The sequence below is a fragment of the Paenibacillus sp. J31R109 genome (genome assembly GCF_059692055.1).
Genome location: NZ_JCAUAR010000002.1, coordinates 346,029 through 403,699, shown reverse-complemented (window position 1 = coordinate 403,699; position 57,671 = coordinate 346,029). Strand labels below are relative to the sequence as shown.

Annotated in this window: 43 protein-coding genes (1 of these 43 only partly in view); 36 read left to right on the top strand and 7 right to left on the bottom strand. The window is 44.1% G+C overall.

All coding sequences use genetic code 11. The features are described 5' to 3' along the window. The 13 genes from AC58QT_RS07420 to gyrA all read left to right on the top strand — a co-directional run. Positions 1-567, top strand: partial view of an N-acetylmuramoyl-L-alanine amidase family protein gene (locus tag AC58QT_RS07420; RefSeq protein ID WP_497408390.1) — the 3' end only. It extends 900 nt beyond the left edge of the window; only the last 567 of its 1,467 coding nucleotides appear in the window; the start codon falls outside the window, past its left edge; it ends in the stop codon at positions 565-567. A gap of 68 nt (positions 568-635) precedes the next feature. After that, positions 636-1,220, top strand: coding sequence for a GerMN domain-containing protein (locus AC58QT_RS07415; protein WP_497408389.1), 585 nt, complete (start codon positions 636-638; stop codon positions 1,218-1,220). Between the two features lie 29 nt (positions 1,221-1,249). Continuing rightward, the gene (locus tag AC58QT_RS07410; protein WP_497408388.1) at positions 1,250-3,970 is read left to right on the top strand and encodes an S-layer homology domain-containing protein; all 2,721 of its coding nucleotides are present in this window, start codon (positions 1,250-1,252) and stop codon (positions 3,968-3,970) included. A 195-nt stretch (positions 3,971-4,165) separates the two neighbouring features. Next, positions 4,166-4,837, top strand: a complete 672-nt coding sequence (gene nth / locus AC58QT_RS07405) for an endonuclease III (protein ID WP_497281992.1) — start codon at positions 4,166-4,168, stop codon at positions 4,835-4,837. 25 nt (positions 4,838-4,862) lie between these two features. Further along, positions 4,863-5,138 (top strand): hypothetical protein, encoded by a 276-nt coding sequence (locus tag AC58QT_RS07400; RefSeq protein ID WP_028554377.1) that lies wholly within the window; start codon positions 4,863-4,865, stop codon positions 5,136-5,138. 86 nt (positions 5,139-5,224) lie between these two features. Next, positions 5,225-8,929: a dynamin family protein gene (locus AC58QT_RS07395; RefSeq protein WP_497408387.1), complete on the top strand. Its 3,705-nt coding sequence runs from the start codon at positions 5,225-5,227 to the stop codon at positions 8,927-8,929. Positions 8,930-9,192: 263 nt separating this feature from the next. Further along, entirely contained in the window at positions 9,193-11,034 is a 1,842-nt protein-coding gene (locus AC58QT_RS07390; RefSeq protein ID WP_497408386.1) for an ABC transporter ATP-binding protein, read from the top strand. Then, a complete protein-coding gene (locus AC58QT_RS07385; protein WP_497408385.1) occupies positions 11,031-12,878 on the top strand; it encodes an ABC transporter ATP-binding protein in 1,848 nt (615 codons plus the stop codon). Before AC58QT_RS07390 ends, AC58QT_RS07385 begins: the two co-directional genes overlap by 4 nt. A gap of 532 nt (positions 12,879-13,410) precedes the next feature. Beyond that, on the top strand, positions 13,411-14,226 hold the full coding sequence (locus AC58QT_RS07380; RefSeq protein ID WP_497408384.1) for a GDSL-type esterase/lipase family protein: 816 nt from the start codon (positions 13,411-13,413) through the stop codon (positions 14,224-14,226). 13 nt (positions 14,227-14,239) lie between these two features. Beyond that, the gene (locus AC58QT_RS07375) at positions 14,240-15,199 is read left to right on the top strand and encodes an ABC transporter ATP-binding protein (protein WP_497408383.1); all 960 of its coding nucleotides are present in this window, start codon (positions 14,240-14,242) and stop codon (positions 15,197-15,199) included. Between the two features lie 15 nt (positions 15,200-15,214). Next, positions 15,215-16,207 carry a DUF2705 family protein gene (locus tag AC58QT_RS07370; RefSeq protein ID WP_497408382.1) on the top strand — a complete coding sequence of 331 codons (993 nt, stop codon included), beginning with the start codon at positions 15,215-15,217 and terminating at the stop codon, positions 16,205-16,207. A 27-nt stretch (positions 16,208-16,234) separates the two neighbouring features. After that, positions 16,235-18,208, top strand: coding sequence for a DNA topoisomerase IV subunit B (gene parE / locus AC58QT_RS07365; RefSeq protein WP_497408381.1), 1,974 nt, complete (start codon positions 16,235-16,237; stop codon positions 18,206-18,208). Positions 18,209-18,232: 24 nt separating this feature from the next. Continuing rightward, on the top strand, positions 18,233-20,674 hold the full coding sequence (gene gyrA, locus AC58QT_RS07360; protein ID WP_497408380.1) for a DNA gyrase subunit A: 2,442 nt from the start codon (positions 18,233-18,235) through the stop codon (positions 20,672-20,674). On the opposite strand, the gene AC58QT_RS07355 is transcribed toward gyrA, so the two are convergent. Then, complete coding sequence (locus AC58QT_RS07355; protein ID WP_310223664.1) at positions 20,665-20,832, bottom strand: hypothetical protein; 168 nt, start codon at positions 20,830-20,832, stop codon at positions 20,665-20,667. The two genes, gyrA and AC58QT_RS07355, sit on opposite strands and share 10 nt — an antisense overlap. A gap of 330 nt (positions 20,833-21,162) precedes the next feature. Between AC58QT_RS07355 and AC58QT_RS07350 the strand changes: the two genes are divergently transcribed. Further along, entirely contained in the window at positions 21,163-21,567 is a 405-nt protein-coding gene (locus AC58QT_RS07350; RefSeq protein WP_310225187.1) for a MarR family winged helix-turn-helix transcriptional regulator, read from the top strand. Between the two features lie 15 nt (positions 21,568-21,582). Here AC58QT_RS07350 and AC58QT_RS07345 read toward each other — a convergent pair whose 3' ends face one another. The 3 genes from AC58QT_RS07345 to AC58QT_RS07335 are packed head-to-tail and all read right to left on the bottom strand — an operon-like array spanning position 21,583 to position 24,338. Further along, positions 21,583-22,293 (bottom strand): RluA family pseudouridine synthase, encoded by a 711-nt coding sequence (locus tag AC58QT_RS07345; RefSeq protein WP_497408379.1) that lies wholly within the window; start codon positions 22,291-22,293, stop codon positions 21,583-21,585. Between the two features lie 3 nt (positions 22,294-22,296). Next, a complete protein-coding gene (locus tag AC58QT_RS07340; protein WP_310223668.1) occupies positions 22,297-23,163 on the bottom strand; it encodes a class I SAM-dependent methyltransferase in 867 nt (288 codons plus the stop codon). A 53-nt stretch (positions 23,164-23,216) separates the two neighbouring features. Then, positions 23,217-24,338: a peptidylprolyl isomerase gene (locus AC58QT_RS07335; RefSeq protein WP_497408378.1), complete on the bottom strand. Its 1,122-nt coding sequence runs from the start codon at positions 24,336-24,338 to the stop codon at positions 23,217-23,219. Between the two features lie 182 nt (positions 24,339-24,520). On the opposite strand from AC58QT_RS07335, the gene glgB reads away from it, so the two are divergent. From glgB to cls, 5 genes are all read left to right on the top strand, one after another. Further along, positions 24,521-26,527: a 1,4-alpha-glucan branching protein GlgB gene (glgB, locus tag AC58QT_RS07330; RefSeq protein WP_497408377.1), complete on the top strand. Its 2,007-nt coding sequence runs from the start codon at positions 24,521-24,523 to the stop codon at positions 26,525-26,527. Continuing rightward, complete coding sequence (locus AC58QT_RS07325) at positions 26,470-27,618, top strand: glucose-1-phosphate adenylyltransferase (protein WP_497408376.1); 1,149 nt, start codon at positions 26,470-26,472, stop codon at positions 27,616-27,618. The genes glgB and AC58QT_RS07325 overlap by 58 nt, the downstream gene beginning before the upstream one ends. A gap of 6 nt (positions 27,619-27,624) precedes the next feature. Next, on the top strand, positions 27,625-28,734 hold the full coding sequence (gene glgD / locus AC58QT_RS07320) for a glucose-1-phosphate adenylyltransferase subunit GlgD (RefSeq protein WP_497281967.1): 1,110 nt from the start codon (positions 27,625-27,627) through the stop codon (positions 28,732-28,734). Positions 28,735-28,779: 45 nt separating this feature from the next. Continuing rightward, positions 28,780-30,210, top strand: a complete 1,431-nt coding sequence (gene glgA, locus AC58QT_RS07315; protein WP_497408375.1) for a glycogen synthase GlgA — start codon at positions 28,780-28,782, stop codon at positions 30,208-30,210. A 108-nt stretch (positions 30,211-30,318) separates the two neighbouring features. Continuing rightward, entirely contained in the window at positions 30,319-31,782 is a 1,464-nt protein-coding gene (gene cls / locus AC58QT_RS07310; RefSeq protein ID WP_497408374.1) for a cardiolipin synthase, read from the top strand. A gap of 46 nt (positions 31,783-31,828) precedes the next feature. Here the strand turns inward: cls and AC58QT_RS07305 are convergent, their stop codons facing one another. Then, the gene (locus tag AC58QT_RS07305) at positions 31,829-32,254 is read right to left on the bottom strand and encodes a VOC family protein (protein WP_310223683.1); all 426 of its coding nucleotides are present in this window, start codon (positions 32,252-32,254) and stop codon (positions 31,829-31,831) included. 155 nt (positions 32,255-32,409) lie between these two features. Continuing rightward, on the bottom strand, positions 32,410-33,075 hold the full coding sequence (locus tag AC58QT_RS07300) for a protein kinase family protein (protein WP_497408373.1): 666 nt from the start codon (positions 33,073-33,075) through the stop codon (positions 32,410-32,412). 235 nt (positions 33,076-33,310) lie between these two features. Between AC58QT_RS07300 and AC58QT_RS07295 the strand changes: the two genes are divergently transcribed. The 17 genes from AC58QT_RS07295 (at position 33,311) to speD (ending at position 56,670) form a co-directional block, all read left to right on the top strand. After that, on the top strand, positions 33,311-34,285 hold the full coding sequence (locus tag AC58QT_RS07295; RefSeq protein ID WP_497408372.1) for an ABC transporter substrate-binding protein: 975 nt from the start codon (positions 33,311-33,313) through the stop codon (positions 34,283-34,285). 70 nt (positions 34,286-34,355) lie between these two features. After that, a complete protein-coding gene (locus AC58QT_RS07290; RefSeq protein WP_497408371.1) occupies positions 34,356-35,996 on the top strand; it encodes an AraC family transcriptional regulator in 1,641 nt (546 codons plus the stop codon). Between the two features lie 88 nt (positions 35,997-36,084). After that, the gene (locus AC58QT_RS07285; RefSeq protein ID WP_497408370.1) at positions 36,085-37,086 is read left to right on the top strand and encodes a sugar ABC transporter substrate-binding protein; all 1,002 of its coding nucleotides are present in this window, start codon (positions 36,085-36,087) and stop codon (positions 37,084-37,086) included. Beyond that, positions 37,067-38,506 carry a sensor histidine kinase gene (locus tag AC58QT_RS07280; RefSeq protein ID WP_497408369.1) on the top strand — a complete coding sequence of 480 codons (1,440 nt, stop codon included), beginning with the start codon at positions 37,067-37,069 and terminating at the stop codon, positions 38,504-38,506. The genes AC58QT_RS07285 and AC58QT_RS07280 overlap by 20 nt, the downstream gene beginning before the upstream one ends. Further along, positions 38,503-40,077 (top strand): response regulator, encoded by a 1,575-nt coding sequence (locus tag AC58QT_RS07275; RefSeq protein ID WP_497408368.1) that lies wholly within the window; start codon positions 38,503-38,505, stop codon positions 40,075-40,077. Before AC58QT_RS07280 ends, AC58QT_RS07275 begins: the two co-directional genes overlap by 4 nt. An 87-nt stretch (positions 40,078-40,164) precedes the next feature. Continuing rightward, a complete protein-coding gene (gene xylF, locus AC58QT_RS07270; protein WP_497408367.1) occupies positions 40,165-41,256 on the top strand; it encodes a D-xylose ABC transporter substrate-binding protein in 1,092 nt (363 codons plus the stop codon). Positions 41,257-41,368: 112 nt separating this feature from the next. After that, positions 41,369-42,469 (top strand): sugar ABC transporter substrate-binding protein, encoded by a 1,101-nt coding sequence (locus AC58QT_RS07265; protein WP_497408366.1) that lies wholly within the window; start codon positions 41,369-41,371, stop codon positions 42,467-42,469. A gap of 93 nt (positions 42,470-42,562) precedes the next feature. Then, positions 42,563-44,083, top strand: coding sequence for an ATP-binding cassette domain-containing protein (locus tag AC58QT_RS07260; protein WP_497408365.1), 1,521 nt, complete (start codon positions 42,563-42,565; stop codon positions 44,081-44,083). Positions 44,084-44,094: 11 nt separating this feature from the next. Continuing rightward, positions 44,095-45,270: a sugar ABC transporter permease gene (locus AC58QT_RS07255; protein ID WP_497408364.1), complete on the top strand. Its 1,176-nt coding sequence runs from the start codon at positions 44,095-44,097 to the stop codon at positions 45,268-45,270. Between the two features lie 31 nt (positions 45,271-45,301). After that, positions 45,302-45,934: a hypothetical protein gene (locus AC58QT_RS07250; RefSeq protein WP_497408363.1), complete on the top strand. Its 633-nt coding sequence runs from the start codon at positions 45,302-45,304 to the stop codon at positions 45,932-45,934. 165 nt (positions 45,935-46,099) lie between these two features. After that, positions 46,100-47,863 carry a sensor histidine kinase gene (locus AC58QT_RS07245; protein WP_497408362.1) on the top strand — a complete coding sequence of 588 codons (1,764 nt, stop codon included), beginning with the start codon at positions 46,100-46,102 and terminating at the stop codon, positions 47,861-47,863. After that, complete coding sequence (locus AC58QT_RS07240) at positions 47,853-49,481, top strand: response regulator (protein WP_497408361.1); 1,629 nt, start codon at positions 47,853-47,855, stop codon at positions 49,479-49,481. The genes AC58QT_RS07245 and AC58QT_RS07240 overlap by 11 nt, the downstream gene beginning before the upstream one ends. Before the next feature lie 164 nt (positions 49,482-49,645). Continuing rightward, positions 49,646-51,022 carry an ABC transporter substrate-binding protein gene (locus AC58QT_RS07235; protein ID WP_497408360.1) on the top strand — a complete coding sequence of 459 codons (1,377 nt, stop codon included), beginning with the start codon at positions 49,646-49,648 and terminating at the stop codon, positions 51,020-51,022. Continuing rightward, the gene (locus tag AC58QT_RS07230; RefSeq protein WP_497408359.1) at positions 51,019-51,921 is read left to right on the top strand and encodes a carbohydrate ABC transporter permease; all 903 of its coding nucleotides are present in this window, start codon (positions 51,019-51,021) and stop codon (positions 51,919-51,921) included. The genes AC58QT_RS07235 and AC58QT_RS07230 overlap by 4 nt, the downstream gene beginning before the upstream one ends. 12 nt (positions 51,922-51,933) lie before the next feature. Then, on the top strand, positions 51,934-52,821 hold the full coding sequence (locus AC58QT_RS07225; RefSeq protein ID WP_497408358.1) for a carbohydrate ABC transporter permease: 888 nt from the start codon (positions 51,934-51,936) through the stop codon (positions 52,819-52,821). Between the two features lie 11 nt (positions 52,822-52,832). Beyond that, positions 52,833-55,772: a polysaccharide lyase 8 family protein gene (locus tag AC58QT_RS07220; protein ID WP_497408357.1), complete on the top strand. Its 2,940-nt coding sequence runs from the start codon at positions 52,833-52,835 to the stop codon at positions 55,770-55,772. Positions 55,773-55,857: 85 nt separating this feature from the next. After that, a complete protein-coding gene (gene speD, locus AC58QT_RS07215) occupies positions 55,858-56,670 on the top strand; it encodes an adenosylmethionine decarboxylase (RefSeq protein WP_497408356.1) in 813 nt (270 codons plus the stop codon). 54 nt (positions 56,671-56,724) lie between these two features. Here speD and AC58QT_RS07210 read toward each other — a convergent pair whose 3' ends face one another. Then, positions 56,725-57,669 carry a serine hydrolase domain-containing protein gene (locus AC58QT_RS07210; RefSeq protein ID WP_497408355.1) on the bottom strand — a complete coding sequence of 315 codons (945 nt, stop codon included), beginning with the start codon at positions 57,667-57,669 and terminating at the stop codon, positions 56,725-56,727. Positions 57,670-57,671 lie beyond the last annotated feature (2 nt).

The window sequence follows — 57,671 nt, the reverse complement described above, 5'->3', positions numbered from 1 at the left end:
CCGAATCAGTGGAAGGCAACGATTGGTGAGAAGAAGCTAACTGTGATTATTGATGCTGGACATGGGGATAACGATCCAGGTGCGCTTTCCATTACAGGAAAGCATGAGAAGGATTTTACACTTGCAACAGCGAATAAAGTAAATGCACTGTTAGTAAAAGATAAGCGAATTAATGTTCTGATGACCCGTTCTGATGATACCTTTATTCCATTAGATGATCGTGTTTCTTTTGCCAACAATATTTCAGCGGACCTATTTTTATCGATTCATGGGAATAGCGCCAAAGCAACCGTGTCAGGAACCGAAACCTACTATAACAGGCCCGAAAGCTTAGATTTCGCCAATGTTATTCATAAGTATGCTGTTCCGGCTACTGGATTTGCAGATCGCAAAGTTCGCCAAGCAGATTTCCGTGTGATCACGAAAACCAACATGCCTGCAGTATTACTTGAAGTTGGTTACTTGTCCAATAAAAATGATGAATCCGCGATGTACAAAGAGGCATTCCAGGACAAATTAGCTGCTTCGCTGGTTGCTGCTATAAAGGAGTACTTGAACCTTAAGTAAGCAATAAGAATTCGAAGCGGCAAAAACTAGGCTAGCATGTCTAGGCATAAAGCTAAGGAGTGAATAAGATGAACAAAACAAGTCGCCTAGTTCAAGGAGCGCTCCTTGTAAGTGCCATCACGTTGTCTATCACGGCCTGTGGCCAGAAAACACAATTAACAGGAGCTGCTACGTCGGAACCGCAAGCTACGGCTACACCGATTGCAACTATTTCTACGCCAACAGCCACGCCTAAGCCGACACCTGCGCCTCTTAAGCAGTTGCAAGTTAAGGCTTATTACAGTGATCAAGATGAAATGAAGCTCGTTGAGAAAGTGGTAACAATCAGCGTGGAGAAGGATGCTGACACTTATGAGGCTGCATTGAAAGCACTTCAAAAGAATGATGATCCCAAAGCACCTTCATTATTTGACGATATGAAATTCACAAGTGTCAAGTTCGATAATGCCAAAGGTGAATTGAAGTTGGATATGGCATTCGGACCCAAGACGCAAATGGGTGCGCCTGGAGAAGAATTATTTGTCCAAGCATTAAAGAAAACAGTGTTCCAATTTCCTGAAGTGAAAACCTTGTATGTACTTAAAGACGGTAAGCAAGTAGATAGTCTAATGGGACATCTGGAGCTTCCTTACCCGATCAAACGACCTAACTAAATAGGAATTGTAGAGGAGTTACATCGAACATGAAAAATAAGAAATTGGCGAGTGCTATCGTAAGCTCCATGATCATCACAAGTCTAGCAGGTACGCCAGTCCTTGCAGCACCCGTGAATACAACAACATCAACAACATCGAACACGAATGTACGACTATCTTTTAATGATGTGAGCAGTGATTACTGGGGGATTCGTCACATTTCCAAGCTAGCTTCGGAAGGCGTTATCGAGGGAGTGGCAGAGGGTATTTACTCGCCTGAAACTTCGGTTTCACAACAGGATGTATTAATTATGGCTACACGTATGATGGGCTTACAGGCTGATGCAGACAATCTGGCGACGGATACGGTATTCCCTGATTACATGTTAGTTGATAAATATGCTCGTAACTACGTAGCGCTAGCCTTACAAAAAGGTTTGATTTCAACAGAGCAAGAAAAAGTAAGAACGCAAGGAACGAAGCCTGTCGGTAATTGGGGACAACAAAAAGCAACGAGAGAATGGGTGGCTGAAGTCGTCATTCGTGCTATTGGGAAAGCTTCCTTAGCAGAAAGCTTAGCTACGAAAGCAACTTCGTTTACAGATAACCAACTGATCAGCAACAGTGCGCTAGGATTCGTAAATGCAGCTGTGTCATTAAAAGTCGTAGATGGATTCGAAGATGGCTCATTCCAACCGAAAGGCGCGGTAACACGTGCTCAAATGGCAGCTTTCCTAAGTCGTTCACAAAAGAATTTGACGAACTTACCAGAACGCGCTAAAAAAGGATATATGACAAGCCTAACAAGCGGCAGTATTGGCCTAATGGATAAAGACGGAAACACGAGTACATACAAGATTTCACCTAATACCGTATTTTTCGGAAATAAAAATGATGTGGCTATTTCATCCAAAGAATTGCAAGAAACGTATGAAGTATCCATTGTTCAAGTGAACGGTACAGCTTATTATGTAGAAATCCTAAGTGATGAGCTGCATATGGACATCCACGAAGGGCAATTACTGAAGCTTAATCTGACAACGATGAAAGCGACGCTGGACGATTATGAAAGTTACGACTTAGCGTCCGATGTTGCCGTAACGGATATGAATGGTCGCGGACTTAGTTTAGGTGAAATTGTAGCCGGAAGCACGATTCAAATTCGTAAAAGTCAACTTGTGGACAGCGACAAATATACTTCTATTGTTGTCAAACAAATTCCAGTGAGTAAAACGGCGGTTGGTGATATCCAAACGTTGAATAAAGATGCGATGCAGCTTACGTTGATTGAGTCTGCCTCTGGAGAGACAGAGACCTACGGATTTTCGAGTAATTTGATTGCTACGCTGGCAGATAATACGCTCATCAATTTGGATGCCATCCATGTTGGAGACACAGTGGAATATATCGTCAAGAATAGTGAAATTGTGAAGCTTATCGTTAAAAAGCAAGCGGATGTTGGAACAAGTGTGGAAGGGACGTTCAAACAGTTTACCGACGACCAATCTACGATTTTGATTAATAAAACGTCTGGTAAAACAGTTGATGCCTATGAGTTAAGCAGTAACACGCGTGTTGTTATTAATGGCTTAGCTAATGCGAGTGTTTATGATTTGGCTGCTGGGGATCAATTGAAGTTAGATGTGTTGAATAATAAGGTTACAACGATTACAGTTATTAATCGGTCAATTGAGAATTTATATTTTGCGAAAATTATTGATTACAATGCCTCATCCAAAATTTTAACTGTCACGGATAATGCAGGAAAACCACATGCCTTTCTTTTGAATGATAGTGTTGCCATTTGGTACAACGGAACTAAACTTCCATTCACTAATTTTAATAGCCTTTTCTCAGCTGGCAAATATGTAGATCTTCTTGTTTCGAATGATTCGGTTAAACAAATTCAAATGTCCTTGCAGCTGGATGGTGCACTGACACAATTGAATTTACAAACGAATGATATAACAGTGAAAACAGATAGTGGACAAAGTATAACATTTAAACTAAATTTTACACCCACTGTTGAACTTGCAAACAAGCCAAACAGTACGCTTTCTGATTTGAAAGTCGGAGATAAAATTAGCCTACTTCTAAGTTTTGATCAAGCGACAGTAACGAAAATCGTCACTAGTAGCACAAAGGTATTCAAAACCCTTTTAACGAATACGAATCTAAAACAAGCTACGTTCTTGGATGACTCCAATACGACCGTTACTATTCCTTTAGATGGGGTCCCGCTTGTGAAAGCAGATGGCACGAATGCTGCATTCGCTGACCTTGCGATTGACGATTATGTGAAATTCTCATTCAAAGGCCTTGCAATTACGAAAGCCGAGCTAGTAACACCGGTTCGAGGTAAAGTAACAGCGGTGAACGCTGCAAGTTCAAGTCTGACCATTCAAGATTTTACAGGTAAAAGTCAAGTAGTTAACGCCGGCAGCAATTACAATGTGAAACTCAATGGCGGCATGGATTGGAGCTTCTCCTCGATTAAAGTAGGGGATCGTGTTCAATTGATGAAGGACGTCAATGACAAACTCATGATTCAAGTTGCTGTCGCTTCTAAACGTGAGTTTGATCAGTATAGCCCTACATTGAACCAAGTGAATGTCAAAGCTTCTGGAGGCGAGCAAACTGCCTATAACCTGTTCCCGAGAGCTTACCTTCACACTAGTTCCTCCATTGTGTTGCCATCTTCCTTCGTTTCTGGAGATCAGCTGACGCTTTATATCCTTGACAATAAAATTGTTGAGATTGAAAAGTAGATCGTTGAACAAATGTTTAAGGAAAACCGTCTGTATAGGAGAAGCCAATCTTCTCAAACAGGCGGTTTTTTTCTTATTTTCAAAAAAAAATGTTTATTTTTTAGAAAATGTTCGCATTTTGACGCTTTCAAGGATTGATTATGCCCTGACAATTCGCTAAACTGAAGAATATTACGACCCTAAGGAAGATCAGCTATGACACAGAAGACAGTAAGACATATTCTGGACACCATCGGTGAACTATATCCGGATGCGCATTGTGAGTTGAATCACAGTAATCCATTTGAATTAACGATTGCCGTGTTGCTATCAGCGCAGTGTACGGATGAAACCGTGAATAAGGTTACCAAAGACTTGTTTGAGAAGTACAAACGACCTGAAGACTACTTGGCTGTTCCGTTAGAGGAACTGGAGCAAGATATTCGGCGAATTGGTTTATTTCGCAACAAGGCTAGTCATATTCATAAGCTGTGTCAGTTGCTACTGGACAAGTTCGGTGGTGAAATTCCTGAGAAGCACGAGCAATTGGTTGAATTGCCTGGCGTTGGGCGTAAGACGGCAAATGTCGTCGTATCGAACGCATTCGGCGTTCCGGCAATTGCGGTTGACACGCATGTCGAACGAGTCTCTAAGCGATTAGGACTTGTTGGCTGGGATGATTCCGTACTAGAAGTTGAAAAGAAGTTAATGAAGAAAGTACCACGTGACGAATGGACGCAAACACATCATCGATTGATTTTCTTCGGTCGATATCACTGTAAGGCACAGAACCCCAATTGCCCGATTTGTCCCTTATTGGACATTTGCCGCGAGGGGAAGAAGCGTATGAAACCACAGCCAACAAGGAAAACTATTACAAACAAATGAAATGCTGACAAAGGATGGGATTGAAATGAAATGCATCGCCGTATATACCAATAGCTTTGAATTGTTCTCCGATATTTATGAGCAAGTGATCAACACGCCGCTAGCCGATAATGAGGAAAAAGTCATTGAAGGTGTAACTGTCAGTGAATCCGGTGAGGTTCCTCAGAATTACATAGACAAAATGAAAACAAAATCCGAGGTTGTTGTGATGAAAGTGAAGGATTCGGATATTACGATTCTTCAGCATCGTGACGTTTTTGAAATTTTCCTACCGGAAAAAGAAAAAATCGCCCTCACGTAAGTCCAGAATCTCCCTTTGGGAGATTTTTTTTCTGTACAGCTGAGAGGGATAGTTAAGAATCAATCATAGAGGAGCGGAATGAACGAATGTCGCAATTGGTAGCTAGAAGCATCACGGTCATGCCGGATGCGCTTAAGAAGATGCAACAGGTGCTTGGGCATGCAGGGGATGAAGATAACGCGGCAAAAATGGGGCAATTGCTGGACAAATTGGATAGTGGGCGGATGAATATTGCGTTCTGCGGACATTTCTCTGCAGGGAAATCAACGCTCATTAATCAACTTTGTGCCCATGCTTTGTTACCGTCGAGCCCGATTCCTACGAGTGCGAATATCGTGAGTATTCGAAATGGGCAGCCTGGTGCGCATGTGACGCATCGCAGCCTTGAAGGAAAGGTCAATCCCTTAGGAGAGACGACAACCATTCCGCTCAGCGAGCTTGAGGCATACTGTGTAAATGGTACCGATATTGAAACGGTAGAGATCACGTATCCAATTCCTTTTCTAGGTGAAGACACTGCGCTGTTGGACACACCAGGGATTGATTCTACGGATGATGCGCATCATCAATCGACGGAATCTGCTTTACACTTAGCTGATGTGGTGTTCTATGTCATGGACTATAACCACGTACAATCAGAAGTGAATTTAGCTTTTACGAAAAAAATGAAGGAGTGGGGAAAACCGCTCTATCTAGTTGTGAATATGATTGATAAACACAAGGAGTGGGAGCTTCCTTTTGCTCAATATCAAACGGGAACTAAGCAAGCTTTCTTGAACTGGGGCATTGAACCTGATGATTTGCTGTTCGTTACGATGAAGGAACCTGCCCATCCGCATAATGAATACGCTAAGCTGCAATGGTTGCTGAGCCGACTTATTGAGCGTGGAGATTCTTTACGCAGCTATAGTATTGATGCTTCTGCGAGGTATTTGGCAGCAGAGCATAGTAAATGGTTGGCGGAGCAACACGAAGCTCAGAAGGCGGAATTGCTGGAATCCATCAAGGAAGAAGGCGATGCGGAAGATGTTCAAGGGCTGGCTGCATCCAAGCAAGAACAACTTAACACATTAAAAAGTTTACCGGACACGTTAATCATTGAGCTCCGAAAAGATGTTGGTGCCATTATAGAGAATGCCAATATAACACCTGCGTTAACGCGAGATTATGCCAACGCTTATTTGGAGAGCCGTAAGCCTGGTTTTAAGGTTGGATTCTTCGGGGGCGCAGCTAAGACCGCTGCAGAGCAAGAGAAACGACTGACGGCGTTTCAGGGAGAATTGGCAGAGCAAGTGGAAGCCCAGCTTGACTGGCACTTGCGAGATGCCTTGAAGAAGGCGGCAAGTGATCAAGGTCAACATGATGCTGCGTTAATTGCTCAGATTGAAGCGTTGAAGGTTGAAGTATCTGGTGCTTTGATTGCGTCCCAAGTGAATACAGGTGCAACGTTCAATGGCGAGTATACATTGAACTACATGAAGCAGCTCGCTGGCGAGTTAAAGCTGCAGTACCGCAAACTGGCGTTTGCGGTGATTGACATCATCGCGGCTGCGGTCCGCGATGGCAGCAAACCAGCCGCCGCTGCGCTTGCGGCTGAGCTTGAAGCCCTGAGCGGCCGGCTGAGCGCCTGCCGCGAGCTCGCCCGCCTCGAGGAAGCCGAGGCGGCGGCAGAGACCCAGCTGCTGCGCATGGCCAGCTGGGAAAGACCATCTGCGCCGGCGCTGCCGGATGCGCAGCTCTACACAGCCATGGAGGTGCCGGCAGCAGCCCCGCTGAGCGGGGCTAACCTGCACGTGACCTCCATGGGCACGATCCTGCAAGCTGCCGCGATAGCTTCGGCAGCTGCAGGCTCGGACTCGGCTGGCCCCGCAGTGGCAGCCGAGCCGCCGTCATCCGTGTTCACCTCGGGTGAACACGGTAAGCGCATGGAGCGCAAGGCCGCCGACTTGCAGGCGGCCTCCGCTCTCATCGACGGGCTGCCGTCGATGCGGTCGCTCGCGCGCTCCATGCGCGAAAAAGCGGATCGTCTGCGCCAGCGGACGTTCACGATTGCGCTGTTCGGTGCGTTCAGCGCGGGTAAATCTTCGTTCGCCAATGCTTTGATTGGTGAACGGGTGTTGCCAGTGTCGCCGAACCCGACAACGGCGGCGATTAACAAGATCATGCCGCCGACGGAAGGCTGGCCGCATGGCACAGCCAAGGTCAAGATGAAGAAGGCAGATGCCATTTTGGAGGATGTGCTTTACTCGCTTCAAATACTAGGGGTTGAAGCGACCGATATGTCGTCCGCGTTGAAACGGATTGGCCAGCTTTCACCTGCCGATGTAACAGCCAAAGGAAAACCGCATTTCTCTTTCCTAAAAGCTGTTGAAAAAGGTTGGGAAGCAGCCTCAAATCAATTGGGTACTGAACTTCGGATCACGAAAGATGAATTCTCAGGCTATGTAGCGGAAGAACACAAGTCCTGTTTTGTAGAATTTATTGAATTATATTATTCCAATCCGCTGACGGATCAAGGTATCATTTTCGTAGATACGCCGGGGGCAGATTCTATTAATGCTCGACATACAGGTGTCGCTTTTAACTATATTAAAAATGCAGATGCCATCCTATTCGTCACTTATTATAACCATGCTTTCTCCCAGGCAGACCGCGAGTTTCTGCTTCAGTTAGGTCGTGTTAAAGATAGTTTTGAAATGGATAAAATGTTTTTCATCGTCAACGCGTCTGATTTGGCGGCAAGCTCAGAGGAGCTGGCGGGGGTCGTGAAGCATGTAGAAACGAATTTAGTGCAGCACGGTATTCGTCATCCACGGATTTATCCGATTTCCAGTTATTTGGCAGCTGAGGGCAAAATCAATGGCAACGAAAGCTTAGTCGTCCAATCGGGCATTCAACCTTTTGAGCAGCAGTTTGTTCAGTTCACTTTGAATGAACTCAGTGATGTGGCCATTCATTCGGCTAATCTAGAGCTTCATCGAGCCATTAGCACCATGCAGAAGTGGTTGGAGCGGGCACAATCAGGTGAGGAAGAGCGCAGGCTGCAATTAATTATGTTGGATGAGTCGGAGCAGCAGGGCTTAGAATTGCTTGATGACACGCGGTATGATGCGGAGCTGAAAGAGTTAAAGAAGGAAATCCAAGAGTTGATGTACTACGTCAAGCAACGTACGATGTATCGCTTTGGAGAGCTCTATAATTTTGCATTCAATCCATCAACTTTCCGTGATGAGGCCAAAGACCCTAAAGCCGCACTGCAATTCGCATGGAATGAACTGTTGCGCATGATTGGCCACGATTTATCCCAAGAAGTTCTAGCCACTACGCTTCGTGTGGAGAATCGCATGAATCTCATCAGTACGAAGCGAATGAATCGTTGGGGTGAGGAGCTGGGCTTACTGCTAGAAGGCTTTGAGAAGGCTGCCTACGAGTCCAGCACGTTTGTGACGCCTGAGGTGACTACGAGGCTTGAAGCATCGGAAGTGAGTTTGAAGCTGCTTCAGAGTTATTTCAAGAATGCGAAGCAATTTTTTGAGGGTGACGGTAAAAGCAAGCTGAAAGCCGAGCTAGAGAATCGGATCAATGCTCCGGTTGTTACGTTTATTGAAGGGCAAACCAATGAGCTCGAACAAGCCTACGGCATCCAGTTGGAAAATTGGTTAATTTCACAGAAATTAATCATGGAGCAACAGGTTAAAGAACACGCAGAAGGGCTTCGCGATGCACTTCAAATGAAGATTGATTTGGATGAACTCATATCGAAACAGCATCAGTTGAAGGCGTTTGTTTAGTTGTTAAACAATAGGGTGACTAGGTTCTTCGGAACTTAGTTGCCCCTTTTTTTGGATTGTTCATGTAAAGGCTTTCATTGGCGGTTATCCCGATGATTTAAAAGAATAGGGGGGATTACTACACGTTTTTGTGAATTTATGCCTATTTAAGCGATTAAATCCGATTATCCTCGAATTGCTCACATATAGTGATGGTGTTAAGATTCATAAAGTGTTCACACATTATAAGCGTTTCAAATCTATCCTTTTAAGGAGGGCCCAAAGTGGATGTATTCAGGCAACTGAAGCCATATTTTTGGCCAGAGAAAAAACTGTTTTTTGGAGCTATTGCATGTCTTGCAATCGCTACCGCGCTCGGCTTGGTGTACCCCAATTTACTTCGGTATTTGATTGACGAAGTTATCACCAAGAAGCAATTTGAGCTAGTGCCGCGACTGGCACTCATCGTTGTACTTGTTGTTTCTACGAAGGGGATGTTTCAATTTTTGCATGGTTTGTGCGGGGGTCGCCTAGGTAACCGTGTTGCATACCACTTACGGAACGCACTATACAAGAAACTGCAATATTTGTCGTTCCAGTACTACGATCAAGCAAGAACGGGAGACTTGATGTCGAGGTTGACAGCCGACTTGGAAGCGATTCGCCAATTTATTGGCTTTGGCTTTGCTCAACTCTTGAATGTCTTGTTAATGCTCGTTTTTGGAATGGGGATGATGTTCTCCATTAGTTGGAAACTTGCTTTACTTACGATGATCACGATGCCATTCCTCGCATTTACGGCAGTTCGCTTCGAAGGCAAAATACATCCGGCATTCCGGATGGCTCGCCAATCCTTAAGTACGATGACGACAGCTGTACAAGAGAACATAACAGGTGTTCGGACCGTTAAATCTTTTGCACGCGAGCCGTATGAAGTGACGAAGTTTGCCGCACGCAATGAAGACTACAAAGCGATGAATATCGGATCTTCCGGGATTTGGGCGAAGTATTTTCCGATTATGGAAATTCTAGCGAACTTGAGTGTTGTGATCTTACTCGGAGCTGGCGGTTTCATGGTCATTAACGATACGATTTCACTAGGTGAATTGGTAGCTTGCTTTAGTCTTATTTGGTACATAATCGGTCCGATGTGGGGACTAGGCTTTCATATTAATAACTTTACGCAAACGAAAGCTTCTGGAGAGAAAATTCTTGATGTTCTACATCACTACAATCATGTTAAAGATAGCGAAAACGCTGCAGCTCTAACGAAGGTTGATGGGCACGTTCGCTTTGAGAATGTCACGTTTGCTTATCCCGAAAAACAACCGGCCTTATATAATTTTACATTGGATGCTCCTCCAGGCTCTGTCATTGGACTCTTAGGTAGTACGGGTTCAGGGAAAACAACTGTAATTTCACTATTAATGAGAGCTTATAACGTAAAAGAAGGTAAAGTTATGCTGGACGGAAAAGACATTCGTTCCTTACAGCTTGAAAGTTATCGGAGTCAAATTTCTACGGTTTTTCAAGAGACATTCCTATTTTCTTCGACAATTCGTAATAATATCGCGTACGGTCGTAAAAATGTGTCGATGGAGGAGATTATCCGTGCTGCTAAGCTAGCCAAAGCACATGATTTCATTTCGGAGCTTCCTGAAGGCTATGACACCTTAGTTGGTGAGCGCGGACTTGGTCTATCGGGTGGACAGAAGCAGCGTATTGCAATCGCGAGAGCGTTGATCAAAGATCCGAAAATCCTTGTTCTTGATGACGCGACTAGTGCCGTTGATATGGAAACGGAGCACGAGATTCAAGCTGGCTTTGGGGAGGTAATGGCAGGTCGTACGACGTTCATTATCGCTCATCGCATCTCCTCCTTGAAGCATGCGGATGAAATCATTGTGTTGGATAAAGGTCGGGTTATTCAAAGAGGAACCCATCAAGAGCTTCTACAACAAGAAGGTTTATATCGTCAAACCTATGATATTCAGTATGCGGACGGACCGCAAAACCAAGCAGCCAAGGAAGAAGCAGCTGTAACGCTCGAAGAGGGGATCGCATCAGACTCCGTAGATGCATCAAAATTACATGCCTCTACGCCAGAAAGAAGGTTGTCAAATTGAGTAATCCATCGAAGCAAGCTGAACCCACTTCAGCAAATCCAGATTCTCAAACAGGGCATCGCTTCGTCTATCAAGATGATGAGCTGATCGAGAAGCCTTTTGACTGGGGCCAATTAAAGCGCTTGTTTAGTTATATGAAGCCTTATCGCAAACAATTAATGCCCATTATCATTGTCATGATGCTTTTAGGCGCGATTACCAAGTTAACAGTTCCATTGCTGATCAGTAAAGCGATTGACAATGCCATTATTCCTAAGGATTCAAAGCTATTAGTAGAAATTGTAGGTATCATGCTTGGTGTCTATTTGATTCAGTGGTTAGCCAATACTTTTCGTATCAAATACACGAATATGATCGGGCAACGTGTTATTTATGATCTGCGTCATGACCTCTTTAGTCATATTCAAAAGCTCTCATTTCGATTCTTTGATACTAGACCAGCGGGTTCTGTCCTTGTTCGTGTAACCAATTATGTAAATTCACTGCAAGATTTATTTACGAATGGTGTCGTCAACCTTTTGATCGACGTGGTTCAGTTGGTTGGTATCATTATCATTTTATTATCGTTTAATTTTAAATTAGGCCTCTCGATTATCGTTACCGTTCCGATTATGTTCATTGTGTCGACGAAACTTCGGACCAAAATTCGCCGCGCATGGCAGGAATTAACGATTAAACAATCCCGTTTGAATGCCCATTTGAATGAATGTATTCAAGGTATTCGTATCACACAGGCGTACACACAAGAGAAAGAGAATATTAATTTTTTCACCAAAATGAATATGACCAATCGTTTGGCATGGAATAAAGCTTCAATGCTGAATCAATCTTTTGGTCCTCTTATCGAGATTACGGGTGCGATTGGGTATTGTATCTTGTTCTGGTTAGGCGCTCATCTTATTCAAACAGAGGAAATCACGGTAGGTCTCCTTGTTATGTTTGCGACTTATATCGGCTATTTCTGGGAACCCATTACACGATTAGGGCAAATGTACTCGCAGCTTTTGATTGCAATGGCATCAGCGGAGCGTATCTTTGAATTTATCGATGAGAAGCCAACTGTAGCCGAAATTGAAGGTGCGAAAGATTTAGCTCCAGTACAAGGAAATGTGAAGTTCACGGATCTCGTGTTTGAGTATGAGCCTGGACGTCCAGCACTCAATCGGATTAATTTAGATGTGGCAGCCGGACAATCTATTGCACTAGTCGGGCATACGGGATCAGGGAAGAGTACGATCATGAATTTGCTTTGCCGCTTCTATGACCCTAATGAGGGGCGTGTTGAAATTGATGGTCAGAACATCCGTGATGTTACGATCCAAAGTCTTCGCTCCCAAATTGGTGTTGTCCTCCAAGATACGTTTATTTTCTCGGGTACGATTCGTGATAACATTCGCTTTGGCCGTTTAGACGCCACTGATGATGAAATCGAGAAGGTAGCGAAGGCTGTCCATGCGCATGACTTTATTGTAGGGCTGCCCAATGGGTACGATACGGAAGTGCAAGAACGCGGGAACATCTTATCGATGGGGCAGCGTCAGTTGATTTCCTTTGCACGTGCATTACTTGCTAATCCACGAGTACTTATTCTGGATGAAGCGACAGCTAGTATTGATACGGATACAGAGCTCAAAATCCAAGAGGCACTTAAAACGCTTCTAGCGGGTCGTACGTCCTTTATCGTAGCGCATCGACTATCAACGATTCGTAATGCGGACAAAATCGTCGTATTGGATCACGGGCGCATGATGGAAATTGGTAATCATGACGAGCTTATGAAGGAACAGAAGATCTATTATGGCTTGATCCAAGCGCAATATAAATTTTTGCAGGATGCTGTGTAGACATGATGAAAAGGAGCTGCTTAGCCACTTGAATGTGGTTAGGCAGCTTTTTGTTTGTTTTAACGAGAAAACATTGAAACAATTGAGAATGAGTGTCATTTGAGGGACAGCGCTGAAAACCATTACTTGACTAACGATCACTTGACTATCCATACTACTTAACAACTAAACACTAGCCATCTGATAACACGACATTCTATCACACACACTCGAGATGCATAGGCATTCATCTATGGACTCCATCTACACTTGGAAAAGTGGAAATAAAACTGCAAGTCGAAAAAATCGAGTTACAGAGTAGAAAAAGCACATGGAAGCCGCTGCAAGTCGAAAAAATCGAGTTACAGAGTAAAAAAAGCAAATGGAAGCCGCCGTAACTCGAAAAAATCGAGTTATAGCATGGTACTAGAGCAGCAGGTATACTGCAATCCTATCCCGTAAACTCAGCCATCTTTACAATGTTTGCAAAATTTGACGAGAAGCTATACTCTTAAATTGGAAATATGCCAAATATTCGCAGGAGGGGACAGCAATGAAATCATCTCGTTTCATTTGGGGTGCCATTGGTTTAACCGCGTCAATTTCTACGATCGTTTTCGCTGTCGGCTTTGCATACGCGGCGAATCAAATATGGTTTCCTAAAGCCTCTGGAGATTTGCAATTAGCTACTCCAGCGCCAACGAAACCATCGATAATCGAAAGTAACAATAAGTTACAAATTGTCGCATTAGGGGATTCACTTACAGCAGGAACAGGCGACAATACGGGAAAAGGCTATGTAGGACGAGTCCGTGAGAAGCTTGAAAAAGCAAGCGGCAAACCTGTCTTCGTACTTAATAACCTCGCTATTCCTGGCTACAAAAGCGATCAACTTCTGAGTGATCTAGAGCAGAAAAAAACACAAGATGCACTTGCACAAGCTGATATTATTTTGCTTACCATTGGGGGAAATGATATTTTTGCAGGAGGGGAAGGGCTTTTCAAAGGAGCTAATCAAACGGAATTTAATCCTGAGGCCGCTGAGAAGCGTGTAGACCCTGCACTCACTAAGATGGAAAAGATCATCTCGACCATCAACAAAGCAAACCCGAAAGCAACGCTATTATATATCGGTTTATATCACCCTTTTCTGGATCTTGATCCGACAAGAGAGGGCTCTTTAACCGTACAACGATGGAATAACGGCGTATTTAAGCTAACTAATCAATATCCACAGATGCTGATTGTTCCTACCTACGACCTATTTGAGCAAAATTTGATCAAATATTTATCCTCTGCGGATCATTTCCATCCAAATGGGGATGGCTATGAACGAATTGCAGATCGAATTGTCCAAATTTTAAAATAGGGAGGGCATAGAAATGGCTATTGCAACGCCTCAGATCGTTTTATCTGTCAATAATCTTAAAAAAAGAATTAAAAATAAAGAAATTATTAAAGGAATCTCTTTTGATGTCTATGCAGGCGAGATTTTTGGTTTTCTTGGGCCTAATGGTTCAGGTAAAACAACGACAATTCGCATGCTCGTGGATCTAATTCGTCCTACGGAAGGCACGATACACATTTGTGGATTCGATGTTCATAAGGAACATGACGAAGCCATGAGAAAAGTAGGGTGTATTGTTGAAAATCCTGAACTCTATTCCTACCTGACGGGGTGGGAAAATCTTGAGCATTTTGCCCGCATGCTGCCAGATGTGGACGACAATCGAATTAAAGAAGTTGTCGACATTGTTTCGATGGATGCGCGCATTCATGATAAAGTAAGGACCTATTCCCTAGGTATGCGCCAACGTTTAGGAATTGCTCAGGCACTTCTAGGTCGACCAAGTCTATTGATTTTGGACGAGCCTACGAACGGACTTGATCCTCAGGGAATTAAAGAAATGAGGGAGTTTATACAACGTTTAGCTGCGGGTGGACTTAGCTTGTTCGTCTCCAGTCACTTACTTAGCGAGCTTCAGCAAATGTGTGATCGTGTAGCCATTATTAGTCATGGTGAAGTGATTCAAGTTGGTGCTGTAGATGAGCTGATTGCTCAAGGTGGCAGGGTGGTTTGGACGGTTTCTCCGGGAGATCAAGCCGAGCGTGTGCTTCAATCTTCGGAAATGGTGTTATCTATCCACGCCTTAGATTCAGAAGGCCCTATGGGTATACCAGCTGCTGCTAAGCAGATTGCTACGCAAATGGATCAAGTAAACATTCCTAAGATAAGTCAACGACTTATCGAAGAAGGAATCAGCTTATATGCGGTAGAAATCAAAAATCCAACACTAGAGGATCTATTCTTACGTTTAACTGAAGGAGAACGAATTGAGTAAAAGAGGGTGAAAGAATTGACAGGACTATATGCTTTAGTTAAAAATGAAATGATTAAAATGATTAAGAAAAAGCGATTTTATGTCATTCTACTTATTCTTCTTGCTTTAATTCCCATGTTCACTTATGCTCAAATGCGAGTTGCTCAACATACACAGAAGCAATTTGGAACATCGGATTGGAAGGCTGATCAACGTCAGAAAGTGACAGATTGGGAAAAACGGCTTAGTTCGGCACGAACACCAGATGAGTGGAAGCAGCAGCTTCGTGTTCAAATTCAAATCGCGAATTACTATTTAGAACAAGACGTGAATCCTAGCTCCCCGAATGCGGTTACATTTACACGTGAATTTGTCAAAAATGCCGTTGGTTTATTTATTCCGTTGATTATTATGGTCATTTCAGCAGATATCGTATCATCTGAGCATTCTACGGGGACTATTAAATTATTGTTGACAAGACCGGTCAGGCGTTGGAAAATCCTATTGAGTAAATTAATTACCGTTGTCTTCTTTACCTCACTGACTGTTTTGTCGACTGGATTGATCTGTTACTTGATTTCAGGCATTGTTTTTGGCTATAACGGATGGACGATGCCGATCTTCACGGGTATTCAGCTAACAGGTGCAGATGTCGATTTTAGTCGTGTAAGAGCGGTAGATCAATGGTTCTTCCTCTTGATGGAATTCGGCTTAGTATGGTTTACAGCAATTGTCGTAGCGATTATGTCGCTTATGCTTTCTGTACTAATTCGATCAACCGCAGCAGGTATGGGGGTCATGCTTGCCGTATTAATATCAGGAACCATTCTTTCGAACATGGTGTCCTCTTGGGAAACGGCTAAATATTTGTTTATGGTCAACTTGGATCTGACAAAGTATTTGACAGGAGGAATCCCACCTATTCAAGGTATGGATCTAGGTTTCTCTCTTAGTGTATTAAGTGTTTGGACCGTACTAGCGTTAATCGTTTCATTTATGGTATTTTCACGCAAAGATATTTTAAATTAGAGTATAAAGAGATAAAGGAGGGCTCCAATGGCTGAGCAGCTAGAATTTGCGAAAGGGAAAGCCCCGACACCCGTCACGGATTACGAAGCAGATGATATTCAAGTCCTGGAAGGGCTTGTCGCTGTTCGTAAAAGACCAGGGATGTATATTGGGAGTACCAGTTCCTCAGGTCTTCATCATCTGATCTGGGAAATCGTAGATAATGCAGTCGATGAGCATCTGGCAAAGCATTGTTCCAAAATTAATGTCACGATACATAAAGATCAATCCATTACCGTACAAGATAATGGCCGCGGTATTCCTACAGGTATGCATAAAACAGGTGTTCCGACGCCTCAAGTTGTTTATACAATCCTGCATGCAGGCGGTAAGTTTGGTGGCTCAGGTTACAAGAAGTCCGGGGGCTTACATGGTGTAGGCGCTTCCGTTACGAATGCACTTTCCGAGTGGTTGGAAGTTGAAATCAACCGTGAAGGTAAAGTACATCGGATGCGCTTTGAATATTGGGTCGATGATAAAGGGATCGAACATGTTGGTGAACCGGTTACAGGACTTGAAGTTATCGGCAATACCAACCGTACAGGAACGAAAGTAACGTTTAAACCAGATAAACGCGTGTTCCAAGGCGGCACGACGATTAATTATGATACGCTTGCTGAACGGTTACAGGAGATTGCCTTCCTTAACTCCGGGCTGCAAGTAAACCTGAAGGATGATCGCACCGACAAAGTGGATTCGTTCCAGTATGAAGGCGGCGCAAGTCAATTCGTAGCTTTCTTGAACGAAGAGAAGACTGTGCTTCACCCTGTGATTCATTTTGCTTCAGAGAAGGACGAGATTGAAGTTGAAGTTGCACTTCAATACAATGATGGCTACACAGAGACCATTGCTTCCTTCGTGAACTCTATTCCTACCCGCGGTGGTGGAACCCATGAAACGGGTTTTAAGACTGCCTATACGAGGGTGATGAATGAATATGCCCGTAAAGGGGGCATTCTCAAGGAAAAGGATAAAAACCTCGATGGTACGGATCTCAGAGAAGGTATGATGTCTGTTATCAATATCAAAATGGGCGATGTTGAGTTCGTAGGGCAAACCAAGGACCAACTGGGTAGTGCAATTGCACGGAGTGCGGTGGACGCCGTAGTTTCGGATAAAATGACGGTTTTCCTTGAAGAGAATCCACAAATCGCGCAAATGATGCTGAAGAAAGCTGTACAGGCATCAAGAGCGAGAGAAGCAGCGCGAAAAGCACGTGAAGAGATTCGCAGCGGCAAGAAAGGAAAGAGCGAAAGCTCGAACCTGAATGGGAAGCTTACGCCTGCACAGTCGAAGGATTTGCAACGAAATGAGCTGTTCATCGTGGAAGGTGATTCCGCAGGCGGGTCAGCGAAGCAAGGGCGAGATTCGAAGCATCAAGCGATTTTACCTCTGAAAGGGAAGCCGATGAACCCTGAGAAGGCGAAGTTGCTGGATATTTTAAAAAACGAAGAATATAAAGCGATTATTGCTGCAATCGGTGCAGGCGTAGGGTCGGAGTTCGAAGCGGAAGAGTCGAATTACGGTAAAATCATCCTGATGACCGATGCCGATACCGATGGCGCACACATTCAGGTACTTCTGCTAACCTTCTTCTACCGATACATGAAGCCGTTGATTGATGCAGGTAAAGTGTATATTGCGCAGCCGCCTCTGTATAAAGTGACGAGAAAAGGTAAAAATGGTGGTCATAAATACGCTTGGACAGATGACCAGCTGCAAAAGGTGGTCAAAGAGCTCGGCAAAAATACAGAGCTTCAGCGTTATAAAGGACTAGGCGAGATGAATCCAGATCAGCTGTGGGAAACGACAATGAATCCGGAAAGCCGGACGCTGCTTCAAGTACAGATTGAAGATGCGGCCAAAGCAGAACGACGTGTGACAACATTGATGGGTGATAAAGTAGATCCACGTAAGAGATGGATTATCGAAAACGTTGATTTTACTGAATATGTTGAGTAGACCAAAAAGAGTGGTGACGAGAAAGTGAGCATTTTAGAAGAGTTTTTACCAGCCTTTCTAGAGGAGATCGTTGGCGATCGATTCGGTCGATATTCCAAATATATTATTCAGGATCGAGCAATTCCTGACGTTAGAGACGGCTTGAAGCCCGTTCAACGCCGGGTCTTGTACGCCATGTACGACTCAGGCAACACGCCGGATAAACCTTACCGGAAATCAGCGAAAACAGTTGGGGATGTTATGGGGAACTATCATCCACATGGTGACGCGTCGATTTATGATGGTATGGTACGTATGGCACAACCGTGGAAAATGGGGCATACCCTTGTGGATGGTCATGGGAACTGGGGTTCTTTAGATGATGATCCACCAGCAGCTATGCGTTATACAGAAGCACGCTTATCCGAAATCGCGATGGAACTTCTTCGCGATATAGAGAAGCGTACGGTAATGTTCAAGGATAACTTTGATAATTCAACCAAAGAACCGGTTGTATTGCCTGCACGTTATCCGAATTTGCTTGTAAACGGTGTAAGTGGGATCTCGGCAGGTTTTGCGACGGAAATTCCGCCTCATAATTTGCGTGAAATCATCGACGCTTGTACGGCTATGATCGATAAACCTGAGATTACGATTGACGAATTAATGTCGATTGTAAAAGGTCCGGATTTCCCAACTTCAGGCATCATCATGGGTGAAGAGGGGATACGTGAAGCTTACCGCACAGGAAAAGGCCGTATCTATATCCGCTCCAAAACCGCGATCGAAGAAATGCGCGGCGGCAGACAGCAAATTGTCATTACCGAAATCCCATATCAAGTGGTGAAATCTCGGTTAGTCACGGCGATGGAGAATATCCGCCTGGAGAAGAAAATCGAAGGAATCGCTGAAGTACGAGATGAAAGCGGCCGTAATGGGCTTCGTATCGTCATCGAGCTCAAGAAGGAAGCGGATGCACAAGGGATTTTGGCTTATCTGCTGAAGAAAACGGATCTGCAAGTGACGTATAACTTCAACATGGTTGCCATTGTCAATAAAGCGCCGCGTCAACTAGGTATCCGTGAGATTCTGGAGGCTTACATTGAGCATCAGAAGGAAGTAGTTACGTTCCGTTCGCAATACGAATTGGAAAAGGCAGAAGATCGGGCACATGTCCTCGAAGGGCTTGTCAAAGCACTAAACATTTTGGATGAGGTCATTGCCACGATTAAAGCATCGAAAAATAGGCAGGATGCCCAAAATAATCTCGTAGAAAAGTTTCATTTTTCAGAACGACAAGCTGATGCCATCCTCGTCCTGCAATTATACCGTTTAACGAATTTGGAAATAACGACGCTGGAGAAGGAATTAAAGGATGTTGAGAAAACGATTGCGTACTTGCGCGGGATTCTCGGCAGCTTGAAGAAGCTTCTCGGTGTTATTAAAGACGAGATGGGGGAGATCCGCAAAAAATATGGGATCGATCGCCGCTCGGAGATTCAAGGGGAAGTCGAAGAACTGAAAGTAAATCTTGAAGTTCTTGTAACGGCTGAAGATGTGCTTGTCACTCTGTCCAATGAGGGGTACTTGAAGCGTACAAGCAAGCTATCCTTCACACGTTCAGGTGGGGAGCTTGAGAATACAGGCATGAAGGAAGGCGATTACCTTCGTTTCTTGTTAGATGTGAATACGATCGAGAGCTTGCTGATCTTCACGAAGAAGGGGCAATACTACTTATTGCCTGTCCATCAAGTTCCGGAGTACAAGTGGAAAGAAAACGGTACTGCTATCGTCAATGTCATCCCCATTGCGAAGGAAGATCGCATCGTGAATGTGATTCCTGTCAAAGGCTTTGACGATCCGACGAAGTCACTCGTATTCGTCACACGCAAAGGACAAGTGAAGCGCACAGAGCTCAAAGAGTACATGACGAATCGCTCAAACGCGATTGTCGCGTGTAAGCTTGGGGAACAAGATGAAGTGCTGCAAGTCCATTTAAGTGACAATACGAAGGAAATTCTTCTCGTCACGAAGCAGGGCATGAGCATCCGTTTCCGTGAGGAAGAAGTGAACCCGATGGGCCGTGCGGCCGCGGGAGTGCGCGGCATCCAGCTGAAGGAAGACGATGAAGTCGTGTCTGCTGAGTGGATTTACGGGGATGAAGGGGAAGTACTGGTCATCTCGGACCTCGGGTATGCGAAGCGATCTCTCGTTGTCGATTATCCAATTCAAGGACGCGGCGGAAAGGGAATCATTACCTTCGAATTCAAAGAAGGCAAACGTGTGAGACCTAATGGTTCTGCCTTAATCCGAACGTTTATTGTGAAAATGGATTACTTGATTACAGCTGTGATGAGCAATGGTGAAAAGCTGCGCTTCTCAACGGAAACAGCTCCGTTAGAAGATCGTAAAGCGCAAGGCAAATCACTAATTCCAGTCACGAAAACAGAATCCATTATTGAGATTTTGCGTTTTCCTCAATCGTAACTAATTGTTGGGGGATCCAATCTTTCAATTAGTGTAAAAGCTAACTCTAATAGGACCCACAGGGGCATCGGTTCGTCTAATCGATTCAGCCACTGTGGGTCTTTTAGCATGCCCGCTTCCAGTGCTTTTTTGCCTAGCTCTACTTTCCAATCTTCCAACTCAATCACTCCTTGAAAGTTAGTAAACAGCCTTGCACGGCAAGTTTCTCCGAAAAAAAAGAAATCGCTGTTGTCTACAAGGGTGCAGGGTACCTTCGAACAGTATATGTGACTACTGGGCAACTTGTTAAAAGAAGTCGATTGGCTTGTCCGATTATCCAAGAGTAGACAAGCTTTGCGGAGGCTCGACATCAGGTATCAGCAAACCTCAGCATGTCCACTTCATTTGCAATTTTTGTAAGAAAATATTAATGGCATTAATCTTTAAACTAGCGAAAAGGCGTGCTATACTTGCAATAAATAGGTGAAAATGGAAGCGAGTTGATGAGGATGTATTCCGATGAATTCGGAAAGCTATGGCTAAAATTATCGAAGGAATTGAAAAATCAGATGGAGGTAGGCTTAGCCCCTACGATTACGGAAGGACAGCTGAATGTGTTAGAACTGCTCCTAGTCCATGAACGTATGAAGCCTTCGGATTTAATCGAATATTTATCCACGACACCTGCGGCCGTCACAACTTTACTCGATCGGATGGAAAAAGCGGAGTTAATTACACGTATAAGAGACGAGAAAGACCGTCGTATCGTCTGGATTCACGTGACAGGCAAAGGAAAAGCGGAATGCGAGAGAGGTCGTGGAATCCGTGAAGAACTGTTGGATTCGTACCTGAATCGCGTTTCCGCTCATAATCAGAAATTGCTTATTTATTTGTTGGGCAAAGTTGCCAACTAAATGGCATTCATCCCCTCATAACTCGGGGATGGTGAACTCGTTCCAAGGCCGCTGCACGGGAGGCAGCGACCGGAAATGCATGCTCTCTTTGAGCACAGGATGCTCAAAGGCAAGTGCTGTGGCCCACAGCGCGAGCTGCTGGCCCGGTTTATTCACAGCGCTGCCATAGCGCTGGTCGCCGTACAGCGTGCAGCCAATGGCAGCCAGCTGCACGCGGATCTGATGCGGCCGCCCGGTGTGCAGCTTGATCTGGATCAAGCTGAGCCCGTCTTGGCTGCCGAGCAGCTTATAGTCCAGCACCGCCTCCTTGGCGTCCTGCTGGCCTGCCTTGACCACGCTGACGGTATTCGTCCGCGTATCCTTCCACAGCCAGTGGCGCAGCGTAGCGGCCGGCTGGGAGGGTTTACCATGCACGACAGCGACGTACGTCTTGTCGAGCTGCCTCGTTCTTACCGCGTCCGAAAGTCGGGACGCGGCTTTTGACGTTTTGGCGAAGACCATCACGCCGCCAACGGGACGATCCAAGCGATGCACAAGCCCGAGATACACATTGCCGGGCTTATTGTACCGCTCCTTGATGTCCGCCTTCAAGGCGTTCAACAAGTCGAGATCACGAGACTCGTCTTCCTGCGTAGGCATGTTGACGGGCTTCTCAACCACAAGAATGTGGTTGTCTTCAAAAATAATCGGGATCTGCGATGCACCGTTATCCTCCTTGAACGCCACTGCCTACGCCTCCCAGCGTCCCAGAATACCGCAAGGGAGCATCAGGCCGGAGTGAGTGATCGGAAGGCCGATTTCTCCGCTGGAGATCGTTCCGCCATGCTTTTCTTTCATCGCCATGGTCAAAATGTTCTGAAGTACAGTAGCCGAGATACCTGTTGTATAGGAGTTAATCAACAAGAATAACGGGTTGTCCGTCAAAATGGATTGGCAAGTCTGAATGAACGGGAAGAGGTCATCTTCCAATTTCCAAGTTTCACCGTTAGGTCCACGTCCGTAGGAAGGTGGATCCATAATGATCGCATCGTATTTGCTGCCGCGGCGCTGTTCTCTTTGAACGAATTTGAACACATCATCCGTAATGAATCGAACAGGTCTGGAACCCATACCGCTTAGGTGCAAATTCTCTTTTGCCCATTGAACAACACCTTTGGAAGCATCGACATGGCATACTTCAGCGCCTGCATGCGCGCAAGCAAGTGTTGCGCCACCCGTGTAAGCGAAAAGGTTGAGCACTTTAATTGGGCGTCCAGCGCCTTTAATCTTGTCCATCATCCATTTCCAATTGACCGCTTGCTCAGGGAACAGACCCGTATGCTTAAAGCTAGTAGGCTTAATATAAAAGGTCAGCTTCTGATCGTAAGTGATCGTCCAGCGTTCAGGTAGCTCTGCGTGCTGCTGCCATTGGCCGCCGCCGCTGGAGCTGCGGTGATAGTGGGCATCAGCTTGACGCCAAGCTGGTGTTTCTTTTTGTAGAGGCCAAATAATTTGCGGGTCGGGTCTGCGAAGTACAATCGTTCCCCAGCGTTCTAGCTTTTCGCCGCCGCCAGTATCGAGTAGTTCATAATCGACCCAATCTTTTGCATAAAACATGCTGTAATCCATCCTTCAACTGTTTACTAGACTAAACATCCATTGTACACCATTTATTGACCTAAATCGATCTTTTCAATCAATCCAGGCAGTTCTTTTTCTGCGAATTGATGGTATTGTGCTTGTTCAAGGCCACCTCTGAGTGAATCTTTAACAGCATCGAACGATTTAACAGATCTAGATTCCACCTTGATGATGTGATAACCGAACTCGGTTTCAACAGGGTCGCCAATTGCACCTACCGTTTGATTAATCGCTGCAATTTTGAAACCTTCTACCCATTGGCTTACGTCAGCATCAGCATACAATCCGCCTGCATCCTTTGAACCTGGGTCTTCGGAATATTGTTTAGCAAGTGCTGCGAAGTCGCCGCCATTTTTAAGCTTGGATGCTACATCTTTGGCAATTGTGAGTGCTTCTTCCTTCGTGCGAAGTGCTTTTCCGTCTGGATCAGATAATCCGATTAAAATATGACGAACGGACGCCACGGTGTAAGCATCTTTATTTGCTTTTAGCGTCGCTTCATATTGTGCCTTCAGCTGTGCATCTGTAATACTGGATTTCACATAGTTTGAAGCCGTCAAACTGCCCACTAAGAAATACTGAATAGCACTCTCTGACGTATTCACGTTCTTCAAGTCGGCAACAAACTTAGCTTCGCCCATTTGTTGCTTCCAAGCTGCAACTTGTAAAGCCGCACTTTCCTTAGCTGCTGCGATATCAGCCTCTGAAGCACGACTATAGAGAACGCGGTTCGTTACTAATTCCTTCAGAATACCTGTCTGATACTCCACGTTATCTTTGGAGGCAGCATGGTTGCTGTTGAACAAAGCTTTGAGATTAAAGAAGGCATCGAAATCAGCTCTTGTCACAGTCCCGCCTTTATAAGTGGCAACGACTTGATTCGGATTATTGCCAATCCAAATCGTGCTTGTCTCATCATCCCACGCTACCTTTTTGCCTAGCGAGTCGCTCATGAAACGTAAAGGCACATAAGTTGTCCCTTCGTAAATAAAGCCTTTGCTATCCGTTGGCGTTTTTTCGACACCATCAAACATATACGTCAGATTACGGAAGGCCACTTCAATCTGAGTTCCTGCAGCAAAAGCTACCGTTCCACTTAAAACTGATCCAATCGTTAAACCCACGATAAGTCCTTTTACTTTATCCTTCATTATGTGTGATCCACCTTTCATTTCTTGTCCTACCAATAATTCACCGAAGGTTGAGAGATTTCCTTTATTTTATTCAGTTTGAATTGAAGGAATTCATTACCTGTTTGTTGTATTTGTAGAGGTAGAGACGATTTGCAACACGCATCTTAGAGTTAGGACATGTCGAAATAGGGGGGGATAATGTGGGAGCAAATGTTGGTATTCCAAGCTCCGAGGATTTGTTTCTGCTTCATGAAGGATCCCTTTTCCACAGTTATCGTATCTTAGGGGCACATGTTAGCAAAGAAAAAGGGCATGAGGGTGTTCGATTCGCCGTATGGGCACCACATGCAAAAACTGTCTTTGTACTTGGAGATTTCAATGAGTGGCAAACCGGCGAGCATCACATGGAAAAGATTAGTTCGTTAGGCCTCTGGATGCTTTTTATTCCAGAAGCGAGTGAAGGTGACTATTACAAGTTCGAAATTCATAGTCAGACGGGACAGATTTTGATAAAAGCAGATCCCTATGCCTTCTATTCCGAATTAAGGCCCGGCACTGCATCTCGGGTTGTTGATTTGGGTGGTTATGACTGGCAGGATCAAGCCTGGCAGCTCCAGAAGAAAGAAGTACCTGCGTATAACAAGCCGCTGTCCATTTACGAGGTGCATCTTGGCACCTGGCGAAAGAAAGACCGCAAAAGCGAAGAGATGTATACGTACGAGCAATTAACGACTGAGTTAGTGGATTACGCCGTAGAAATGGGCTATACGCACATTGAGGTAATGCCGCTGGCCGAGCATCCCTTTGATCGCTCTTGGGGGTACCAAGCAACGGGGTACTACTCCGTTACAAGTCGTCATGGGTCGCCAAAGGAATTCATGCGATTCGTGGATACGTGTCATCAGAAGGGTATCGGCGTCATTATGGACTGGGTACCTGGTCATTTCTGCAAAGACAGTCATGGACTACGTCAGTTTGATGGCAAGCCTTTGTATGAATATGAAGATCCTCGCAAAGCGGAAAAGCTCGAGTGGGGAACACTCACTTTCGATTTTGGCAGACCGGAGGTTCAGAGTTTTTTAATCTCAAATGCCGTATTTTGGATGGACATGTATCATATGGATGGGATACGCGTTGATGCGGTTGCTTCCATGTTACATTTAAATTTCGGCAGATGGGATGAAACTCCGATTCGCAACCAACAGGGTGGCGAGGAGAATCTAGAGGCAATCGCGTTCATTCGCAAACTGAATCAAGTTGTGTTCTCCTATTTCCCCAATGCCCTGATGATGGCAGAGGATTCAACGGATTGGCCGCTCGTAACTGCACCCGTCCACGAAGGTGGATTAGGGTTTAACTACAAGTGGAATATGGGCTGGATGAACGATATGCTGAAGTATATGAAGCTGGATCCCATCCATCGCAGGTACAATCACAAGTTAATTACGTTCTCGTTCATGTACGCTTGGAGTGAGAATTATGTACTTCCTCTTTCACATGATGAGGTTGTGCATGGAAAGCGTTCACTCCTGCATAAAATGCCTGGTGACTATTGGCAGAAATTCGCTAATTTGAGGGTGTTATATGGGTACATGTCGGGGCATCCAGGTAAAAAGCTGCTCTTTATGGGAAGTGAATTCGGTCAATTCGATGAATGGAAGGATCTTGAAGAGCTGGATTGGTTTTTGTTAGATGGTTATGAGAAACACGAGCAGATGCATCACTATGTGAAGTCGCTCAATCAGTTTTATTTAAAGGAACCAGCCTTATGGCAGCTGGATCATGATCCAGCAGGGTTTGCATGGATTAACCCCCATGACGAGACCCAAAGTGTTGTTACTTATATGCGAAAAGGGACTGCGCCGGAGGATGAACTTATTCTTGTGTGTAATTTCACACCCGTTGTTCATCCGGATTATCGAATCGGCGTTCCGAAATTAGGTTTTTACGAAGTTGTTTTCAATAGCGATGCGTCTGAGTTTGGCGGTTCCGGTCAAGGGAATACGATGCCGATCACAAGCAAAGCTAGCTCCATGCATCGTCACCCGTATAGTTTATCTCTATGTATTCCGCCGCTTGCGGCTGTTTATATCAAGTGTGTGAGTGAATTCCAATCAGAGAATGATGAAGTTGAAGGGGGAAATCAAATATGCGCAGTAAAGAATGTGTTGCCATGCTCCTCGCTGGAGGAGAAGGGCGAAGATTAGGCGTACTGACGAACAATTTAGCTAAGCCAGCTGTACACTTTGGCGGCAAATATCGCATCATTGATTTTACTCTCAGCAATTGTACGAATTCAGGGATCGATACGGTGGGGGTTCTTACCCAGTATCAACCTCTCGTATTGAATACTTACATTGGTATTGGAAGCTCTTGGGATCTTGACCGCAAATATGGCGGTGTTACGGTGCTGCCACCGTTCATGGAGCAAAAAGGCGGCGACTGGTACAAAGGTACGGCCAACGCGATCTATCGCAACATTGGCTTTATCGAGCAATATGATCCGGAATATGTTCTGGTCATTTCAGGTGACCATATTTATAAAATGGATTACGACCTCATGCTTTCCTATCACAAAGAAAAAAATGCGGACGCGACTATCGCCGTTATCGAAGTGAAATGGGAAGAAACAAGCCGTTTTGGCATCATGAGCGTAAACGAGAAGCAGGAGATCACGGAATTCGCTGAGAAGCCGAAGGAAGCAAACTCTAACTTAGCGTCCATGGGAATTTATATTTTTAACTGGAAAGCGTTAAAATCCTATTTGCTGGAAGATGAGGCGAATCCGGAGTCAAGCAAAGATTTTGGGAAAGATATCATTCCGATGATGCTGAAGGATGAAGCGAGAATGTTTGCTTATCCATTCGAAGGCTATTGGAAAGACGTCGGTACCATCGATAGTCTATGGGAAGCGAATATGGACCTTTTGGACGACAATAATGAACTAAACCTCAATGATAAAGACTGGCGCGTGTATTCTCAGAATCCGTATCAACCTGCTCAATATGTAGCACCTACAGCCAATATTAAACGTTCTTTGGTCAATGAGGGCTGCGCGATTTTTGGAGATGTTGATCATTCTGTCCTTTTCTTCGGTGTTCAGGTTGGTGAAGGCAGCCAGATTAAAGATTCCGTCATTATGCCAAATGCCAAAATTGGTAACAACGTAACGATTATCAAAGCAATTATTGGTGAAAATACGGTGGTTGAAGATGGTGCGGTTGTTGATGGTGCAGGAGAAATTGTACTTATTGGCGGTAACGAGCGGGTAACAGGCTACGCTAATCAGAAGGGATGATGTCAGATGAAACACGTGATGGGAGTCATTAATTTAGTCAATGAACCGGATGATTTGGAGGAACTGACTTATTTCCGCTGCCCGGCATCCGTGCCATTCGGTGGACGTTATCGGTTAATCGATTTTGCACTTTCGAATATGGTGAATTCAGGGATTGACAACGTAGCCGTATTCACACAACACAAATATCGTTCCCTCATGGATCATCTCGGGTCTGGTAAAGAATGGGATTTAGACCGTAAGCGTGGCGGACTATTCGTCCTTCCATCCGTTCTTGATGAACCGACAGGGATTTCTCGCGGAGATTTGTATCAATTCTATAGCCATCGTGACTATTTCTACCGTGGCAAAGAAGAGTTCGTTATTATTTCTCGCAGTCACATGGTGTGCAATCTGGATTTGAACGATGCCGTTCGTTACCATGAAGATATGCAAGCGGATATCACGGTGATTTACAAGCAAACAGACGAAGAGGTTCATGGGAAATTCCGCCGCATGGCAGTTAAAGAGACCGGTCAAGTTACGTTGATGGAAGATCACACAGGCCGCTTGCGGACGAACAACATCTCCATGGAAATGTATATCATGAGCAAGGCATTGCTCTTGGATATGGTGGAATCCTGCCTAGCGCAAGGATATGATCATTTGGTACGCGACGGCATTATGAAAAATATTGATAAATTAAGCGTGTATGGTTATAAATTTGAGGGGCATCTGGGCATTGTGAATTCCATTCAAGGCTATTACAAGCACAGTATGCAGCTGTTGAACCCAGCGATTTGGCGTGAACTCTTCTTCCAGAAGAATCTGATTTATACCAAAGTAAAGGATGAGCCTCCTGCCAAATATTGGGACTCCGCATCTGCCAAGAACGCGCTTATCGCGAACGGCTGTCAAATCGAAGGGAAAGTCGAGAACAGTATTTTGTTCCGTGGTGTGAAGATCCGCAAGGGTGCTTATGTAAAAAATAGTATCATCCTGCAAAACTGCGAGATTGAGGAAAACGTCATTATCGAGAACGCGATACTAGATAAGGATGTTTTCATCAGCCGTGGCCGTGTGTTAACGGGGGACAACAAAGCCCCATTCATTGCAGCAAAAACGAAAGTCATCTAAGAGCAGGATCGATCCGTGTACCACCAAAGTTGGAGGAGTGGCAAGATGAGAATACTGTTCGCGGCTTCGGAGGCCGTGCCGTTTATAAAAACAGGTGGATTAGCAGATGTGATTGGCTCCTTACCCAAGGAGCTGACCCATCAAGGGCTTGATGTGCGGGTCATTTTGCCCAAATACGGGGATATCCCTGCTAAGTTTAGAGACAAAATGTCACAAGTCGCAGCATTCGAAGTTCAATTAGGCTGGCGCAAACAATATATCGGTATTGATGTGCTTGAACATGAAGGAGTCACCTTTTACTTCGTGGATAATGAATTTTATTACAAGCGTTCAGGTATCTATGGTTTTGGCGATGAAGCGGAGCGTTTTGGCTTCTTCTGTCGCGGGGTCATCGAGGCGCTTCCATACTTGGACTTCCAGCCGGACGTGATTCATTGTCATGATTGGCAAGCGGGGATGATTCCTGTTTTGTTAAAGGCTCATTATCAGCATTTGCCTTTCTTTAGCGAAATCAAAACGATGACGACTGTGCATAACCTGAAGTATCAAGGTGTCTTTGGTCAAGAAGTGTTCAAAGATTTGTTCGGCTTGTCCGACGATCATTTCTCTGGAACCGCGCTTGAGCTTCATGGTGGGGCTAGTTTCCTAAAAGGCGGACTCTTGTATTCGGATCAAATTACAACCGTTAGCCAGACCTATGCAGAGGAAATTCAAACGCCGTATTACGGCGAGTTTTTGGACAGCCTGCTGCGCCATCGTAGAGATCAATTGACGGGTATCGTGAATGGGATTGATTACGATATTTTCGACCCCATGACGGATAAGAATCTCGTCGTGAATTACCGTGATTCCTTGCCGAAGAAAACGCAGAATAAAATAGCGCTTCAGGAGCGCCTAGGGCTACCTGTGGATGGCGACATCCCGATGATCGTGCTGGTGACTCGTTTGGTGCAGCAGAAGGGCTTAGATCTCATTCAACACGTGCTGCGTGAGATTCTAACGCTCAACATTCAGCTTGTTGTTCTGGGAACTGGCGAGCCTGTCTACGAGCAAATGTTTCGAGATGCGGCCGCTGCTTATCCGACTAAAGTGTCTGCGCATATTTACTTCGACGAAGCGTTAGCCCATCAGTTTTATGCAGCTTCGGACCTCTTCTTGATGCCATCCCAATTCGAGCCATGCGGCATCGGTCAATTGATTGCCCTTCGCTATCGTTCTGTGCCGATCGTGCGGGAAACGGGTGGTCTGAAGGATACGGTGCAGCCGTATAATGAGTTCACTGGAGAAGGGACAGGCTTCTCGTTCACGCACTACAACGCTCATGATATGCTGCATATCATCCGACGAGCGGTATTCTTTTTTAAGAATGATCGGGACAGTTGGATGAAGATTCAGCAAAATATGAAAAAATGTGACTATAGCTGGCGCAGATCCGCGCAGCAGTATATCGCACTTTATAAAGAAATGATCTCTTAGAGATTGTGAATAGGACCTCCTCATTCGGAAGATTGAGGGGGGCTTTTTCGTTATTTAGAAAATTCAGGTATAATAGGGGCAGACGAGTAAAGAGGGTTGGAGTGGTAAATGATGGGCATGGATTGGTTTTCTCATATGTTAACCGTGTTGTTCGTCGTCAATATTTTATTGGCGCTCACGGTGGTGTTCTTAGAACGACGTAATGTTGCGGCTACATGGTCTTGGTTAATGGTGCTATTATTCATTCCTATTCTAGGCTTTCTATTGTACGTGATGCTGGGGCAAAACCTGAGCCGACGAAAACTGTATAAATGGAATAAGCGCATGCAGGAACGAATGCAGACTGTGATTGGCGAGCAGCGGCAGCAACTCATGGAGGGGACTTTTCCCTATATCGATCCCATGGTAAAGGATTACCGGTATTTAATTTATTTGAATGTAGCTACGAATGATTCATTCTTATCACAGGATAATGAAGTACATATCTTCACGGATGGTGTGGAGAAATTTAATGATGTGATCAGCCGTCTGGAGGAAGCCGTAAACCATATCCATATGCAATACTATATTGTGAAAAATGATTCCTTAGGTCAGCGAATTATGGAAGTGCTAACTCGCAAAGCCGCGCAAGGTGTTACGGTTCGCTTTCTTTATGATGATATCGGTTCGCGTACGTTGAAGGACTCCTTTTTTAAAGATTTTTTGCAGGCAGGCGGGCACAAAGCTGCATTTTTTCCATCGCGTATTCCTTTTCTGAACTATCGTGTGAATTATCGGAATCATCGTAAGCTAGTGGTTATTGATGGACAAATTGGCTATATTGGCGGATTTAATATCGGAAATGAATACCTTGGATTGAACCCCAAGTTTGGTTACTGGCGCGATACGCATCTTCGCCTGAGAGGCACTGTCGTGCGTGCGTTACAATCCCGATTCATCCTTGACTGGAACTTAGCTTCGTCAGAGACGCTTGAAGTGGGTGCTGGTCATTTTCCGGAGATTGTGAATAGTGCTGAGCAAGGGAAGGTCCCTATGCAAATTGTTGCAAGTGGTCCGAACGAGACTTGGCCGCACTTCGTGTATACATTCCTCAAGCTGATACATATGGCCAAAAGTCGCATCTTGCTGCAAACACCTTATTTTATTCCCGAAGAAAGTATGTTGAATGCGTTGCGAATTGCTGCGCTTTCGGGGATTGATGTGAGGATTATGATACCGGAGAAGGCAGATCATCTCTTCGTGCACTGGGCTTCTTTGTATTATGTAGGTGAATTGCTGCGCGCTGGCGTGAAATGTTATCTATATGATTACGGATTTCTACATGCCAAAACGATTATTGTAGATGGCAAAGTAGCATCGGTGGGAACAGCGAATTTCGATATTCGCAGCTTGCGGCTAAATTTTGAGACGAATGCGCTGATGTTTCATGAGGAGACCGCCAGAAAGCTGGAAGACACTTTCTGGATGGATATGGAGGGGTGTATGGAGTTGACCTTGGAGGAGTATGAGAAGCGATCGCTTCGCATCCGATTCCTGGAGTCGATTTCGAAGTTGATTTCACCGATCTTGTAAAAAGGAAAGGCCCGTGCTTACAGCACGGGCCTTTTGATGCGTATGTTTAGAAAGATTCTCCGCTATCAAGATTAAACTGCCAAAGAATGCCGAACTTGTCTTCTATTTGACCGTATAGTTTACTCCAGTCCGTCGCTTGCAGCTCCATAACTACCTTGCCGCCAACTTTCAACTTATGAAATACATTTGTAAGTTCTTCTTCATTAGGGCTGACATAAGAAAGACTAATGTTGTTCCCTACAACGTATGGCATACCGGGGAACGTGTCGGAAAACATCAGAGGGCTTCCGTTAATATCCAAACGAGTGTGCATGACACCGTTTTTAGCCTCTTCAGGCAGCGGATAGTCAGGGTTTTGCGGCATATCGCCAAATGTAATCATTTTTGGAGATGGCAGATTAAATGCGTCTGCATAGAAATTTACAACTTCTCGCGTGTTTCCTGGGAAATTTAAATAAGCATTAATTGACATGACCAATCTCCTCTAATTGTGAATTGGGACAACCTCCTATATTCTACCACTGGTTACTTAGAAAATCCACCAGACCTATAGGCGCAGTAAAAGGGACTGGAGTTGACTTCTGCCTTCGCTGGACAAGGATTGGAGCACCTGATCAGTCAGGTGCCTTAGCAAAAAGGCCGTAATGCTGCAATGAGTGCGTCAGCTGAAGGATACTTGTCCTTATTGTTTACGTCAAAGGGATTTAATAACACACGCCTAAGATCTCTATCGCGAATTTCCGCCTTACGGATATCCGCTAGCGTCCCGTTCATGAGGAAAGCACATATTTTGCACACAGCCTGTAGCTCTTTATTCATGACAGCAGGACTCACAATCTCTTTGGCAATGTTGAAATCTATTACTTTGACCGTCTCAGGCTTATTGTGAAGTATCATGACATTTTTGGGCAGCACATCATTATGGATATACCCTGTTTTGTGGAGTCGTCTAAGCCCCTTGAGGATGTTGATTGTAATCTCTACACTTAAGTCCTGATCCCGCTTATTGGTGAAGGTATTATGAAAGTCATTGCCCAAAGTCGACCCCAGGATATACTCAGTAACCAAATAGCCTTTTTCCCCGATCTCAAAATAATCATAATAGCGTGGCAAAAACTCACCGATCCGGTAACTCTGCATAATCCGCGCTTCGCGTCTTGCCGCCTCACGATTGGAAGTCTCTTTGATTGCCAGCTGGCGTCCATTCGAATCATAAGCTTTATAAACTTTGCCTAAAGCTCCGGACCCGATCAGGTTAAGATCAACGGTATATCCACCCCACATGGTTCCCATCATAGCCCCTCCTATTCTACTAGATTGATAGATTGATAGATTTAATTTATGTTGACCGTGAAAAAATTGCTTGGACATATCTATCAAAAATGATAGCGGTTGGATACTAGAATATATACAATCGTGCGGTCGATGAATGAAAAGTCAGCATTTTTACGTATTCACAAAGAAGGAATTGTCCTATATACTCCTAAATATCGATAATGATTATCAGTATCATCTAGGGGGATATCCAATGATTCAAGCAAGTAAAAGAAAGTTCATTAATTTCACAGCAGTTTTACTCGTGTCTTCGTTATTTCTAGCCGGCTGTGGTGCCGGAACCGATACGAACAATGCAGCTACGCCTGCAAGTACGAAGCCAGCAACGGCAACAGCCTCTGCACAACCGCAAGAACGTGTCCTGAAGGATGCGATGGGACATGAGGTGAAAATTCCAGGCGAGGTTAAGCGTGTAATCGCTCCTTTCCTAGAAGATGGCTTAACAGCACTCGGCATTAAGCCTGTCGCGCAATGGTCTGCTGCCGGTGAGCCTCAGCAGTATTTGCAAAACGTATTGAGCGGGGTGCCTGTCTTAGACATGACGGGTGGACTCAAGCCTGAGCAAACGTTAAGTCATAATCCAGATCTGATTATTCTTGCTGCACCAACTTATATGAAAAATGGAACCTACGAGGATTTCTCCAAAATTGCTCCTACGTTCGTATTATCCAATGATGAGAACGACTGGCGCGGGAGTGTTGCCAAATTAGGTGAAGTGCTTGGGAAAACAAAAGAAGCAGAGCAAGCAATTAAGAAATATGATGAGAAGGTCACGGCTTCCAAAGATAAGCTTCGGACCGCGATTGGCGACAAATCTGCCGTATTATTCCAATCCGCTAATGAAAAAGGATTTAAATTGTTTGGTGCGAATTTCTATAGTGGTAAACTATTGTATCAAGGGTTTGGTTTCAAACAGCCTAAATTGTTAAAAGGCGACTATGATACGTATTCCCTGGAAACACTGGCTCAGCTCGATGATGTGGATTACATTTTTGTGCTTTCAGGTAAAGGTCGTGCAAAGGCTCCTGTGGATAACCCGCTTTGGCAGCAATTGCCCGCGGTTAAACAAGGTCATGTGTATGAAGTGGATTCCGGACATTGGTTCAATCAGAACGTGATCGCGAACCAACTAATTATTGATGATGTGCTTCGACTTATAGTCAAATAGGTTTTGAGAGGACGGGGGATTCCCTCGTCCTTTCTATATTGCGTATGGATATAGGAGTGTAATTCCGACAATGAAATATGAGGATACTCAAATGGATCTCGTAGACGAGAACGCTAGAAGTACGATGTGGTATAAGCTAAAATCGATTGAACGTATTTTGGCGAAGGATCTGCAGTTCCCTGTGGAACGAGATTTTATTAAAGCGGACGCTATGATGTTAATCGTATCTGATTCAACGGATGGTCGTTTGATCATAAATGGCCAGTATTACCCTCTGCGATCCGGTACTGTATTCATAGGCAGGCCAGGTCAACTCATTGAAGTAGGTCTACCTAAAGGGGTTGAGGATGGGATTTATATTCTACGGTTTCATGCAGCAGCCATTGTCCAAACAGAATCTGATGAAGCGAATATCCAGCCTGTGAACTCGTTTCCAGGTGAAGGGGAAGCAATGCACCTCGCCGTTTCTACGGTCATTCCATTAGTTAAAATGATCGCAACACATTGGGAGAATGGCACGATTGCGGATCGATTTCGGGCTGAGGCAGGGTTCTATGAATTGCTAAGCTTAGTTTTGCAAAATGAAGAGCACAAAACGGCGATCGCCTTGGAGTATGCCAAGTTCATGCTCGAACGAGATTTCACAGAAGAAATAACGATTGATGCATTGGCAGCAAGAGCCGGTTTAAGTCGGTTTCATTTTATGCGATTATTCAAGGAGAAATTTGGTAAGGGTGTTATCGAATACGTAACGGAGTTACGATTAAGTAAATCCAAGGAGTTAATGCGAGAACTCCCTCAAGCATCTATTAAGGAGATTGCATTCCAAGTTGGTTATAAAAATGAAATTTATTTCAGCAATAATTTTAAGAAGCATATGGGAATGGCACCAGCCGTTTATTTAAAAAATACGAAAATGAAAGTCGCGGCATATAGTTGGGTGAATATCGGACAGCTGCTAGCCCTACAAATAATTCCTTATGCTGCGCCTATGGATCACTATTGGACTGATTTTTATCGGAATAAATATGCCTATGATGTTAGGGTGCCGTTAAGTCATCACTATGGGTTTAATCTTGCTGCCTTACAACAAGCCAAGCCGGATTATATCGTAGGAATTGATACTTGGGTCCCTAAAGAGGAGCAAGATAAACTTGCTGAAATCAGTCCTGCTTTATTCTTACCCTGGGATAGGAATTGGCGCGAGCATCTGATGTTGATCGGTGAATTCTTAGGCAAGGAACGTGAAGCGGAGAAATGGTTGCAAAACTATGACCTTAAAGCAGCTGATGCACGTGACACTGTAGAGAAGACATTGAAGAAGGAGAAGGTGTTAGTTGTACTGATTCATCACAAAGAAATTCAAGTGTGGGGACGTCTTGCTGGCACGGTTCTCTATGATGATCTGCAGTTAACCCCTGCGAATCTAGTCGCAGATATTCAGTGGACGAAATCGGTGCAATTGTCGGAGTTGGCCGAATTTGATGCTGACCATATCATCCTAAATATTTGTAAGGATGCCCTGTCTCAAGCAACTTGGGCAAATCAATCTAACCATGCAAGCTGGCGGGAGTTAAAGGCTGTGAAGAAAGAGCAGGTTCATTGGACTCCTGGTTATGCAGGCTGGGAGTCACCTTGGAATGAACATACAGCCTTCAATCATGATCGGTTTCTCGGGCAATTTGTACAAATCATACATCCAGCAACGTAATTGTTGTTGGATTTTATTTTTGATTGTATTCGAATTCTTGAAATCATGATAGAATTACTGGAAATTGGAAGAGTATGTGGGTGAATGTATGAAAAAATTGATATTAATCGCGATCATTGCCAGTAGTTTTGTTACGCTGTCATTTTCTTTCTACTATATGCTCAAGATTTATCAAAGCGATTTGAGTATGTCTACTAGTGCAGGGGAACCCATGGCGCATGAGCATGAAGAACGCATCGTGATTATCTCACAAGAGCAGGGTAGCTTTATGATGAATGCGATTCAAAAAGGGGCACACGAGGCTGCGGAAGAACACCATATCAAAATTGACTTTTGGGGCGTCTACCGTTCGAACTTGGAAGGCCTCATTAAACAAATCGATATTGCAATCGCTTCCAAAGCGAGTGGGATTGTCGTGGAAGGTGTGGATCATCCCGATTTCGATCTTATGGTGAAGAAAGCGACGGAGAAAGGGATTCCAATTATTACGATTAATTCCGACGCCCCAAGCAGCTTGCGTAAGTCGTACATAGGTTCTGATCATTATCAAGAAGGAATCATTATGGGCGAGTATATCGCGACCCAGTTACAAGGCAAAGGGGTAGTAGGTGTGATTAAGAACCTGTCATCTCCTTCAACGGATGATCTCCGATTAAAAGGTCTGCACGAGGTGTTTAGTAAATACGACGGATTGAAGATTGTTACGGCGGCGAATGATCCGGAGATGTCACAACCGAAGATGCAAACGAATGATATTTTAAATCACTTTCCAAATGTGACCGCTTTCATTGGGTTGTCGACGGAATCTGGTGAGAGTATCGTGCAGGCAGCGCGTACGCGTTCGCGAACGAAGGAATATCCGATCTTCCTTTTTGATGATTCCCCACAAACACTAATGCTGATTAAGAATGGTCAGGTGAAAGCAGGGCTCTCGCAGCATTATGAAGACATGGGGATTTTGAGCGTCAACTTGATGAAACGATGGTTAGATGCTACACAACTGCCGCTAGAGAACAGCTACTTCACACCAATCAGTGTGGTGACTTCATCTGGAGAAGAGGAGAAAGCCCTTGAAAACCATTCGAAGTAAAATGATGATGTTATCGATCCTCATCTGGGTCATTATGGCGATCATTTGGCTTTCCATGAGCATTTATAATCAGCGAACAGTTGAGAAGTACAACGAGATTCTTCAGCGTTATATGCAGATGAACCAAGCGTCGCAATTAAGCCAGCAATCGTTAACCACCTTGAATAAATACCGTATGTCTCCTACGCTGGAAAGCTTGAATCAATATGCAACGGATAACAGCAGCTTGCTGCGAACGAAGTTCGAGATGGATTGGCTGCGAAATGCGAGTAACACGATGCTGCTCGACAATTTGCAGAACATGCTGGAAAGTCAATCGGAAGCGATGGATTTGGCGGTACGTTTTCAGAAGGATAATGATGAAGAAAATGCGGCAAAGCAATTTGACGAGGCATCTAACATTTCAAAATATATTTCAGAGACGACGCTGACCTTAATTAGCGGTGAGCAAAATACTTACGATGCCTTCTACAGAAAAATTATTAAGCGAAGTGAAAACATTAAGAAAATGGGCCTCTGGACGCTGGCGCTGGTATCCTTGCTGTTGCTGCTGTTTTCGTATCGATTCGTCGATAGTGTCACGCAGCCTTTGTTGAAATTAACGCTGTCCGCGCGTGAACTGTCGCGAGGTAATTTCAAAAATCCGATTGATCTGGGCAATAACGATGAAATGGCCTTCCTGGCCAAAACCTTGGATAGTATGCGATTGAAAATAGGACATTTTATCGACGATATTCAGAGTAAGGCGCAATTAGAATATGATCTTCATCGACATAAGCTCATGTTGAAGGAAAGTGAGTTGAAAAGCTTACAAAGCCAGATCAACCCTCATTTTCTTTTTAATACCCTGAATATGCTGTCTAAGGAAGCTTATTTGGCAGGCGCGGGTAAAACAAGCGAATTAATTAGCTCTGTCGCTGGTATGCTTAGATATAATCTCCGTAAGCTGGATAGCCGGGTGTCTTTAAAAGATGAGCTCGAGGTGCTTGAGGAGTATTTAACGATTCAAAAGGCTCGCTTCGGCGATCGCTTGCATGTCGTGCGTGAAATTGATGAGGAGGCGCTAGGCATCGAGCTTCCTATTCTTATTTTGCAACCGCTTGCAGAGAATGCCTTTATTTATGCGATTGAACCCGCTGAAGAGGGCGGCACGTTAACGATTCGCGTTAAGCAGGATGAGAAACATATCCTCGTTCAGGTACAGGATACAGGACAAGGTATGGATGAAGAACAGTTATCTAAATTATTATCTCATACAGAAAACTCTGTTTATAAAGGACATTCAACAGGCATCGGCATATGGAATGTGATTCATCGCTTACAGCTGTTTTATGGGGTTGAAGAGATTATAGAGATAGAATCCCATCTAGGAGCGGGTACTTGTATAACATTGAAACTGCCAAGGGGGCAAGCAGTATGATTCGTTTATTAATCGTGGATGATGAACACATTGAGCGGACTGCCCTGCAAAGAATCATAGAAGAGGGCTCGCCAGACGTGGAGGTTGTGGGCCAAGCAGTGAATGGCAGGGAAGCAATTGAAGCCGCAGAACGGTTGCAGCCAGACCTGATTACGATGGATATTAAAATGCCTGGCATTAATGGACTTCAAGCGATAGAGAAGATTAGGGAGACTAACAAAACAGTCAAATTTATCGTCGTCACTGCATTCGATACATTTGAATTTGCTCAGCAAGCGATTAAATTAGGCGTGTATGATTATATGTTGAAACCAAGCCGAATTTCGGTTGTGCTGGAGACAATTGGTCGAGTAGCCAGCGAAATTATGAACACGCAGCTTGAGTTGGCGTCTAGACGTTCGGAGCAAGAACGGTTGCTGAAGATGATACCTCTGGTCGAGGCAGATCTAGTCGAACAATTGTTATTCGATTATGTGCAATCCGCTTCACTGCCTGAAATGATCGATCTCGTCGGAATGCCAACTGGGCGAGAGGGATTCGTGATGACGCTGCAATTTACGCAAGTCTCCGAGGAATCAGTAAGCATCCGTAATTTGGATATGGTATATATGCAATTAAACGAGCTGCTTCCCGAGATATCCAATCCGATTTGGTTTGGGAAAATGTCAGGCAATCAAGTACCAGCTATTGTTTTTATGGACGGTGAATTCTCATATCGCGCACAAGCCATTAGCATCGCAAAGAAATGGATCCAAGTAGTGGATGCAAGATGTGGATTTCGTTTATTTATCGGAATAGGCGGTCTATGCAAGGATGTACGGGACATGCGCAAATCCTATCAGGAAGCTTTGTTGGCTTCCATGGATATGACGTTGCCAGCTCGTTATTGTTTGTATGAGAATTTGACGCAGGATGAGATTCAAGCGATGGGTATCCTTACATTTGAGATGGAGAAAACCGTGCTCGAAGAGATGAGGCGCGGCAATCTAGAAGGGGCAGGAGATCAGATTGTAAGAATGATTGATGTGTTTGAAGGCATTGGCCAAGGGGTTGGCATGTCTCAGCAACGCATATTTGAAGTACTGATTGTTGTGTCTCGTATGCTGCAGGAAATGGGGATGGAGGTCAATACGCCTTATTTTCCCTGTGCAACGACTAGTTATATGCAATTAAAAGCGGAATCCCGGCTGTTGATTCATAACCTAATCCCACTTGGAGAAGTTGTCGAGACTGATTTACTGCAGACGATGAAGCAATATATCCAGAAGCACGCACATGAAGACTTGTCCTTGGAACGGATTGCCGCCACGGTTGATCGAAATCCGTTTTATATCAGCAAGCTGTTCAAAGAGCATTTCGGAATGAATTATATCGATTTTCTTACGGACTATCGGATTGAAATGGCGAAACAATTGATGCAGGAAACGGATAAAAGCCTAAAAGAAATTACCTTTGAAGTGGGTTATAATGATCCGAATTATTTTAGTCGGGTGTTTAAAAAGTTAGTTGGATATGCCCCGACGGACTATCGGAAAATGCTGATTCGACCAACGAACAAAAAGCACAGCTAAGCTGGGACCTTCCTGGAGCGTAAAGCATGACGAAAACTTGGAAGAGAGGGGGAGGTTGCCCTGCAACATGTCAGAAAGAAGAGCGGAATGGTTGGCCTTATCGCCATCTTGGCTGTAGGGCTAACCGCTTGTTCGTTCATCGGAGCGAGTCGTACACCAACGGATAAAGCTAGCCCGCAGATTGATAGTAAACCAAGCCCAAGTCGGATCGTCCGTGCGGATAAGCCTGTAGTCGTTGGATTATCCATCGATACATTGCTGGAAGAACGTTGGCAAAAGGATCGTGATTTGTTCAAAGCAGCGGTAGAAAGGCTTGGTGCTCATATCGAAGTTCAAGCCGCGAATGGCGACGATGCTTTGCAGCTAGCTCAGGCAGAAAACCTGATATCACGCGGCGTTGATGTTCTTGTCGTTGTGCCGCACAACGCGGAGGTATCCGCAGCAATTGTAGAAAAGGCACATAAGTCAGGCATTAAGGTCATCTCCTATGACCGATTAATTGTCAACTCGGATGTCGATTTATATATCTCCTTCGATAATGAGAAGGCTGGCGAGTTACAAGCCAGGGCGATTGTCAAAAAGGCGCCTAAGGGGAACTATGTGCTCATTGAAGGCGCTGATACGGACAATAATGCCCATATGTTCAAAAAAGGGCAAATGAACATTTTGAAGCCCCTTGTCGAGAAGGGGGATATTAACATCGTATTTGATCAAGCGACCAAAGAGTGGAAACCTGCGAATGCGAAAGCGAATATGGAGCGGGCACTGCTGGCGAATCAGAACAAAGTGGATGCGGTTGTTGCCGCCAATGACGCCACAGCAGGTGGAGTGATTCAAGCTTTAGCTGCCCAGAACATGGCAGGTCGTATTCCTGTCTCTGGGCAAGATGCGGAGCTGGCAGCTGCGCAGCGAATTGTTGAGGGAACGCAAACGATGACGGTGTATAAGCCGATTAAGAAGCTTGCAGAAACGGCAGCTGAGCTTGCTGTAAAGATGGCGAAGGGTGAAAATGTCCATGCGGATAAGAAAGTAAACAATAAGAAAATGGATGTTCCCTCCATTTTGCTTGAACCCATAGCTGTTGATCAATCGAATATGGATGCCACGATTATTGCAGATGGCTTCCATGTGAGAGAAGACGTATATAAAAATGTGATACAAAGACAAATGACAAATTAGTATAGCAATGTTAAAAAAAGTGCTAATATAAAGCGGTTACATTGGAAAATCCCGGTGATATACTCAGTTTGTAGTTGGCGCACAGCCAAAACAAATGAGAGGGGTATTACAAATGAAACGAAGTGTGAAAGCGATTTCTTTAATGGTAGTGGTCATGTTTCTAGCCGTGATGGTTGCAGCATGTGGGAACTCCGGCAGTTCCAAAGTTAGCGTTGGGATTGTATTACCTACCAAAGACGAGCCAAGATGGGTTCAAGATGAGCAACGCTTCAAAGACGCATTGAAAGGTTCGAAATATACAACGGAAATCTTGTTCAGCCAAGGTTCTTCGGCGAAAGAAAAGGAAAACGTGGATGCTTTGATTGCCAAAGGCATTAAAGTATTGATCATTTGTCCGCAAGATGGTGATGCAGCAGCAGCTGCAGTAGAATCCGCTAAGAAAGCCGGTATCCAAGTCATCTCTTACGACCGTTTGATTACGAAAACAGATGCAGTTAACTACTATGTGACTTTTGACAGCATCGCTGTAGGTAAAGCACAAGCACAGTACTTAGTTGATAAAGCTAAAAAAGGCCAACCGTTGTACCTGTATGCAGGTGCAGCATCTGACAATAATGCCTTCTTGTTCTTCGAAGGTGCATGGCAAGTGCTTCAACCGAAAATTGCCGATGGCACATTCAAAATCGCCAACTCCAGTGAAGCTGTTGCTCTGAAAGGTAATGCCAAATTGACTCGTGAGCAAATGAGTAAAATCATCGGTCAAGTAACAACGAACTGGGATGCGAATGAAGCGAAAAACAAAGCTCAAACGCATTTGACAGCGGCTGCAGCAGACATGAAGGGCGATGTTGCCATTCTAGCTCCAAATGATGGTACAGCTCGTTCCATCGCGGATGTATTTTCCTCAGACAAAGCTGTAACGAAGTTCCTTGTAACAGGTCAAGATGCGGAGAAAGCTTCCATTCAATATGTTATCGATGGTAAACAATCCATGACGGTATTCAAAGATGTTCGTACACTTGTTAAAGATGCAATGGGAATGGCTGTTGCGATCCTAGATGGCAAAACGCCTGAAACAACAGGATCCTATAACAATGGCAAAATCGATGTTAAAGCGAAACAAACGAATGTCATCGTTGTTGATAAAGCGAACGTTAAATCCGCACTTGTCGACTCAGCATACTACCAAGCATCCGATTTCAAAGGCTTGTAAGTGTAAGATCACATAGCTTGGATGGAATAGTGATAGATACGTCTATCACTATTCCTCTATTCCAAGAGTCGTTCGGCTAAGGAGCGCTTGATAATGAGCAAATATATATTAGAGATGAACAACATTTCCAAGGAATTCACCGGTGTGAAGGCACTTGCGAACGTAAATTTTAAAGTTAATTCAGGTGAAATTCATTGTTTGGTCGGTGAAAATGGCGCAGGCAAGTCAACTTTGATGAAGGTACTCAGCGGAGTGTATCCGCATGGCACTTACACGGGAGATATTGTTTTTGAAGGCAAGGTTCAACAATTTGCGAAAATCAGCGACAGTGTGAAGACGGGAATCGTTATTATTTATCAAGAGTTAGCTTTATTCCCTGACCTCACCGTGTATGAGAACATTTATGCAGGCAATGAAGTGAAAAAAGGCATCATGGTTGATTGGAATCAAACGATACGTCAAGCCAAAGCAATCCTTCAGAAAGTGAAGCTAGATGTGAACCCGGAAGTTCTCGTGAAGGATCTGGGAGTTGGGAAGCAGCAACTTGTGGAAATTGCCAAAGCCTTGAGCAAGGACGTGAAGTTGCTGATTCTAGATGAACCAACAGCTGCGCTCAACGAGAAAGAAAGCGAGAATTTGCTTGATCTGCTGCGAGAACTAAAAAAGCAAGGCATTACGAGCATTATGATTTCGCATAAGCTCAAAGAAGTGACGGCGATTGCCGATCAACTCACAGTACTACGAGATGGTAGAACGATCTGTACGTTGAATGCGGCCAAAGGTGAGATTTCGGAAAGCGTCATCATCAAAAACATGGTAGGCCGTGAAATTGATGATATTTATCCAAAAAGAATGACAAAGTCCTTCGGAACGAACATTCTCGAGATTCAAAACTGGTCGGCGTATGATCCGCAGTTGGGCCGTGACGTCGTGAAAGATGTTAATTTGCATATTAAAAAGGGTGAAATTGTCGGTATTGCAGGTTTGATGGGTTCAGGTCGAACGGAACTGGCTCAAAGTATATTTGGCAATCCCAAAGGATATAAGCTCCGCGGAGATCTTCTTATGGAAGGTGTTAAGCATACCTTTCACCATCCGAAAGATGCCATTAAGGCAGGCATTGCGTATGTGACGGAGGATCGCAAAGGAGACGGCTTATTCCTCATTCAAGATATTAAGCAAAACATTTCCGTCGCCAACTTGCATGATATCTCTGAGAAGGGCGTCATCAACAATAACGAAGAAGTGAAAATTTCAAATCATTATAAGCAATCTATGAACATTAAGGCGCCTTCCGTTGAGCAAATTGTTGGTAATTTGAGCGGGGGAAATCAACAGAAAGTATCACTCGGCAAATGGTTATTTGTGAATCCGAGCCTGCTCATCTTAGATGAACCTACACGCGGCATTGATGTCGGGGCCAAATACGAAATTTATACGATCATGAACAAGCTGATCAGCGAAGGGATGAGCATCATTATGATCTCATCGGAGCTTAGCGAAGTTTTGGGCATGAGTGACCGTGTATACGTGATGGCTGAAGGTAAAATAAAAGGCGAGCTATCCATCGAGGATGCGGATCAAGAAATGATTATGAAGCTTGCCACGCAATAGGAGGAAGACCAGTGCAATTTTATAGTGAAGCCAAATCGCTCATCAAAGTGAATATTCGAGAATATGGGATGTACATTGCCCTCTTCATCATCATGCTGACGTTCTCCATCATGACGGATGGATTGTTCATGTCATCACGAAATATAAGTAATCTAATTGACGCTACAGGCTACATTGCAGTTCTAGCCGTGGGGATGACGTTAGTCATTGTCATCCGACATATTGATTTATCTGTTGGATTTGCAGCAGGTTTTCTGGGTGCGGTTGCTGCCGTGCTTCTTTCGCAAGCGGGAGTCCCTTTCTATATCACGATTCCAATTATTCTTGTACTTGGTATTATCGTGGGTCTATTCAATGGGTTGTTAGTCGCACAGTTCGGTATTCCATCTTTTGTGGCCTCCCTCGCAGGTATGTTGATATTTAGAGGAGCACTCCTGCGGGTAACAGAGAAAACGGGCACGATTATCATTAAAGATGAGAACTTCAACGCAATTGGGAACGGCTTTATTCCTGCCATAGCGAAGGTAGGCGGATTGAATCTCCTCTCCTTAATTCTAGGCGCCGTGATGATCGTTCTGTATATTTACAGTGAAATTTCAAAACGAAATAATAAGCTGAAATACAATTTCGAAGTGGTTTCTTCCAATATTTTTACTGTGAAGGTCATTTTCGTTTCGGCAATTATTGCGTATATTACATGGATTCTAGCTGGGTATAACGGCTTTTCTTGGACAGTCATCGTGGTTTTGATTGTGGTTGCTGTGTATCATTTCTTAACAACTTCGACCGTGTTAGGCAGACATATTTATGCCGTTGGCAGCAATCCCGAGGCAGCGAACTTGAGCGGGATTAGTGTGAAGAAAATTACGTATATCGTGTTTGGATCTATGGGTCTGCTATCCGCTCTTTCAGGTATTCTCTTTACGGCAAGACTGCAATCCGCGACGACAACCGCCGGAACCTTATTCGAACTTGATGCGATAGCTGCCGCCTATGTGGGCGGTGTATCGGCAGCGGGCGGGGTTGGAAAAGTGACAGGCTCCATTATTGGAGCGATTGTTATGGCTTCTTTATCCAGTGGGATGAATCTTATGGGAATTGGTATTTCCTATCAATACATGATTCGTGGTGCGGTATTGGCAATCGCAGTTATCTTCGATGTCGTTACGAGGAAGAAGAGAGCTTAACGGATGGTGGCCGCAGAGGAGGGACTGGGGGATGGCCATTTATACGCCGCAAGGGCTCAAAATAAGTCTCGACGATTCCACAAGCTTTGGTCTTATGGCGAGATTGTATCCAGAAGTAAAACCAGACAGCATTCTAAAAACCACAGAATCGATTAGTGTCATGACTTCATCCTTAGGTTTTTTTACTGGGATTTTGTGTTTCGCGCTGCATTTAAATCCCTTAAATATTGGCATATGTACGTTGTTTGCTATGTCGATAGGTATCGTACTCACCTTTAGTGGTATTGTGTTGTTCCCTTTTATACAGTTAGGTGCTATGTTTTCGCATATTTATGGACTCTTTCTCCCGACGTTGATTGCCGTAGCAATTGGATCCGTTTTAACGGGGTGGGCAGGTGTTGCCTCCTACCTGGTCTCTCGTTTAGCCGCGTCTGTTGTTTCAATACTTGTTGGCATCGGGTTTTCGCAGCTATCCATCCTCTATAAGGGCAGTCCGATTAGCATGGCGGAAAGAAATTTTTACAATGCTTATCGTTATCATGCTTTGCAAATAGGTAAATCGCCGAGTCTGGAACTGTCGAGAGATGAGTTAAATGAGGCATACTGGGGTAAAGCTTTTCAAGATTTAATAACTAGCTACCCAGAGTTGCAGAAGCGATTGTAATTAATCCCCAATCATGTTAATACGATTCAGTCTAACGTGCATTACCTTAGGGTAATGTACTTTTTTGTGTTCTGTTCGATTACATTGTTCTATACTTGAGGTACTTGAGGTAATGATAGGCATTTAATGGAAGAGGTAGGATGATTTTGAGAAGGGACGAGATGGATGCGCTATTATTCACTATCGTTAAAAACAAGAGTATGGATGACGTTCGTCCTTTTAATTACATTAGCAGTTGGTACAACAGGCGTGCTCAGCTACTACTTCGCTGCAGATGTAATGAAACGTAATGCGTTAGAGCTTAGTCGAAACACTTTGGATAAATCGGTAGAAGTTTTGGACGAAAAGTTGAAAAAAATTACAGTGGCTATGCTAGGACTCGCCATAAGTGAACCGATGAAACAAGCGATGAGAGATGTACAGCAAGGAAAAGTAAGCGCCTATTATGCTGATTTATCAGCGATCCAAACACCAATTGCTCAAGCGATGGTTCAAGATTCTCTTATTGATTCGATTCTCATCGTAACGCCTATCGGTGAATTCTATCCACTTATGAAGCGGAGACTTGCGGAAAATAAATTTGAGCAATCCGCGATTTTCAAACAATTCAACGAACATCAAGGAGCTCTGTGGGTCGAGGCTCATGAGGATACTTTCTTTGCAAACCGTTCCCGAGTTGTCTCACTTGTCATGGAAGGTGTCGCGGACGTACCGATTCAGAAAGTATACATCGTCGTGAATATGCAGGAGCGGGCGCTCAAGGACACAATTAATCGGAATATTGGAAGTAAAGGCGGGAACTATGTCCTAATTAATAGTGCAGGGGAAGATGTTCTATCCTCGAACTACAGTCAGCTTGCAGAGCTTAAACAGAATAAGGAGTTCTCTACGATGCTAAAGTCTGCTGCGAACGGCAAGATAGAAATCGATATTCGTGGTGATTCTTATTTAGTAAACGCTACGCGATTGGCTGTCAATTCAGATTGGACCCTCGTCAGTATCTTGTCTAAGAAAGAGCTTCTTAAAGATTTAGTTGGTATTCAGATATTAACGTTTTGTCTCACTGTAGGCAGTATTGCCATGGCCTTGCTACTTTCAAAATATTTGACAGGCATGTTATTGGAACCGCTTTCCAAATTACAGAAGCTAATGAAAAAAGTCGAGCAGAATGATTTCTCTGTTCGCTTCACTAGCAAATATCAAGATGAGGTTACCCAGGTTGGCTATCGATTTAATAGTATGCTCGGAGAAACGTCAAGCCTGATTGAACGGATGAAGTCTATGGAACAAGAGAAGCTAAAGCAGGAAATTAAATCGCTGCAAGCGCAAATTGATCCACACTTCCTTTACAATACGCTTAACACGATTTATTGGCGTTCACAACTCAATCAGAATGAAGATGTTGAGCAGATGATTCTTTCGTTATCACGTATGTTCCAATTAGGTTTGAATGGTGGAAGGGAAAAGACACTGCTTGAGAAGGAAGTTCAGCATGTTACGCAATATTTAAATTTGCAACAGAAGTGTTATGTGCATCTCTTTTCCTTTCAGTTGGAGATTGAGGATCCTGAATTACTTCGACTTTCGATTCTGAAAATATTACTCCAACCTCTTGTCGAAAATTCAATCCTACATGGCTTTAAAGATCTTAAATCAGGTGGCATAATCACGATTCGTATCTGGACTGAAACCGGTATGTTAGTGTTGCAAGTAGAAGATAACGGCAGTGGAATGAATTCGATAGCAATCATGCAATCCCTTGAACAGGGGTATGAAAATAAAAGCTATGCCTTACGCAACGTATCACAGCGACTTAAACTATATTATCAAGGACTTGCGTCATTAGACATATCAAGTGAGCCCTTCGTATTGACGCAGGTAACAATTCGAATTCCACTACAAGGAGAGTTGATAGAAGATGGAGCTTAGCCGTAAAGTGCGACTTGTCGTAATTGATGATATTGAGCCAGTTGTTGTTGGCATTTGTACGCGAATTGACTGGGGATATTATGGCATTGAAGTGGTTGGAAGCGCTTCGAATGGTGAGGAAGGGTTAGAACTCATTCTTACGACGAAACCGGATATTATCTTAACCGACATTCGGATGCCCATTATGAACGGGCTAGAACTTGCAGCCACCGTAGTAGAGCAGTTCCCACATGTGAAGGTGATCATGTTAAGTGGTTTCACAGATTTTGAATATGCGCAGCAAGCGATTCGAGTTGGCGCTTTTGATTTTATCTCAAAACCATTTTCGATGGATGAAATTAGAGATATTGTGTTAAAAGCGAAATCGGAGATTGAGGTTGAGCGTCACCAATTTTGGAATGAGCAACAATTGAAGAAACAAGTGAGGGATAGCATTCCTCTCTTGCGTCAAGAGTACCTGAGTTTGCTATTGTCTCACGGGAGCTCGGAAGTACATAATGCGGAAAAATGGCACTTCTTAGATATCAAACTAGATCCCGTGGGCTTTGTTGTTATGCTGGTAGAAATCGATCATTTTCCTGCAAGGTTCCAACAATTGACGGTTCAAGAGGTGGAGTTAATTCGGTTCAGTTTGCAAAATATTATGGAAGAAACGATGCTGAGTAGAACGAAGGGGGTATTCTTCAAAGAGAGCGGCAATCGGTTCGTATGTATTTTTAATATGTCAGATGAAACGGACATTCTTGAAATTGCTGAATTGTGTCGTGAGCATGTTGAGCGATTCACGAAATTTACAGTTTCCATTGGCTTAGGTGAGTATGTGAGACAATTGGCGGGTATCCGAAGCTCGTATCAGCAAGCGATAGAGGCGTTGTCTTATCATTTTTATACCGGAGGGAATGGTGTGAAGAGCTTTGTGAACAAGCATGCTGTCGCTGTCGGAACACAGCGTTCTACCTACCATTTTGACCGTGATCATGGACTTTTCTTCGCTTTTCGCACGGGGAATGAAGTTGAAACACTCGCCATGTTAGACAAAATTGAAGATGATTTAGCCCAGTTACAGCCACTTCCACGACCTCACTATGTGACAAGCGTTTATTATGAAATTATTTATATGCTTTTGCGTATTCTGCATGAGAAAGTTCCTTTGGATAAAGTGGAGAAGTTGGAAATTCAGATTCACGCTTTCAAATTTCAACGATCAGGGACACTAAGCGAGTTGCAGCAAGAACTTAGAAGTCTTTGTCAACAGGGCTGTAAGCTTATTGAAGAAGGTCGTATTTCAGAAACCGAACAATTGGTTGAGTTGACCCGCAAATATATTAAGGAGAACTTACACCTCGATTTGACGGTTAATCATTGCGCCCAAATCGTGCATATGAGTGGAAGTTATTATGCCAATGTGTTCAAAAAGGTAACTGGGAATACGCTCATGCAGTATGTCACGCAAGTACGCATGGAAAAAGCAAAGGAAATGCTGCTGGATGGGTATCAGATCCAAGAAATAGCGCCTTTATTAGGTTATGAGGATCGCAGATATTTCAGTGATGCTTTCAAAAAGTATACCGGCGTAACGCCATCTGATTACAAGAAAAGTGTTAGTTCTTTGGAATAATGGATGAATTGCATCATTTTACCGCATCTCCACAGTCGTGTTCCCCCACTCTCACGGTTTCCGATTGTCGTTACAATAAACATACAGAGAGACGCGTTAACGCTTTGTAGGCGAGAAAGCGCTGTCACTTAAACGATTGAAATTGATGATAGGGAGGCACAATCATGCGTAAACCCCAATTCGTACTGGCGACACTTAGCGCAATCATGATCATTAGTCTTACAGCTTGCTCCGCTTCAAATGAAGCAACATCGGGGGCCAAAGTGGATGACGGCAAGAAAGTGAAATTGACCTACTGGACATTTGGTCGACCAGATGCCGAATACAAGCAAAAAGCGATTGATAAGTTCATGGCGGAGAACAAAAATATCGAGGTTGAAATGACGGTTATGGCAGATAACTACAACCAATCGCTGGAAATGGCCTTTGCGGGTAATCAAGCTCCCGATGTGTTCGATACGCGACCATCTACCATCCCAACGTATTATAAAAAGGGATATATGGAGCCACTTGATGCCTTCATGACGGATGTTCATAAGAAAAAGTATGCCGGTTTATTGATTGATCAAGTCAATATGATGGATGGGAAGACGTTCTCCTTCCCAAACACCGCGTTCACCTCCCGCCTTATTTATAATGTTGAGTTATTTGAGAAAGCAGGTATTAAGTCACCACCCAAAACGTTAGCCGAGATGGTTGATGTGGCCAAAAAGTTGACCGAAGCTGGAAAGTCTAGCGGGGCTTACGGATTTGGACTGAATTTGAAAAATCCACCTAATGCGTATGACAAATCGTTTAAACCTATCTCAGAAATTAGCGGACTCAGTGCAAGCAGTTACAATTTTAATACGGGTAAATATGATTTTAATGGTCAAAAGCCTATCTTGGAAGCGTTCCGTCAAATCAATCAGAATGGCAGCATGATTCCGGGAATCGAGTCACTCGATATTGACCCGCTTCGCGCGCAATTTGCTGAAGGGAAAATCGGGATGTACCTGTCTGTCTCCGCAGAGGTAGGCGTGTACTCAACGCAGTTTCCAGCAAAAATTAAATGGTCCACAGCGATCGTTCCCTCCATTGACGGGAATATCAAGGGTGCGATGGATATGTTGAATGGTGGAACATGGCTTAGCCTAAATAAAAATTCTGCTAACAAGAATGCAGCATGGAAGTTGCTGGACTATCTCTATAGTGATGATGTGGTCAAAGGTTACTATGAGGAAGGGTTAGGCCTTTCAATTGTCCCTTCCATTCTAGAGAAAGCTAAGAAGCCAGTTGCACAAGGCATTGAAGGCTTTTTCCCAACGAAATATGATACGGTTTGGCCAGTGGCACCACAGGTGACGGCAGAAGGAGTAACCGTTGCTAACGCCTATTCCAAATATATTTTGGAAGGTGGCGATGTGAATAAAGTAATGGAAGACTTGAATACGCGCTATAATGCTGCATTAGATAAAGGGAAAGCATCGGGTGCAATTAAAGCGACTGTGGACCCGAATTTCGATCCAGTGAAACTTCAAGGCGTGATGACGAAGAAATGAAAAATATACGCTACTACATGGAATCGTACAGTTTCCTGTTGCCAAGTCTGCTGTTAACACTTGTGTTGGGAATTTATCCGATCCTATGGGCAATGAAATATATGTTCTATGAGTATCCAGGATATGGGGATGCGATATTCGTGGGATTGGATAATTTCGCTCGACTCATGAAGGACGAACAATTCTGGCATTCCGTTCTCAACACAATTGTCTATACGATCGGCAAATTAGTCATCACAATGCCGCTGTCACTCCTTCTTGCTGTTCTTCTGAACAGTAAGAAGTTGAGGAGCAGAGGGTTTCTCAAAATTATGTATTTCATGCCTACGGTCATCTCCACAGCTGTTATTTCCATTGTTTTCTATGTCATTTTTAATTCGTACAACGGTATTCTGAACCAATTGCTAACACGTTTTCATATCATTACCACGAACATCGAATGGTTAGGTCCGAAACATGCCATGATGACCGTGATTATTGTAGCGATTTGGGGAGCTATCGGCAATTACATGCTGTTATTTATCGCTGGCTTACAAGGGATTCCAGATGATTTATACGAGAGCGCTTCCATCGATGGTGCGAACGCCTCCCAACAATTTGTGCATATTACGATTCCCATGCTGGCGCCGATTCTGCAAATGGTCATGTTGCTGGCGATTACGGTCTCGCTAAAAGGCTATGAAAGTATCATGGTCTTGACGGAAGGTGGCCCTGCTGGCAGAACGGAAGTCATGTATTTGTATGTGTATCGGTTGTTCTTTCCGATGTCAGGCTCAGCTATCGTCGATCAGCAGATTGGGTACGGAAGTGCGGTGGGGTTCGCAACCGCGATCATTGTTGGCGTAGTAACGCTTATTTACTTCACCATTTCCAAGAAAATAAATCGTGTATACGGGTGAGGAGGAAAGACGATGAACACCTCAACAGCAGCCTTGGTTAAACCAAAGCAAAAACTGGCTGTTAACTTGAGTCACAAGCTTATCTCGAAACTGCTTCTTTGGCTGTTTTTGCTAGTTGTACTAGTATTCACGCTCTTCCCAGTCGTCATGACGATGCTTAGCTCATTTAAATCCAATGCGGAATTAACGACCGGAGCAACGATACTTCCGAGCACGTGGCATCTGAATAACTATTCGTTAGCATGGCAAAAAGCGAATTTTGCGAAATTTACTTGGAACAGTCTATTTATGAGTACGTTCGCAACAGCAGGTACGCTGCTTGTTTCATCGATGGCTGCTTATGTGGTAAATAGACGTAATTTTTATGGGAAAAGACTCTATGTTGGCATTCAGGCTGCAACCATGTTCATCTCCATTGGCGCGGTCGTTTTGAGGCCTCAGTTTGAAATGATGGTGAAGCTGCATCTGAATACATCCCTTTGGGGAGTCATTTTGATTTTGATAAGCGCTCATGCGGCTACTTATTTCATGTTGATCGGTTTCTTTGATGCGATTCCAAAGGATTTGGACGAAGCAGCGATGATTGATGGGTGTAACTTTTACAGCATTTATTGGAAAATCATTCTACCCCTACTGGCGCCAGGACTCGCTGTGGCAGGACTATTTGCCTTCCGGCATGCCTGGAACGAATATATTTTGCCGTTAGTATTCACCATGACGAAACCCAGTCTCCAGACTCTAACGGTTGGCCTGGCCAATCTGCGTTATGGCTCAGCAGCTGCGACGGAGACACATCTTATGATGGCTGGAGCGTGCTTATCGATCTTGCCGATCCTTATCGTGTATTTGTTTGCTAATCGACTGTTTATGCAGGTAACCGCAGGGTCTGTTAAAGGGTAAGGGGAGTGTGGATGATGAAACGAGGTAAGCAATTACTAATCTATACACTGATGTTGAGTATGATCTTCGAATTTGTCGTGTTCATGGTACCACGAGATGTATCGGCAGCAGATGAATTTGATAATTTGCGTGAGAAGTGGCATTTCATGCTCACAGGTGGAACAGCAAATGTGTTAGATTCCGACATCGCAGCGCAAATCACGAAAGTGACTTCTGCTGCACAATCCAATTGGAGTTCGATGAATACGGGAAGTGCTAGAACGTATTTATGGAGCGACCTCGATGACGCGATAGCAACAACGGATCTAGAGAAATCTAGTTTTGTATCTTTAACGTATAAGCGGTTAGAAGCGATGTCTTTAGCTTATGAGACCAATGGTTCCACGTTATATCATAGTCCAACTTTGTTAACTGATCTACTAAGTGCGCTAGACTGGATGAGTGCGAATAAGTATAACGCCACGAAGTCGCAAATTGGCAATTGGTTTGATTGGCAAATGGCTACGCCGATGTCCCTGAACAATATTGCTGTGCTTTTATATGATGAGCTTTCGTCCACACAACTTAGCAGTTATATGGACGCCATCAATTATTTTAACCCCACCATAACGATGACGGGGGCGAATCGAGTCTGGGAAGCAACGGTTGTCGGAGTAAGAGGTATTCTGGTTAAGGATACTGCCAAAATAACGGCGGCCAAGAATGGATTAACGAATGTATTTAGTTATGTCACAAGCGGCGATGGATTTTATTCGGATGGCTCTTTCATTCAACACGAACTCTACGGCTACACAGGCGGGTATGGAGAGTCATTAATTAGTTCATTGGCGAATTTAATGTATGTTCTAGGCGGGTCCACATGGGAGGTAACGAACTCAGGTAAAGCAAACATCTATCAATGGATTTACGATTCTTTTGCCCCCCTTATGTATAAGGGAGCTATGATGGATATTTCACGCGGACGCGCTATTTCTCGCCGAGGGGATCAAGATCATGCGATCGGTATCCGTATAACGAAAGCAGTCTTACAACTTGCTCAAAGCGCTCCATCTGTGGAGTCAGCTAATTTCAAAGGTATGGTTAAACATTGGATTCAAACAGATGTATTCTATCCTTTCTATACGAATGCGGGATCCGTTTATTTTATCACATTGGCTAAAGCGGTTATGAGTGATTCAACTGTAGTTCCCTCGGGGGAACCTGTCGGGATATATTCGTTTGCTGCCATGGATAGAATGGTTCAAAGACGACCCAACTACGGGTTTGCCATTGGCATGTCCTCAAGTCGAATTGCTAATTATGAATCAGTGAATGAAGAGAATCTAAAGGGTTGGCATACAAGTGATGGAATGACCTACTTATATAATGAGGATCTTTCTCAATACAGTGATGAATACTGGGCTCTCGTTAACAAATACAGATTGCCTGGGACGACGGTGGATACACGTACCCGCATTGATAAGTATGGCGCTGGCTATTTAAGCAGTAAGAACTGGGTAGGAGGCTCCGTCATTGCTAATGCGTATGGTGTGGCAGGCATGGAGCTGGATGCTTATGGGAGTACATTGACAGCCAAAAAATCGTGGTTTATGTTCGCAAATAAGATGGTGGCTTTAGGTTCAGGCATCGCTTCAACCGACAATCGAACCATTGAAACGATTGTTGATAATCGAAAAATTTCGGATGCCAATAGTAATGTGCTTACCGTCAATGGGGGAGTTAAATCCTCTGCGCTTGGATGGTCAGAAACGATGACCGGTGTGAATCGGATTCATCTTCAAGGGAATGTTCCTGGTGCAGATATAGGCTATTATTTTCCTAACAGCACAACGGTCAAAGGGCTTCGAGAAGCAAGAACGGGCACCTGGGAAAGCATGAATAAATATGCGAAAACGAAAGACAGCACGGTATTAACGAAAAATTTTCTCGCATTGTGGTTGAATCACGGATTGAATCCGACAGCTGGCACGTATGCATATGCCGTATTACCGAATGTAACTTCAACACAGTTAGACACATTTGCAAGCAATCCAGATTTCACGGTTTTGGAAAATTCAGTAGATGCACAGGCTGTAAGAGATGAGAGCAGTCACGTTACGGGGGTAAACTTCTGGACAAATGGAAGTAAAACGATTTCTGTGAGTGGATCTCCCTATATGACAAGTATGAACCAAGCTTCTGTTCTAACTGAGCAGGATGGCGATACGTTAGCTATCGCTGTATCAGATCCGACGCAAAGCAATTCGGGTACGATTGAACTGGAAATCAACCAACCTGCTGGTTCCATTATTTCTGCAGATACAGCAATTACGATTACCCAATTGTCGCCAACGATTAAAATGCTTGTCCAAGTGTCAGGCGCAAAAGGGAAAACTTTCGGAGCGAAATTGAATCTGATTCAGCCGCCGCTGGCAAGTGAAACATTTGATGGAATTGCTACGGGAGGAACACCGACTAATTGGACACTTGATTCCTCTGGTGGAATCGTAGAGGTGATTGATAATCCTAGTGTGACCAATAAGAGTATGCGATTATCAGATACAAGTTCAGTTTCACCTGTTGTGGCGAAGAAACTTTTCACAGCGTCAACATCACCGTTTCTAGCAGAATTTAAAGTCAAGCTGGGTGCAGAGAATCTGTACGCGATACAGCTTATGTCTGGAACAACTGCTGCGGTAAGGCTCCGAACGAGTAGCGGAAAACTACAAATAAGTAATGCGGGTGTATACACGGACCTACAAGCCTATTCTTCCTCTAGCTGGTACACCATTAAGATTGTGGCGGATCCAGCTGCGGATAAAGCCGATATTTATGTGAATGGTGTATTGCGCCAATCGCTTGGCTCGTTTGCGACTGCAGTTAGTTCGCTGGATACGATTCAATTTGCAACGCATAGCACAACCGCGAATATGACGATGCTCGTAGATGATGTATTTGTTAGCATGGAATAAAAGCGACTCCGACATACCATCCTATGTGTAGCTGTTTAATATTTGTGTAAGCAGTTTATAGTTTACACATAGGGGGGGGATTTATTTGAAATTAACTTCGGAGCAGATGATCACGCTGCATGGCTTTAATAATTTAACTAAATCGCTAAGTTTTAATATGTACGATATCTGTTTTACCAAAACAAGAGAAGAGCGTGAAGCCTACATAGCTTATATTGATAAGCAATATAATGCGGATCGTTTGACAGCTTTATTGAACACAGTTGCTGACATTATTGGGGCGCACGTCTTGAATATAGCGAAGCAGGATTATATCCCTCAGGGAGCAAGCGTTACCATGCTTGTGTCGGAAGGTCCCATTGAGCAGGAACCGAGTGAATCGTTCGAAGAATCACCAGGGCCGCTGCCTGAAGCTGTTGTCATGCATTTGAATACGAGTCATATTACGGTACATACGTATCCTGAATATCACCCTGACGAAGGCATCAGCACCTTCCGAGCAGATATTGATGTCTCCACATGTGGAGAGATATCGCCGCTTAAAGCGTTGAATTTTCTAATTCGATCTTTCGATAACGATATTCTGACAATGGATTACAGAGTCAGAGGGTTCACACGTGATATAAGTGGACATAAGCTGTTTATTGATCATGAGATTAGCTCCATACAAAATTACATCCCTGAGGAAATTCAAGATTTATATCAGATGATCGATGTAAATGTATATCAAGAAAATATATTCCATACCAAGTGCAAGCTTCGCGAGTTTGATCTGAACAATTATTTGTTTGGATACACGAAGGATACGCTTAGCAAAGAAGAGCAGCTGGAAATCGAGAAAAGTGTCAAATGGGAGATGGATGAAATCTTCTATGGGAAAAATATGATTTTTAAATGAATGTGCACCAAAAAACCTGTCGCGTGTATGACAGGTTTTTTGGTATTGTGCGATCTATGTAAGCAGATAAGGGGCAATCGCTGTTCGGAACACGTGCAAGGGAATCTTTTTCTTTACCCGCTGATCATTCGTCAACACGATAACAGCTTCGAGACTAGGTACGATATAGATGGCTTGTCCTCCGAATCCATAAGCATTGAAGTAGTCAAACGAGGGTGAGCTCGACTCTGGATTTGTTTGATCAGGATAGGTATCCGTCCACCAGTGCCAGCCATAGCTGCCGCGACGGGGGGCTTCTGCATGAATTGCTGGCTGCGTTGAGCGATGGATAAGTGCTTGGGAAATAATCTGCTGGTTCCCCCATCTACCTTGGTGGGCGTAGAGTTGGCCGAATTTAAGCATATCCAAGGGACGCATAGACATCCCAAATCCACCTGTATGTATGCCCTGAGGATCTTGTTCCCATGTATAGGACTCAATGCCAAGCGGTCCAAATAAATGGTTCTCAGCATAGCGAGCAACGGACATACCGGTTACTTCGCTGAGGATAGCTGCCAATAATTGAGAGCCGCCAGAGTTATAGGTCATTCTCGTGCCAGGCACATCGGCTAAGGGTTGATCTAAGACAAAATTCACCCAATGTGGTGTTCTTGTCATTGAAGGGAAGGAGTTTTGTCCTCCAAATTCGGTCCAATTCATACCGGAAGTCATCGTTAGTAGATGAAGTAATGTAATATCAGCTTTATGCGATTGTGGGTCGCTAGCCAGTTGTGGGAAAAAGAAGGACGCTGGTGTAGAGGGATCAGGAAATAAGCCTTGATCCATAGCGATACAGCAAAGTGCAGAGAGAATGCTTTTGGTGCTGGAATTGATTTTGGCTAAGGTATCTGCAAGTTGCTGTTCTCGGTATTGTTCAAATAGCAGTTGACCTTGTTGACTGATCAAACAACTCACTAGATTGGCTGGTTCTAAAGTCTCAGTTATTTTTGAAAAATTCATGA

Coding starts and splice junctions, on each gene's coding strand:
- xylF (WP_497408367.1), top strand. CDS start 40,165: ATGGTTGGCCTTATCGCCATCTTGGCTGTAGGGCTAACCGCTTGTTCG.
- AC58QT_RS07230 (WP_497408359.1), top strand. CDS start 51,019: ATGAAAAATATACGCTACTACATGGAATCGTACAGTTTCCTGTTGCCA.
- AC58QT_RS07220 (WP_497408357.1), top strand. CDS start 52,833: ATGATGAAACGAGGTAAGCAATTACTAATCTATACACTGATGTTGAGT.
- AC58QT_RS07295 (WP_497408372.1), top strand. CDS start 33,311: ATGATTCAAGCAAGTAAAAGAAAGTTCATTAATTTCACAGCAGTTTTA.
- nth (WP_497281992.1), top strand. CDS start 4,166: ATGACACAGAAGACAGTAAGACATATTCTGGACACCATCGGTGAACTA.
- AC58QT_RS07335 (WP_497408378.1), bottom strand. CDS start 24,338: ATGAAGGATAAAGTAAAAGGACTTATCGTGGGTTTAACGATTGGATCA.
- AC58QT_RS07350 (WP_310225187.1), top strand. CDS start 21,163: ATGTATTCCGATGAATTCGGAAAGCTATGGCTAAAATTATCGAAGGAA.
- AC58QT_RS07410 (WP_497408388.1), top strand. CDS start 1,250: ATGAAAAATAAGAAATTGGCGAGTGCTATCGTAAGCTCCATGATCATC.
- cls (WP_497408374.1), top strand. CDS start 30,319: ATGATGGGCATGGATTGGTTTTCTCATATGTTAACCGTGTTGTTCGTC.
- AC58QT_RS07285 (WP_497408370.1), top strand. CDS start 36,085: ATGAAAAAATTGATATTAATCGCGATCATTGCCAGTAGTTTTGTTACG.
- AC58QT_RS07245 (WP_497408362.1), top strand. CDS start 46,100: ATGCGCTATTATTCACTATCGTTAAAAACAAGAGTATGGATGACGTTC.
- AC58QT_RS07395 (WP_497408387.1), top strand. CDS start 5,225: ATGTCGCAATTGGTAGCTAGAAGCATCACGGTCATGCCGGATGCGCTT.
- AC58QT_RS07300 (WP_497408373.1), bottom strand. CDS start 33,075: ATGGGAACCATGTGGGGTGGATATACCGTTGATCTTAACCTGATCGGG.
- AC58QT_RS07275 (WP_497408368.1), top strand. CDS start 38,503: ATGATTCGTTTATTAATCGTGGATGATGAACACATTGAGCGGACTGCC.
- AC58QT_RS07240 (WP_497408361.1), top strand. CDS start 47,853: ATGGAGCTTAGCCGTAAAGTGCGACTTGTCGTAATTGATGATATTGAG.
- AC58QT_RS07305 (WP_310223683.1), bottom strand. CDS start 32,254: ATGTCAATTAATGCTTATTTAAATTTCCCAGGAAACACGCGAGAAGTT.
- AC58QT_RS07260 (WP_497408365.1), top strand. CDS start 42,563: ATGAGCAAATATATATTAGAGATGAACAACATTTCCAAGGAATTCACC.
- AC58QT_RS07380 (WP_497408384.1), top strand. CDS start 13,411: ATGAAATCATCTCGTTTCATTTGGGGTGCCATTGGTTTAACCGCGTCA.
- AC58QT_RS07290 (WP_497408371.1), top strand. CDS start 34,356: ATGAAATATGAGGATACTCAAATGGATCTCGTAGACGAGAACGCTAGA.
- AC58QT_RS07250 (WP_497408363.1), top strand. CDS start 45,302: ATGGCCATTTATACGCCGCAAGGGCTCAAAATAAGTCTCGACGATTCC.
- AC58QT_RS07210 (WP_497408355.1), bottom strand. CDS start 57,669: ATGAATTTTTCAAAAATAACTGAGACTTTAGAACCAGCCAATCTAGTG.
- glgD (WP_497281967.1), top strand. CDS start 27,625: ATGAAACACGTGATGGGAGTCATTAATTTAGTCAATGAACCGGATGAT.
- AC58QT_RS07235 (WP_497408360.1), top strand. CDS start 49,646: ATGCGTAAACCCCAATTCGTACTGGCGACACTTAGCGCAATCATGATC.
- AC58QT_RS07415 (WP_497408389.1), top strand. CDS start 636: ATGAACAAAACAAGTCGCCTAGTTCAAGGAGCGCTCCTTGTAAGTGCC.
- parE (WP_497408381.1), top strand. CDS start 16,235: ATGGCTGAGCAGCTAGAATTTGCGAAAGGGAAAGCCCCGACACCCGTC.
- AC58QT_RS07325 (WP_497408376.1), top strand. CDS start 26,470: ATGCGCAGTAAAGAATGTGTTGCCATGCTCCTCGCTGGAGGAGAAGGG.
- AC58QT_RS07375 (WP_497408383.1), top strand. CDS start 14,240: ATGGCTATTGCAACGCCTCAGATCGTTTTATCTGTCAATAATCTTAAA.
- glgA (WP_497408375.1), top strand. CDS start 28,780: ATGAGAATACTGTTCGCGGCTTCGGAGGCCGTGCCGTTTATAAAAACA.
- AC58QT_RS07340 (WP_310223668.1), bottom strand. CDS start 23,163: ATGTTTTATGCAAAAGATTGGGTCGATTATGAACTACTCGATACTGGC.
- AC58QT_RS07400 (WP_028554377.1), top strand. CDS start 4,863: ATGAAATGCATCGCCGTATATACCAATAGCTTTGAATTGTTCTCCGAT.
- AC58QT_RS07225 (WP_497408358.1), top strand. CDS start 51,934: ATGAACACCTCAACAGCAGCCTTGGTTAAACCAAAGCAAAAACTGGCT.
- AC58QT_RS07265 (WP_497408366.1), top strand. CDS start 41,369: ATGAAACGAAGTGTGAAAGCGATTTCTTTAATGGTAGTGGTCATGTTT.